Source organism: Mesorhizobium sp. M0478 (assembly GCF_040321305.1).
GTDB lineage: Bacteria > Pseudomonadota > Alphaproteobacteria > Rhizobiales > Rhizobiaceae > Mesorhizobium.
The window spans coordinates 112702-169824 of the sequence record NZ_JAMYRH010000001.1 but is presented as its reverse complement, the minus strand read 5'-3'; the positions used below and the strand labels follow the sequence as shown (position 1 = coordinate 169824).

At 63.6% G+C, this 57123-nt stretch carries 55 protein-coding genes (2 of these 55 cut by a window edge); 24 read left to right on the top strand and 31 right to left on the bottom strand.

Annotated features, from left to right (window positions below):
- Window positions 1-3967 carry the 5' end (the start) of a hypothetical protein gene (locus NKI64_RS00815; RefSeq protein ID WP_352666197.1) on the bottom strand. The gene continues 8906 nt to the left of window position 1, outside the view, so only the first 3967 of its 12873 coding nucleotides appear in the window; the start codon lies at window positions 3965-3967; its stop codon lies beyond the left edge, outside the window.
- Between the two features lie 354 nt (window positions 3968-4321).
- On the opposite strand from NKI64_RS00815, the gene NKI64_RS00810 reads away from it, so the two are divergent.
- Complete coding sequence (locus NKI64_RS00810) at window positions 4322-4861, top strand: invasion associated locus B family protein (protein ID WP_023672953.1); 540 nt, start codon at window positions 4322-4324, stop codon at window positions 4859-4861.
- Window positions 4862-4916: 55 nt separating this feature from the next.
- Here the strand turns inward: NKI64_RS00810 and NKI64_RS00805 are convergent, their stop codons facing one another.
- The 9 genes from NKI64_RS00805 to NKI64_RS00765 all read right to left on the bottom strand — a co-directional run bounded on the left by NKI64_RS00805 (window position 4917) and on the right by NKI64_RS00765 (window position 12857).
- Window positions 4917-6425 (bottom strand): aldehyde dehydrogenase family protein, encoded by a 1509-nt coding sequence (locus NKI64_RS00805; protein ID WP_352666195.1) that lies wholly within the window; start codon window positions 6423-6425, stop codon window positions 4917-4919.
- 20 nt (window positions 6426-6445) lie between these two features.
- The gene (locus NKI64_RS00800; RefSeq protein ID WP_352666193.1) at window positions 6446-6790 is read right to left on the bottom strand and encodes a cupin domain-containing protein; all 345 of its coding nucleotides are present in this window, start codon (window positions 6788-6790) and stop codon (window positions 6446-6448) included.
- 23 nt (window positions 6791-6813) lie between these two features.
- The gene (locus tag NKI64_RS00795) at window positions 6814-7155 is read right to left on the bottom strand and encodes a cupin domain-containing protein (protein WP_023672950.1); all 342 of its coding nucleotides are present in this window, start codon (window positions 7153-7155) and stop codon (window positions 6814-6816) included.
- A 21-nt stretch (window positions 7156-7176) separates the two neighbouring features.
- Window positions 7177-7527 carry a cupin domain-containing protein gene (locus NKI64_RS00790; protein WP_023698843.1) on the bottom strand — a complete coding sequence of 117 codons (351 nt, stop codon included), beginning with the start codon at window positions 7525-7527 and terminating at the stop codon, window positions 7177-7179.
- A complete protein-coding gene (locus NKI64_RS00785) occupies window positions 7524-8798 on the bottom strand; it encodes a glycosyltransferase (RefSeq protein WP_352666191.1) in 1275 nt (424 codons plus the stop codon). Before NKI64_RS00785 ends, NKI64_RS00790 begins: the two co-directional genes overlap by 4 nt.
- A 9-nt stretch (window positions 8799-8807) precedes the next feature.
- Window positions 8808-9881, bottom strand: coding sequence for an ABC transporter ATP-binding protein (locus NKI64_RS00780; RefSeq protein ID WP_023692047.1), 1074 nt, complete (start codon window positions 9879-9881; stop codon window positions 8808-8810).
- Entirely contained in the window at window positions 9878-10669 is a 792-nt protein-coding gene (locus NKI64_RS00775; RefSeq protein ID WP_023672946.1) for an ABC transporter permease, read from the bottom strand. The genes NKI64_RS00780 and NKI64_RS00775 overlap by 4 nt, the downstream gene beginning before the upstream one ends.
- A gap of 186 nt (window positions 10670-10855) precedes the next feature.
- On the bottom strand, window positions 10856-11698 hold the full coding sequence (locus tag NKI64_RS00770) for an ABC transporter permease (RefSeq protein WP_023712268.1): 843 nt from the start codon (window positions 11696-11698) through the stop codon (window positions 10856-10858).
- Between the two features lie 94 nt (window positions 11699-11792).
- Complete coding sequence (locus NKI64_RS00765) at window positions 11793-12857, bottom strand: polyamine ABC transporter substrate-binding protein (protein ID WP_352666189.1); 1065 nt, start codon at window positions 12855-12857, stop codon at window positions 11793-11795.
- A gap of 235 nt (window positions 12858-13092) precedes the next feature.
- On the opposite strand from NKI64_RS00765, the gene NKI64_RS00760 reads away from it, so the two are divergent.
- The 5 genes from NKI64_RS00760 to ggt are packed head-to-tail and all read left to right on the top strand — an operon-like array spanning window position 13093 to window position 19646.
- Window positions 13093-14031 carry an FCD domain-containing protein gene (locus NKI64_RS00760; RefSeq protein ID WP_352666187.1) on the top strand — a complete coding sequence of 313 codons (939 nt, stop codon included), beginning with the start codon at window positions 13093-13095 and terminating at the stop codon, window positions 14029-14031.
- A gap of 10 nt (window positions 14032-14041) precedes the next feature.
- Entirely contained in the window at window positions 14042-15325 is a 1284-nt protein-coding gene (locus NKI64_RS00755) for a glycosyltransferase (protein WP_352666185.1), read from the top strand.
- 6 nt (window positions 15326-15331) lie between these two features.
- Complete coding sequence (locus NKI64_RS00750) at window positions 15332-16714, top strand: glutamine synthetase family protein (RefSeq protein ID WP_023698836.1); 1383 nt, start codon at window positions 15332-15334, stop codon at window positions 16712-16714.
- A 2-nt stretch (window positions 16715-16716) separates the two neighbouring features.
- A complete protein-coding gene (locus NKI64_RS00745; protein WP_352666183.1) occupies window positions 16717-18018 on the top strand; it encodes an NAD(P)/FAD-dependent oxidoreductase in 1302 nt (433 codons plus the stop codon).
- 41 nt (window positions 18019-18059) lie between these two features.
- Window positions 18060-19646, top strand: coding sequence for a gamma-glutamyltransferase (gene ggt, locus NKI64_RS00740; RefSeq protein ID WP_023704262.1), 1587 nt, complete (start codon window positions 18060-18062; stop codon window positions 19644-19646).
- 22 nt (window positions 19647-19668) lie between these two features.
- Here ggt and NKI64_RS00735 read toward each other — a convergent pair whose 3' ends face one another.
- The 5 genes from NKI64_RS00735 to NKI64_RS00715 form a co-directional block, all read right to left on the bottom strand.
- Window positions 19669-19833, bottom strand: a complete 165-nt coding sequence (locus NKI64_RS00735; RefSeq protein WP_023701459.1) for a hypothetical protein — start codon at window positions 19831-19833, stop codon at window positions 19669-19671.
- Window positions 19830-20885 (bottom strand): ABC transporter ATP-binding protein, encoded by a 1056-nt coding sequence (locus NKI64_RS00730; protein WP_023685718.1) that lies wholly within the window; start codon window positions 20883-20885, stop codon window positions 19830-19832. The genes NKI64_RS00735 and NKI64_RS00730 overlap by 4 nt, the downstream gene beginning before the upstream one ends.
- Window positions 20886-20896: 11 nt before the next feature.
- On the bottom strand, window positions 20897-21730 hold the full coding sequence (locus tag NKI64_RS00725; RefSeq protein ID WP_352666180.1) for a carbohydrate ABC transporter permease: 834 nt from the start codon (window positions 21728-21730) through the stop codon (window positions 20897-20899).
- A 10-nt stretch (window positions 21731-21740) separates the two neighbouring features.
- Window positions 21741-22670, bottom strand: coding sequence for a carbohydrate ABC transporter permease (locus NKI64_RS00720; RefSeq protein WP_352666178.1), 930 nt, complete (start codon window positions 22668-22670; stop codon window positions 21741-21743).
- A gap of 67 nt (window positions 22671-22737) precedes the next feature.
- The gene (locus tag NKI64_RS00715; RefSeq protein WP_352666176.1) at window positions 22738-24051 is read right to left on the bottom strand and encodes an ABC transporter substrate-binding protein; all 1314 of its coding nucleotides are present in this window, start codon (window positions 24049-24051) and stop codon (window positions 22738-22740) included.
- Window positions 24052-24288: 237 nt separating this feature from the next.
- Here NKI64_RS00715 and NKI64_RS00710 point away from each other — a divergent pair, with 237 nt between their 5' ends.
- The 5 genes from NKI64_RS00710 to NKI64_RS00690 are packed head-to-tail and all read left to right on the top strand — an operon-like array spanning window position 24289 to window position 29326.
- Entirely contained in the window at window positions 24289-24966 is a 678-nt protein-coding gene (locus NKI64_RS00710) for a beta/alpha barrel domain-containing protein (protein ID WP_352666174.1), read from the top strand.
- Complete coding sequence (locus NKI64_RS00705) at window positions 24966-26423, top strand: xylulokinase (protein WP_023835049.1); 1458 nt, start codon at window positions 24966-24968, stop codon at window positions 26421-26423. The genes NKI64_RS00710 and NKI64_RS00705 overlap by 1 nt, the downstream gene beginning before the upstream one ends.
- A 14-nt stretch (window positions 26424-26437) precedes the next feature.
- The gene (locus tag NKI64_RS00700) at window positions 26438-27730 is read left to right on the top strand and encodes an iron-containing alcohol dehydrogenase (protein WP_352666172.1); all 1293 of its coding nucleotides are present in this window, start codon (window positions 26438-26440) and stop codon (window positions 27728-27730) included.
- Window positions 27731-27737: 7 nt separating this feature from the next.
- Window positions 27738-28541, top strand: coding sequence for an HAD-IIB family hydrolase (locus NKI64_RS00695; RefSeq protein WP_023692036.1), 804 nt, complete (start codon window positions 27738-27740; stop codon window positions 28539-28541).
- Window positions 28542-28543: 2 nt separating this feature from the next.
- Window positions 28544-29326: a DeoR/GlpR family DNA-binding transcription regulator gene (locus tag NKI64_RS00690; RefSeq protein ID WP_023686645.1), complete on the top strand. Its 783-nt coding sequence runs from the start codon at window positions 28544-28546 to the stop codon at window positions 29324-29326.
- 10 nt (window positions 29327-29336) lie between these two features.
- On the opposite strand, the gene NKI64_RS00685 is transcribed toward NKI64_RS00690, so the two are convergent.
- The 6 genes from NKI64_RS00685 to NKI64_RS00660 all read right to left on the bottom strand — a co-directional run bounded on the left by NKI64_RS00685 (window position 29337) and on the right by NKI64_RS00660 (window position 35290).
- A complete protein-coding gene (locus tag NKI64_RS00685; protein ID WP_023686644.1) occupies window positions 29337-29846 on the bottom strand; it encodes an L-2-amino-thiazoline-4-carboxylic acid hydrolase in 510 nt (169 codons plus the stop codon).
- Window positions 29843-30628 (bottom strand): ATP-binding cassette domain-containing protein, encoded by a 786-nt coding sequence (locus NKI64_RS00680; RefSeq protein WP_023686643.1) that lies wholly within the window; start codon window positions 30626-30628, stop codon window positions 29843-29845. The genes NKI64_RS00685 and NKI64_RS00680 overlap by 4 nt, the downstream gene beginning before the upstream one ends.
- Window positions 30625-31626: an ABC transporter ATP-binding protein gene (locus NKI64_RS00675; protein ID WP_352666170.1), complete on the bottom strand. Its 1002-nt coding sequence runs from the start codon at window positions 31624-31626 to the stop codon at window positions 30625-30627. The genes NKI64_RS00680 and NKI64_RS00675 overlap by 4 nt, the downstream gene beginning before the upstream one ends.
- The gene (locus NKI64_RS00670; protein ID WP_023735154.1) at window positions 31623-32453 is read right to left on the bottom strand and encodes an ABC transporter permease; all 831 of its coding nucleotides are present in this window, start codon (window positions 32451-32453) and stop codon (window positions 31623-31625) included. Before NKI64_RS00670 ends, NKI64_RS00675 begins: the two co-directional genes overlap by 4 nt.
- The gene (locus NKI64_RS00665; RefSeq protein WP_023826307.1) at window positions 32450-33436 is read right to left on the bottom strand and encodes an ABC transporter permease; all 987 of its coding nucleotides are present in this window, start codon (window positions 33434-33436) and stop codon (window positions 32450-32452) included. Before NKI64_RS00665 ends, NKI64_RS00670 begins: the two co-directional genes overlap by 4 nt.
- Before the next feature lie 249 nt (window positions 33437-33685).
- The gene (locus NKI64_RS00660; RefSeq protein WP_352666168.1) at window positions 33686-35290 is read right to left on the bottom strand and encodes an ABC transporter substrate-binding protein; all 1605 of its coding nucleotides are present in this window, start codon (window positions 35288-35290) and stop codon (window positions 33686-33688) included.
- A 363-nt stretch (window positions 35291-35653) separates the two neighbouring features.
- Between NKI64_RS00660 and NKI64_RS00655 the strand changes: the two genes are divergently transcribed.
- On the top strand, window positions 35654-36844 hold the full coding sequence (locus tag NKI64_RS00655) for a M24 family metallopeptidase (RefSeq protein WP_352666166.1): 1191 nt from the start codon (window positions 35654-35656) through the stop codon (window positions 36842-36844).
- A 170-nt stretch (window positions 36845-37014) separates the two neighbouring features.
- Here NKI64_RS00655 and NKI64_RS00650 read toward each other — a convergent pair whose 3' ends face one another.
- Genes NKI64_RS00650 through NKI64_RS00640 form a run of 3 tightly spaced genes read right to left on the bottom strand, consistent with a single transcriptional unit; the run spans window position 37015 to window position 39498 of the window.
- The gene (locus NKI64_RS00650) at window positions 37015-37431 is read right to left on the bottom strand and encodes a cupin domain-containing protein (RefSeq protein WP_023737504.1); all 417 of its coding nucleotides are present in this window, start codon (window positions 37429-37431) and stop codon (window positions 37015-37017) included.
- On the bottom strand, window positions 37428-38291 hold the full coding sequence (locus tag NKI64_RS00645; RefSeq protein ID WP_023754222.1) for a phosphoenolpyruvate hydrolase family protein: 864 nt from the start codon (window positions 38289-38291) through the stop codon (window positions 37428-37430). Before NKI64_RS00645 ends, NKI64_RS00650 begins: the two co-directional genes overlap by 4 nt.
- 10 nt (window positions 38292-38301) lie before the next feature.
- A complete protein-coding gene (locus tag NKI64_RS00640) occupies window positions 38302-39498 on the bottom strand; it encodes a Tm-1-like ATP-binding domain-containing protein (protein ID WP_023754223.1) in 1197 nt (398 codons plus the stop codon).
- A 111-nt stretch (window positions 39499-39609) separates the two neighbouring features.
- Between NKI64_RS00640 and NKI64_RS00635 the strand changes: the two genes are divergently transcribed.
- The 8 genes from NKI64_RS00635 (at window position 39610) to NKI64_RS00600 (ending at window position 47671) form a co-directional block, all read left to right on the top strand.
- Window positions 39610-40293: a TetR/AcrR family transcriptional regulator gene (locus tag NKI64_RS00635; protein ID WP_023704248.1), complete on the top strand. Its 684-nt coding sequence runs from the start codon at window positions 39610-39612 to the stop codon at window positions 40291-40293.
- A 302-nt stretch (window positions 40294-40595) separates the two neighbouring features.
- Window positions 40596-41708, top strand: coding sequence for an ABC transporter ATP-binding protein (locus NKI64_RS00630; RefSeq protein ID WP_027048959.1), 1113 nt, complete (start codon window positions 40596-40598; stop codon window positions 41706-41708).
- Window positions 41709-41754: 46 nt separating this feature from the next.
- Window positions 41755-43188 carry an ABC transporter substrate-binding protein gene (locus tag NKI64_RS00625; protein ID WP_023728574.1) on the top strand — a complete coding sequence of 478 codons (1434 nt, stop codon included), beginning with the start codon at window positions 41755-41757 and terminating at the stop codon, window positions 43186-43188.
- Window positions 43189-43268: 80 nt separating this feature from the next.
- A complete protein-coding gene (locus NKI64_RS00620) occupies window positions 43269-44330 on the top strand; it encodes a carbohydrate ABC transporter permease (RefSeq protein WP_023835039.1) in 1062 nt (353 codons plus the stop codon).
- Between the two features lie 3 nt (window positions 44331-44333).
- Window positions 44334-45272 carry a carbohydrate ABC transporter permease gene (locus NKI64_RS00615; RefSeq protein ID WP_023728572.1) on the top strand — a complete coding sequence of 313 codons (939 nt, stop codon included), beginning with the start codon at window positions 44334-44336 and terminating at the stop codon, window positions 45270-45272.
- Window position 45273: 1 nt separating this feature from the next.
- The gene (locus NKI64_RS00610; RefSeq protein ID WP_023733630.1) at window positions 45274-46362 is read left to right on the top strand and encodes an ABC transporter ATP-binding protein; all 1089 of its coding nucleotides are present in this window, start codon (window positions 45274-45276) and stop codon (window positions 46360-46362) included.
- The gene (locus NKI64_RS00605; protein ID WP_023728570.1) at window positions 46359-46799 is read left to right on the top strand and encodes a hypothetical protein; all 441 of its coding nucleotides are present in this window, start codon (window positions 46359-46361) and stop codon (window positions 46797-46799) included. Before NKI64_RS00610 ends, NKI64_RS00605 begins: the two co-directional genes overlap by 4 nt.
- Window positions 46800-46879: 80 nt before the next feature.
- Window positions 46880-47671: an ABC transporter ATP-binding protein gene (locus tag NKI64_RS00600; RefSeq protein WP_348524262.1), complete on the top strand. Its 792-nt coding sequence runs from the start codon at window positions 46880-46882 to the stop codon at window positions 47669-47671.
- Between the two features lie 27 nt (window positions 47672-47698).
- On the opposite strand, the gene NKI64_RS00595 is transcribed toward NKI64_RS00600, so the two are convergent.
- Together NKI64_RS00595 and NKI64_RS00590 are read right to left on the bottom strand one after the other, a co-directional pair.
- Window positions 47699-48109: a DUF4437 domain-containing protein gene (locus NKI64_RS00595; protein WP_027048960.1), complete on the bottom strand. Its 411-nt coding sequence runs from the start codon at window positions 48107-48109 to the stop codon at window positions 47699-47701.
- A 217-nt stretch (window positions 48110-48326) separates the two neighbouring features.
- A complete protein-coding gene (locus NKI64_RS00590; protein WP_023669842.1) occupies window positions 48327-48674 on the bottom strand; it encodes a GFA family protein in 348 nt (115 codons plus the stop codon).
- A 116-nt stretch (window positions 48675-48790) separates the two neighbouring features.
- Here NKI64_RS00590 and NKI64_RS00585 point away from each other — a divergent pair, with 116 nt between their 5' ends.
- Window positions 48791-50086 carry an amidase gene (locus NKI64_RS00585; RefSeq protein WP_023737510.1) on the top strand — a complete coding sequence of 432 codons (1296 nt, stop codon included), beginning with the start codon at window positions 48791-48793 and terminating at the stop codon, window positions 50084-50086.
- 22 nt (window positions 50087-50108) lie between these two features.
- Here NKI64_RS00585 and NKI64_RS00580 read toward each other — a convergent pair whose 3' ends face one another.
- The 5 genes from NKI64_RS00580 to NKI64_RS00560 form a co-directional block, all read right to left on the bottom strand.
- A complete protein-coding gene (locus tag NKI64_RS00580; RefSeq protein ID WP_245260934.1) occupies window positions 50109-50450 on the bottom strand; it encodes a hypothetical protein in 342 nt (113 codons plus the stop codon).
- A gap of 39 nt (window positions 50451-50489) precedes the next feature.
- Entirely contained in the window at window positions 50490-51470 is a 981-nt protein-coding gene (locus tag NKI64_RS00575) for an NAD(P)-dependent oxidoreductase (protein WP_023686626.1), read from the bottom strand.
- 80 nt (window positions 51471-51550) lie between these two features.
- Window positions 51551-52267, bottom strand: coding sequence for a FadR/GntR family transcriptional regulator (locus tag NKI64_RS00570; protein ID WP_023683008.1), 717 nt, complete (start codon window positions 52265-52267; stop codon window positions 51551-51553).
- A 2-nt stretch (window positions 52268-52269) separates the two neighbouring features.
- Window positions 52270-53439, bottom strand: a complete 1170-nt coding sequence (locus NKI64_RS00565; RefSeq protein ID WP_023700157.1) for a mandelate racemase/muconate lactonizing enzyme family protein — start codon at window positions 53437-53439, stop codon at window positions 52270-52272.
- Between the two features lie 9 nt (window positions 53440-53448).
- Window positions 53449-54336, bottom strand: coding sequence for a sugar phosphate isomerase/epimerase family protein (locus tag NKI64_RS00560; RefSeq protein WP_023669836.1), 888 nt, complete (start codon window positions 54334-54336; stop codon window positions 53449-53451).
- Window positions 54337-54735: 399 nt separating this feature from the next.
- On the opposite strand from NKI64_RS00560, the gene NKI64_RS00555 reads away from it, so the two are divergent.
- The 3 genes from NKI64_RS00555 to NKI64_RS00545 all read left to right on the top strand — a co-directional run.
- Window positions 54736-55791, top strand: coding sequence for a sugar phosphate isomerase/epimerase family protein (locus tag NKI64_RS00555; protein ID WP_023733624.1), 1056 nt, complete (start codon window positions 54736-54738; stop codon window positions 55789-55791).
- A gap of 18 nt (window positions 55792-55809) precedes the next feature.
- Window positions 55810-56997 carry a Gfo/Idh/MocA family protein gene (locus NKI64_RS00550; protein WP_023683012.1) on the top strand — a complete coding sequence of 396 codons (1188 nt, stop codon included), beginning with the start codon at window positions 55810-55812 and terminating at the stop codon, window positions 56995-56997.
- A 125-nt stretch (window positions 56998-57122) separates the two neighbouring features.
- Window position 57123 carries a 1-nt sliver of a sugar phosphate isomerase/epimerase family protein gene (locus NKI64_RS00545; RefSeq protein ID WP_023683013.1) on the top strand. The gene runs 851 nt beyond the window's last position, so just 1 of its 852 coding nucleotides falls inside the window; its start codon straddles the right edge of the window (only 1 of its three bases is visible, at window position 57123); its stop codon lies off the right edge, out of view.

Here is a 57123-nt window from a genome sequence, read left to right as displayed (position 1 = left end):
CGATGCCGACAAAGGCGAAGGTCTGCGTGCCAACCATGGCATCGGCCTGGGCGGCCGTCACGGTGGTGACATCGGCGCTCAGCCCGTTCGTGCCCGCGTGAATAGTGCCGCCTGTCTGCGAGATCATGACGACCCCGCCGACAGTTACCGCCAGTTGGGCATCGCCGGTGAAGACGACATCGTCGAAGTCGTAGTTGCCGAGCGCCGGATCCAGCCCGATCGTATTGACAGTGTAGCCGCCGGTTGCGGCGGTGATGAAGGATTCCAGCCCATCGGCGGAATTGCCGTCGCCGAAGGTGAAGTTGGCGTTGGCCGACGTGGCCGTGGTGCCGCCTGACGACAATTCGACACCGACGCCGACATTGTCGATCTTGGAGCCCTGCAGGAAGGTGATCGTCTTGTTGCCGGTCGTCGACGACAGGTCGATGCCGCGCGAGGTCAGGTCGCCGGTGCCGGTAATGCTGGTCAGCCCGAAATCGGCTGTCGTTGACGAGCCGCTGAAGTCAATGCCCGTCTGGTTCAGCCCTTCGCCGAGCAACACCGTCGTCGTACCGAAACTGACGTCGTTGTTTGTGCCGCTGAAGTTGATGCCCGCGCTGCCATCGGCAGAACCGATGACAACGATGGTGGGGCCAGAGAATGTGACTGACCCGGTATTCCCCCCAATATCGATGCCGTTGAGGCCCGGCGCACCGATTTCCGCATAGCCGAAGCTGACGGCGCCGGTGTTGCCGTTGAGCGCGATGCCATTGCCAAGCACCTGGCTGATGAGCACGTCGCCGCTGAAGCCGACCGTTGCCGTGCTGCCGCTGATCGAGATGCCGTCGCCGGTGGTGCTGCCGATCGTCGTCGGGCCGGTAACGCTGACGCTGCCGCTGACGCCCGAAAGGCTGACGCCGGTTGTGCCGCCGACGTGGCCGATGTTGGAGAGCGTGACACCGAGCCCGATATTCGACGCCGTAAAGGCGGATGTGGTGTTGTTGTTGACGGTACCGCCGTCGATCGAAAGCGAGCCGGTGCCTGTTGACGTGGCCTGGACGCCGCTGCCGCCATTGCTGGTCGCGTTGAGCGTCTGGAAGCTGGTGATGGCATTGCTGTTGATCAGCAAGCCGTCGCCGGCATTATCCGACACCGTCGTCGTGCCGGTGAAATTGTAGGTGCCGTCGCCCTGGATCGACAGCCCAGCGCCGCCATTACCGGTCGAGCTCAGATTGCTGCCGGAAACGTCGTTGGCGCCATCGAACAGCACGCCATTGAGGGCGGTCCCCGACACGTTCATGCCGGTCAGCACGACGCCGGTAATGCCGCTGCCATGGATGCCGTTGGCGGTACCGCCGGAGATGTTGAAGTCCTGGAGCGAGGTATTGTTGGCCAGCGTGACGACGTCGCCGCTGCCCGAAGCGGTCAGCGTTGCGGCACCGGCCGCATCCGAGATGGTGCTGCCGTGATCGACGTTGTCGCCGGTCACATTGATCGGCAGGCCGCCGAGCGAGAAGGTGCGGCCGTTGCCGAAAGAGGCCAGGGTCTGCCCCGCTTCGAGCGTAAAGCCGTCGGTGTCGTCGATGACACCGCGATTGACCAGCACGAAAATCGCGGTGCCGTCGGTATTGTTGTCGGCGTCGGTGATCGAAGCCAGGTCCGAAAGCGAGGTACCGTCGCCTGTGCCGCCTGCGGCGACAAAGATCAGCTGCGTCTGGTCGAACAGTTGCGGCCCGTTGAACGTCGTCGTGCCGAATGCGTATTGGCCCGAACCGGAATTGAGGCCGCGTGCGTCGAGCGAGGCGAGGTTGCCGCCGATCGAGCCGCCACCGAAGGTGAATTGGGCGTTGGCGGTGTCGGCCGGCGAGCCGGCAATGCCGAGCCGCACGCCGGTGCCGACATTGGCGATGATGCCGCCATTGGTAATGATGATCGTGCCGCCGTTGGTCTGGACAAGGTCGATGCCGATGGACGTCGTGCCGCCGGTGCCGTTTATGTTCAGCGACTGCGCCGTGAAATTGGTCTGGCTGTTCGAGAAGTCGAGGCCGATGCCGGAGCCGAGCCCGGAGATGATGATGTTGCCGGCGATGACGGACGCATTGACGCCGGTAAACACCATGCCGTCGGTGCCGGGATTGATGATGTCGATGTCGCCGAAGCGGATCGCGGCCGGCGAATCCGTGATCGCGATGGCCGGTCCGGTCGTGTTCGAGATCGTCGTCGCGCCGTTGACGGTGAAGCTGCCCGAAAGATTCTCGAGCACGACGCCCGATGCGCCGCCGGTCTGGGTGATCGAATCCAGCACGATATGGGCGGTGATCGGATCGATGAAGACACCGACCCCGTCGTCGCCGAGCGCCTTGTTGCCCGACACCTGGCCGCCGGTGATGGTGATCGAGCCGGCGATCCCGGTGCCCTTCACGGTAATGCCGGCATCGTTGTTGTCGAGCGCGTTGAGGGTGGCGAAAGTGTAGGTGCCGTGGCCGGTTATATCCAGGCCGTCGTCGCCATTGCCCTGCAGCAGCGTCGTGCCGGTGAAGTTATAGGTGCCGTCGCCTTCGATATGCAGTCCGTCGAGGCCGTTGCCGGTCGCGGTGAAGTTCGAGCCATTGACGCCGGTCGATGTGCCGGTGAAGTCGGCGCCGTGGCCGCCGGTGCCGGTGACCGTGACGTTGGTCAGCGTGGCGCCGGCGATGTTGTTGCCGAAGATGCCGTCCTTGCCGCCGGTGATGGTGATACCGCTCAGCGTGTTGCCATTGGCGAGCGTCAGGACGTTGTTGGCGGGGTTAGTGCCCTGGATGGTGCCGTTGGAGCCGCCGAAATTGTAGGTGCCGATGCTGCCGTCGGCGAGCCGCGCCTGGACACCGCCGCCACCGCCGATAACGGTCTGTCCGTTGGCGAGCGTCACGCCGGCTGTCGTAATGTTGCCCTTGCCGCCCAGCGCGACGACGACGCCGTTAGCGCCGGCGCCGGCGACTGCATTGTCGAGCGTGGTCGGGTCGCCGATCGTGCCGAGGCCGAGCGCGTCGTTGTCACCATCGGCAAAGAAGAACTGGCCGAATGCCGTGTTGGTGGCGGCATTGATCGCCACCCGCGTCGACGTGCCGGTAACTTTGTCCTGGCTCTCGATGCGAACGCCGATGTCGCCGCGTACGCGCTCGTTGACGCGTTTGCGCAGGCCGGGGCTGACCGGATAGACCGGCTCGGCGCCGTCATCGGCCGAAGACGAGCCCTTGTCGAAAGCGTTGAGCGGCACCGTCAGCCGGATGCTGCCGGCGAACTGGGTGTCATCGCGGTTGTCGTTGCGCACCTCGCCGGTGAAGGTCAGCGACGTGCCTTTGCCGATGACGTCGCCGATCGAATATTCCAGGCCGGCCTTGGCGCCGGTGATGCTGCCGTCGTCGCCGTCGGGATCGCCGAAATGGTAGGCGCCGACATCGAAACGCAGTGAATGGTTCTCGGGCAGGTTGAGCGGCACCTGAACGCCGACCTCGCCCTCGATGCCCCAGGCCGCGTAATCGCGGTGGGCGATGGCCGATATCTGCTCGATCAGCTGATGACCGACCAGCGACAGGCTCGACTCTTGCCCGGCCGTGCTGCGGTCGCCGCTGATCGGCAGATAGACGTTTACGTGCGCATCGTATTTTGAGGTGATGGCCTCGAGGCCGAGCGTCGAGGCGACGAACTGGTGACTGTCGTGGTTCTGGATGTTGAGATAGGCGTAGCCGCCGATCATCAGATCCGGATTCACGATGCGGCGAACGCCGAGGCCGACGTCCTGGCCGAAGCCGTCGTCGAAATCGTATTTCGAGCGCACATCGAGAAAGAGAACGGATTCGAGGTTCTGCTTCAGCGGCAGGAAACCCTCGATCGCCGTGTTGCCGCCATTGTTGTTGGCGCCGATGATGGCGCGGACCTGCGGCTGCCACAGTCCGGTGTCGCCGGCATGGGCGGCTATGCCGGAAAGGGCAAGTGCCAGAGTGGACAACGCAGTCGTCTTCCAGAGATGCCTGGAGAAACCTGACCGGCGATACTTGCTATTCGCCCGGAAGCTTCTTCCGTGCGTCGCCATGTCATTGATCTGCCGAGTTTTCTCGGTCGTCTCCATCCCTTGCGAACCCCGACGAGTACACGCTCCGTCGCTAATACTATCCGAATCCCAGTGTATAGCGAGCATGATTGTTTGCTTTACACGTACAAGATTTCAAAGTTGTTTATTGTGATAATTCAGCAACAGTAATTTAGCCCGAGCTCATGTACCGTATTGGCTTCCCCGCCAGGCTCGGCTGTTGTATCAACGCGCTCGGCGAAACCCTGACACGACGAGGATCGGGTGGCTTCATTGCTGAGAACCGTTTGTGGCCGGGCCGCCTGGGTCGGCGCGCTATGGCTGGTCGTGACGGCAGGGTCGGCGCTTGCCGAAGAGCCGAAGTCAACCACATCTGCCGAGACCAAGCCTGCAGAAGGCAATCCGTGGGCGCTAAACTGCGCCAGCGGATCGGCCGGCATCGAGCTTCAATGCCAGGTCTCCCAAAACCTTACCGAGGCCAAGACGGGGCAGCGCGTTCTTACCGTTACGGTTCGCCGCGACAACGGCAATGGCAACCTCGCCATGCTGCTGGCCTTGCCGCACGGGCTGTTCCTGCCTTCCGGCGCCTCGTACCAGATCGACCAGGGGCAGAAGACGACCATTGCCATCCAGACCAGCGACCAGAACGGCGCCTATGCCGCGACCCCTTTGTCGGCGGACCTCGTCAAGGCGATGAAATCGGGAACCAACCTGAACATCGGCATGGAGTCGGTGACGCGCAAGCCGGTGACCATTCCGGTCTCGCTTGCCGGATTCACTGCCGCGATCGACAAGCTTCAAGCGTTGAAATAGCCGGCCTATCTCGGCAGATGCGTAAGCATCAGCTTACGTTTTGGACTGGCCGGACTCACACGTGCTTGCGGCCGCCTGTCTCGCGGAACCAGCTGTCGGGGTAAGGATACCACCAGTCCTGGATCGCCGGTCTGTGGTCGATGATGACCATCTTGGAGCGTCGGAAGGCGTCGAGTCCCTGGCGTCCCAGCTCGCGGCCAAGGCCTGATGCCTTCCAGCCGCCGAAGGGCAAGGCGTCATTGTCGATCAGCGGGTTGTTGACCCAGACCATGCCGGCCTCGAGCCGCTCGGCCGCCTCATGCGCCTCGGCGAGGTCGGTGGTGAACACCGAGGCGCCGAGGCCGAACGGGCTGTCATTGGCAAGCCGGATCGCCTCGTCGAAATCCTTGACGCGGCAGATCGCGGCGACCGGTCCGAAACACTCTTCGCGCACGATCGCCATATCGGGGGTGACGCCGGTCAGGATCGTTGGCTCGTAGAACCAGCCAGTGTTGTGCGCCGGCGGAATGCGCCCGCCGGCAACGGCTATAGCGCCGTTGCTGATAGCATCATCGACCAGCCGCATCACTTTCGCCCGGGCGGCTTCGCTGACCAGCGGGCCGATCTCGGTCTTGTCCATGCCATTGCCGATGCGCAGCGCCCGCGTCTTCTCGGCGAACAGCTCGACGAAGCGATCGTGAACCGAGTCGACGACAAAGAAGCGTTCGGCCGAGGTGCAGACCTGGCCGGTCAGGTGGAAGGCGGCGGTGACGCTGCCGGCAGCCGCCACGTCGAGCGGCGCGTGCTCGCTGATGATCAGCGGATCGCTGCCGCCGGCTTCGATGACGCAAGGCTTCATGCGCTCGGCGCAGGCGACTGCCACGGCTTTGCCGGCGGCGACCGAGCCGGTGAAGGCGACAGCGTGGATGCGTTCGGAGGCGATCAGCGCCTGCGCGGTGGCGGCCGTGCCAGGCAGGCAGGCGACCAGCCCTTCCGGCAGTGAACGGAACACCGTCATGTAGTCCAGCGTCGACAGCGTCGTCGCTTCGGCCGGCTTGATGACGCAGCCGTTGCCGGCGGCAAGCGAGGCCGCGACGGTCCAGCACATCAGCAGGATCGGGAAGTTGTAAGGCATGATGTGCACGGAGACGCCATACGGCTCGTAGCGCGCATACTGGAACGACCCGGCCTGCGTCGTACCGGCGATCTTGCCGGCGTCGTCGCGCGCCATCTCGGCATAGTAGCGGAAGATCGGCGCGCAATTGGCGATCTCGCCGATCGCTTCGGGATAGGGCTTGCCCATCTCGCGCACCATCAGCTCGGCGCAGCGCGTGAAGTCCGCCGCCTCGATGGCGTTGGCGACCGCATGCAGATGCTTTGCCCGGCTCTTGGCATCGAGCTGCTTCCAGGCGGCTTGTGCCGTGGTTGCGGCACACAGCACCGCATCGACCTCACCGTCCGTTGCGGCGGAGATCGAGCCGACGGTCTCCAGCGTCGCCGGATCGATCACCGGTTTTGCCGTGCCGGTCATCGGCCGGTAGTGCGGATTGACGAAGAAAGCCGGCCGTTCAGCGGAGAATTGCATGGTCGTCCTTTCAGGTCCGCTCAGCGGATCATGTAGACCTTCTTGATGGTCTCATGGACGGTGCAGACGCCTTTCCAATTCTGAGGAAAGAACGCCGCCGTGTCCGGCTCGATCTGGATGACCTCGCCCGATTCGTGCACATAGGTGCAGCGGCCCTCGAGGAAGTGGCAGAACTCGTCGCGGGTGACATGGCAGTGCCATTTGCCGGGGGTGCAGACCCACAGGCCGCATTCCGAACGGCCCTCCGGCCCCTTGTAGAGCAGCTTGCCCGAGGTGTGGGACACGCCCTCGATCATGGTCGGGATGACGCCCCAGTCGACGAGGTCGGTGATGGCAAGCGGGGATTCCATGATGGGCGTGGTCATGGCGATTTCCTTTAAAAAAGTGCTCAGCGGCACATGAAGGCCTTGGTCAGTGTTTGCGTGATGGTGGAGGTGCCGGCCCAGCCGGCGGGGAAGAACACCAGCATGCCGGCCTCGACCGGGATCTCTTCGCCATTCTCGCGGACATAGGTCCCGCGGCCCGACAGGAAATGGCAGAACTCGTCGGCGGCAAAGGTAACCTTGCGGCTGCCTGGCGTGCACGACCACAGGCCGCATTCGCTTGAGCCGTCCGGGTTCTGCGAGAGGATCCTGCCCGAGGCGCGCGGCGAGCCGGCAAGCGTGTTGCTGCCCCCGCCCCAGTCCTCCAGTTTCACGGTCGAGGCCTTTGGCCAGTGCGGTGTCGGCATATTGGGAAGCTCCGTTGCTGTTCAAGCCAGCATGTAGACGTTGCGCATGGTCTCATGCACGGTGCATTCGCCTGTCCAGCCGGCAGGGAACATGACCACGGTCCCGGCTGCGACTTCTACCACCTCCCCGGCATCCGACCGGTACGTCGCGCGGCCGGCGACGAAATGGCACAATTCGTCGCGCGGAATCGAGAGCCGCCAGCGGCCGGGCGTGCAGACCCAGATGCCGGATTCCGGCTGGTTGTTGGGTGCTTTGTGGACAAGCCTGCCGGTCGAGTGCGACGCGCCGTCCAGCGCGTCGGACTGGGCGCCCCAGTCGACGAGGTCGGTGCGGGTGGAGGCTTGGTAGAGGTGTGGGGCGGAGGAGGTCACAGCAGCGCCTCCAGCAGCCCGGCTGCCTTCTCAGGCCCGTTCTGGGCCTGCATCTGCGCCGAGGTCTTCGCCAGCTTGGCCTTCATCTTGGGGTCGGTCAGGCAAGCCTCGATCCTGCTGACCAACTGGGCGTCGCTCCAGTCGTAGCGCGGCATGCCGAAGCCGTGGCCGGTTTCCTGGACGCGGGTGGCGTTGTCGTGGCCGTCCCAGACATAGGGCATGATGATGGCCGGCTTGCCGAAATAGAGGCACTCCGTGAACGAGTTGTTGCCGCCATGGTGGATGACGGCATCGACCTGCGGGATGAGTGAAGGCTGCGGAAACCAGCTCTCGACGATGACGTTGTCCGGCACATCCGTGTACAGGTCCTTATAGCCGCCGACATTGACCAGCGCGCGGTAACGGGTCTTGCCCAGTGTTGTGATGATGCGCTTCAACAAATCGACATCGCCAGCGCCGAGGCTGCCGAAGGAGACATAGAGCAGCGGCCCGTCATTGTTCTCGGCGAAGGTCGGCACGGCGTATGGCTTTTCCTGCCGCACGCAGCCTTCGAGATACTGGAATTTCGTCGTATCAAGCGGATGGCGGCGTTTGAACTTTGCCGCTTCGGGATAGAGCAGCAGATTGAGATAGGGCGAGGCCTCGAAGAACTGACCGACCGGGTATGGCGCTTCATTGTTTGCGGTGAGGAAGGCGTTGAAGTCGTCGTGGATGGGCTTGATCACCGCATTGAAATGATCGCGATAGCGCTGGTGGCCGACATGGTCGTTCTCGCCGCAACCGGAGAGATGCGGCGGGATGTCCTCATCCTCGATCTCGTTTTCCGAGCAGGAGATGACGCGCACCCAAGGCTTGCCGAACTGTTTGATGGCCGGAAACAGGATGACATTGTCGACGCAAATGACATCAGGCTTGATGGCGGCCAGGACTCGCGGCAAATCCTTCTGCGCCCATTTGGCGCTGTCGACAATCGCGGTCCAGCAATCCTTCACGTAATTGTCGACCTGATCGTAGGGCGATTTGCGGAAGTTCGGGATGTGGCCGTTGATGAAGTCTTCCCAGAATTTCGCCATCTGCTCGGGCGGCATCGGCTCCGACAGGTTCACCGGATGCGCTTCGAAGCCGTAACCCTTGTAGACATCGACAAAGCCGGGGTCGGACAGGAACACTGCCTTATGGCCGCGCGCCTCGACGGCTTGCGCGATGCCGACCGAATTGAGCGCCGGGCCGTAGGCCGCTTCGGGAAAAAACGCGATCGTCTTCTGCGCCATCAAGCTCTCCTATTCCTGAAAAATTCTGACATCGGCGGCGTCCCAGCCGAGTTCGACCTGATCGCCCGACGAGACCGGCCGGCGGTCGGCGGCATCGGCGGTGACGCGCACCAGAAATGGTTTTGGCGACAGAGGCGTGCGGACATGCAGCTGCAGGTCGAGCCCGTGATAGGCCAGCGCCTCAACCGTGCCGGCGATGCGGTTGGCGGTCTCGGCTGACGGGAACAGCCGGATGCGCTCGGGTCGCACCGAAGCGACAGCGGAAGCGCCGGGTGTGAGCTTGGCGGGAACCTTGCCGGTGATGCGCGCGCCGTTCGCGGCGATCACGCCATCCGCAGACATCTTGCCCGGTACGAAATTCATCACGCCGATGAAGTCGGCGACGAAACGGTCGGTGGGATGCTCGTAGATCACGTGCGGCGTGTCGCATTGCAGCAGCTGGCCGTCCTTGAGCACCGCCATGCGGTCGGCCATGACGAGTGACTCTTCCTGGTCGTGGGTGACGATGACGAAGGTGATGCCGACTTCGTGCTGCAGGCGCTTCAGCTCCATCTGCATGGCGCCGCGCAGTTTCTTGTCCAGCGCGCCCAGCGGTTCGTCGAGCAGCAGCAACCGAGGCCGTTTGACCAGCGCGCGGGCGAGCGCGACGCGCTGCTTCTGGCCACCCGACAATTGCTCAGGCTTACGGTCGGCGAAGGGGACAAGCTCGGTGGTGGCCAGAATGGCCTCGACGCGGGAACGGATTTCAGCTTTCGGCAAGCGCTCCATCTCCAGCCCGTAGGAGACATTGGCGCGCACGCTCATATGCGGGAACAGCGCGTAGGACTGGAACATCAGATTGACCGGCCGCTTGTTGGGCGGGGTCCGGGCGATGTCCTTGCCATCGAGCAGTATGCGGCCGTCGGTTGGCGTCTCGAAGCCGGCCAGCATGCGCAGCAGCGTGGTCTTGCCGCAGCCGGAGGGTCCAAGCAGCGCGAAGAACTCGTTTTCGCGGATGTCGAGCGAGATGCCGTCGACGGCGGTGACCCGGCCGAACTTCTTCGAAACGTTATCAATGGCCAGCAGCGTGCGCGGTTCGCTCATTGGCCGATGATCCCACGGTTGAGCCGCTGCGACAGGGTCAGCGCGGTGATGGATACCGCCATGACGATGGTCGCCAGCGCGTTGATCTCCGGCGTGATGCCGAAGCGGATCATGGCGTAGATCTGCATCGGCAGCGTCGTCGAGGCGCGGCCGGCACCGGCGGTGAAAAAGGCGATGATGAACTCGTCGACCGAGAGCGTGAAGGCAAGCAGAGCGCCGGCAATCACTGCCGGCGCGATGACCGGCAATGTCACACGCCGGAAGGTGGTCAGAGCCGAGGCGCCGAGGTCGGCGGAGGCCTCGACGATCGACCAGTCGAAACTCTTTAGCCTTGCGCGCACCACCGAGCAGACGAAGGCGAGGTTGAAGACGACATGGGCGAGGATGATGGTATGCAGGCCCATGGTCAGGTTTAGCATGGAGAAGAACGACAGCAGAGCGATCGCCAGGACGATGTCGGGGATGATCATCGGTGCGAAGATCAGCGCCTCGAGACCCCTGCCGTATTGCCGGCGCATCTCGATGCCGATGGCCAGCAGCGTGCCGAGCAGCGTGGCGATGGCCGTGGAGACCAACGCCACGATCAGCGTGTTGAGCGCAGCGGAAAGGATTGCGGAATTGCCGGCCAGCGAGGCATACCATTTCAGCGAAAAGCCCGACCATGCCGTCGGCAATCCGCCTTCGTTGAAGGACAGCGCCACCAGCACGGCGATCGGGATGTAGAGGAAGGCGAAGACGAGGGTGAGGATCGTCCGCATGCCGAGCGTACGGGTGAAGGAATGGGTCATCGCCGGCCTCCGACAATTGGAGGGCAAGCGAACGACCAGAGTCCTTCTCCCTGTTCGCGGGTAGAAGCTACCGGCAGGCAGACGGGGGGCAGCGTTGAGCGTCGCAAAGGTTGACGCCGCCCCTCATCCGCCCCTTCGGGGCACCTTCTCCCGGTGAACGGGGAGAAGGCAAGAATTGCGCGGCGCTCAGCCATAGGCGTCACCCCTTGCCTCAGCCGCACGCCCCGCGGCGCGGTCGGCGGCGAGCGCCTGCGCCATAAGCACCAGAAGCATGATGGCGATCAGCGCCATCGCCAATGCCGCGCCAAACGGCCAGTCATTGGCGGTCAGGAACTGGTCGTAGACGAGGTTGCCGATCATCTGGAAGCGGCCGCCGCCAAGCAGCGCCGGGGTGACGAAATTGCCGATCGACAGCACAAAGACGAAGACAGCACCCGCAGCGATGCCGGGCACGGTCAGCGGCAGGATGACACGTCGGAAGGTGGTGGCAGCGGAGGCGCCGAGATCGCGTGAGGCCTCGGCCAGTTCCGGGTTGAGGCGTGACAGCGGCGCGTAGCAGGCGAGGATGACGAAGGGCAGATAGTTGTAGACGAGGCCTGCGATGACCGAGCCTTCGGTATAGAGCATCGAGGGCGGTTCGCCGGTGTAGCCGAACCAGCGCAAGAGCTGGGTGATCAGGCCTTCGCGGTTCAGCAGCACGATCCAGGCATAGGTGCGGATCAGGTAGTTGGACCAGAACGGCAGCACGGCGAAAAACAGGAACACCGGCTGCCACCGGCGCGGGGCGGCCGCGATCGCATAGGCGGCGGCATAGCCGATCACCACCGCGATCAGGGTCGCGGTGCCGGCGATACGCGCCGATTTGAGTAAGATGCCGGCATAGAGCGGGTCGAAGACCAACCCGAAATTTTCCAGCGTCAAAGTGTAGTCGATGCCGCCATAGACGCCGCGCCGGAAGAAGGCGAGCGCCAGCACCAGGGCGCATGGGATAACCATCAGCGCGGTCAGCCAGACCAGCGCCGGGGCCATCAGCAGAGAGGAACGAAGTCGGGTCTGGGACAATTTCTCGGGTACCGCTCAGGGCCGGCGGCAGAAGTGCTGCCGGCCGTGAAGTCTGCGCCGCTTACTGCGCGGCCTTGATCTCGCTGACGATCTTGGAATAGTCGCGCTGGGCTTCGCCGACGTCACGCAACTGCTCGAACTTGACGAGATCGGCCACCGGCATCGCCATGTTGGGGAATTTGGCCAGGAAGTCGGCCGGCAGGCTTTCCATCGCCGGCTTGTTCGGCACCTTGTAGTCGATGTTCTGCGCCGCCCAGGCGTGGTTCTTGGCGTCGAGCATGAAGTTGATGAACTTGAAGGCGTCCTCCTTGTGCTCGGACGCCTTCATCACCACCATCGTGTCGACCCACAGGTCCGAACCTTCTTTAGGGATGACGTATTTGATCTCCGGCTTGTCGGCGATGCCGTAATTGCACCAGCCGTCCCAGGCCTGCACCATCAGCGCCTCGCCGGAAACCAGCTTGGGATAGAAGGTGGTGTCGTCATAGGCGAGCAGGGTCTTCTTGGCGGAGATCAAGAGGTCCTTGACCTCGGCCATCTTGGCCGGGTCGGTCTCGTTGACCGAATAGCCCTTGTCGAGCTGCCCGGCGGCCAGCAGCCAGCGATCGGTCGCCAGCATGGTGGTCTTGCCCTTCATCTCGTCGGAAGGGGCGAGCAGGTCGCTCCAGCTCGTGGGCGCCGTCTTGACAAGGTCAGAGCGGTAGCAGAGGCCCGTCGTGCCCCAGGTGTAAGGCACGGAGAAAGCGTTGCCGGCATCGTGCGGCAGCTTGGTCGCTTCGGGATAGAGGTTGGCGAGGTTGGGGATCTTGGCATGGTCGATCGGCTCGGTCAGGCCAAGCTTGTTTAATACTTCGGCGAAGGGCGAGGAGACGAAGACCACGTCATAGCCCTTGCCGCCGGCGGCAATCAGCTTGCCCATGATCTCTTCATTGGTGGCGTGCACCACCACTTCGCCGGCAATGCCGGTGGCGGTCTTGAAAGCGGCCATGGCGTCGGGTGCCATGTACCCATCCCAGTTCGAAATAACGAGGTCGGCTGCGGCGGCCGGCCCCGAGAGCGTCAGGGCGAGACCGAGAGCGATTGAGGATGTATTGAGCGCACGGCGCCGCAGGCTGGTAGCGGTCATGGCAGTCTCCCATTCGGTTTGATCGTCGAAATCATTTGCCGGACCAAGGCCGGCGACGCGCGCGCCTGCCTCGATCCTGTTCCCTCGGTCTTTTCTCGCCGATTGCGCCGACAGTACTATTGCAGAAAAAAGTACGTCAATCCATAATCTGTCAACCGACGGAGGAATTTGGCCGATTGTCCCTGTTCCGGCGATCAGCCAGACCAATGCGCCACATTCGCATTCGAGAAAAGTCATGCAAGCCGTAGCCAGACGACCTCGCACCAACCATCTCGATCTGGCGCAGCGCATCCTGGATGTGGCGCGGCAGCGTGGCTTCGAGCCTGGCGCCCGCCTGCCCGAACAGCAGATCGCCTCGCTGTGCAATGTCTCGCGCACGCCCGTACGCGCCGCACTCGGCCTGCTCGCGGAACGGGGCGTGGTGCGCTGGGAGGCCGACAGCGGTTATCATCTGACGGTCGACCTCGCCGCCCAGCCCGCCATTGCCGCCGAACTACCTAGTGCGGAGGAAGACGAGCTCGCCGAAGCCATCCTGCGCGACCGCTCGGCGCGACGGTTGGACCAGACGGTGACCATCGCGGGGCTGATGCGACGCTACGACGCTGATCGCAAGACGGTACTAAAAGCACTTAAAAAACTGACCGACGAGAATCTTCTGGATCGTGCGCCTGGGCAATCCTGGTTGTTTCGCCGCGCGCCGGACGATCCGGAGGCGCAAGGCGAAAGCTACGAGTTCCGCCTGGTGCTGGAGCCGGCGGCCATCCTGACGCCAGGCTTTCGGCTGGACGGGGCGCGGGCAGCAATGTTGCGGCAAGGCATGGAAGCGCTTGCAGCGCTGCCGGACGAGACATTCGACACGCGCGAGTTCCAGCGGCTGGACATGGATTTTCATGGCATGATCGCCGAGGGCTGCGCCAACCGTTTTGTGTCGGATGCATTGGCCGATCATCTCCGCCTGCGCCGGCTGCCGGGCATCTATTCCGGCGTCAACGTGTTTCGGCTGCGGCAATCGTTGCGCGAACACTCGGGCATACTCGACTATCTTGAAAGCCGGCAGTATGAGGTGGCTGCCGATCTGCTTCGCATCCACCTGCGGCTCTCCCGCAGCCAGCGACCGCAAGCAGCCAGCCGCGGAGCTCCCGCACTGTTCAGCATGATCAGCCGGCCGGATTGAAGAGGAATAATTGACGCGTAAAGCCAGCCCGACCATCGCGCTGTTTCCCGAAGCCAGTTTCGGCGCCGCGTTGAATTGCGTCGGTATCGCACAGGCATTGCGCGCACGGGGCGCTCGCCCCGTCTTCATCTGCCATGCCGGCTTCTCCGGCGTCTTTACCGACTATGGCTTCCAGGAATACCATCTGCCGACGGATGAGCCGCTGAGCGACAGCGACCGCCAGAGCTATTGGCAGGCCTTCGTGCGCCGGCACCTGCCGCATTTCCGGCTGAGCCCGATCGACCAGCTCGAGACCTATGTCGCGCCGACCTGGCAAGCGATCGTCGACACCGCCGTCAACGCCGAGGCGCCGCTGCGCCAATTGCTGGCGCGGCTGAAGCCGGATGTGGTGGTGCTCGACAACGTCATCATGTTCCCGGCGATCGCCGCCGCCGGCTGCCCGTGGGTGCGCGTCGTCTCCTGTGCCGAGACGGAACTGCCGGATGCCGAGGTGCCGCCCTATCTCTCGGGGATGGGTGCCGACGACCCGCAACGTGCGGCGTTCGAAGCGCGCTATCTCGCGGCCTCCGCACCCGCGCATGAGCGCTTCAACCGTTTTCGCGCGGATGCCGGCCTGGCGCCGTTGCCCAAGGGCCTGTTCCTCGAGACATCACCCGACCTCAATCTGCTGCTGACGCCAGCGATCGTACGGCGTGAGCGGGCCGAGCCGCTCGACCCCAAACGCTTCGTTTATCTCGAAGGCTGCGTGCGCTCGGAAGGGCCGTTCGAGGTGCCGGTGTTTCCGCGCAATGGCGGGCCGCTGGTCTATGTCAGCTTCGGCAGTCTCGGCGCGATGGATGTCGGGCTGATCGAACGCATGCTCGCCGTCTTCGACCGGCTGCCGGCGCGCTTCATCGTCAATGCCGGCGGCCTGCGCGACGCCTACCGCGCGGTGCCGGACAATGTCTATCTCGACGCCTGGTTTCCGCAGCCTTCGGTGGTGGCGAAGTCGGACCTGTTTATTCATCACGGAGGAAACAACAGTTTTTGCGAGGCGCTGCGCTTCGGCGTGCCGTCGCTGATCATGCCCTATTGCTGGGACGGACATGACAATGCGCAACGCGCGGGAGAGACGGGCGTGGGCGACCATATCGGCCGCGACGCCTGGACCGAAGGGGGATTGGAGAGAGCCATTCTCGGCCTGCTGGCCGACGATGCGATGCGCGCCCGCCTCAGGGACAATGCTGCCAAGATGGCGCTGACCCCTGGAACGGATGTGGCCGCGCAAGCCATACTCTCTCTCATAGGTACGTGAACCAAAATGCAGGACAAAAATACCAACACCGCTCTCTTCACCGGCAACGATCCCAAGGCCTGGCTCGCCCAGCACGGCATAACGGAGGTCGAGTGCCTGGTGCCCGACATGAATGGCGTGCTGCGCGGCAAGGCGCTGCCGACGGTGAAATTCCTCAAGGCGCTGGAAGACCGCGCACTCTACCTGCCGAGCAGCGCTTTCCTGGTCAGCATCGATGGCCGCTACTCCGGTTCCATCGACGAAGGCTTTGCCTATCAAGACCCGGATATGCGCATGGTGCCTGATATGTCGACGCTGTGCCTGGCGCCGGGCGGTGGCGTCGGCAAAGCCTATGTCTTCGCCGACGCCTTCCACATGCAAGGCAAGCCCTGGATGGCCTCGCCACGACATGTGCTGCGCGCCGTGCTCGATCTCTACCGGAAGCGCGGTTGGCGCGCGGTGGTGGCGCCGGAAATCGAATTCTATCTGACCGCGCCCAATCCGAATCCCGACCAGCCGCTGACGGCACCGGTTGGCGCCAATGGCCGCGCCGAGGGCTCGCAGCATCCCTATGACATGGTGGCGCTGGAAGAATTCGAGCCGGTGATAAGGCGCGTCTATGATTATGCCGCAGCCGCCGGCCTGCCGCTCGACACGCTGATCCATGAGTCCGGCACCGCGCAGCTGGAGATCAATCTATTGCACGGCGACGCGGTGCCGCTCGCCGACCAGGTGCTGCTGTTCAAGCGGCTGACTCGCCAAGCGGCGCAACAGAGCGGCATGCACGCGACCTTCATGGCCAAGCCGATCGCGGCGCAGGCGGGAAGCTCGATGCATCTGCACATGTCTGTCGTCGATGAAACGACAGGCGCCGCGCTGTTTGCCGACAGAGATGATGCAGACACCGAAATGTTCGGCCATTTCATCGGCGGCCTGCAGAGATATGTGCCCGAGATCATGCCGCTGTTCGCACCCAACGTGAACTCGTTCCGCCGCATCCGGCCGAACCACAGCGCACCGGCCAACATCGAATGGTCGCATGACAACCGCTCTTGCGGCCTGCGCGTGCCGGCAGGTGGCCGCGCCGCCCGGCGGGTAGAGAACCGCTTGCCGGGAGCGGATTGCAATCCCTATCTGGCGATCGCCGGTTCGCTGCTTGCCGGCTATCTCGGCGTCGAGCAGAAGCTGGCGCGCTCGGCTGAGGCCTCGGGCAATGCCTACAAGATCAAAAGCACGCTGCCGAAAACGATGGAGGAGGCGCTTGATCGTTTCATTGCTTGCGAGCCGGTGCGGGCATTGCTCGGCGAGGATTTTTTCCAGACCTATCTGCGCGTCAAGAGCGTCGAACTCGACCTGTTCCAGAGCGTGGTGACGAGCTGGGAACGCGACCATTTGCTGCTGAAGGTGTGATCATGGCCTCCGGCTCAACGGGTTTCAATTCGAGCCTCGATATCGGCAATTCCTATTATGTCGCCACCGCCAATCCGGCGCCGGACCATCCGGCGCTGGTGGGAGATGTCGGCGCCGATCTGGTGGTGGTCGGCGGCGGCTGCACCGGCCTGTCGGCCGCCCTTCATGCCGCCGAGCGCGGCCTGAAGGTGGTGCTGCTCGAAGGCGGCAAGATCGGCTGGGGCGCGTCGGGCCGCAATGGCGGCCAGATGATCCCTGGCCTGCGCAAAGGCGCCAAGGGGTTGGTCAAGCTTTACGGCCCCGAGCGGGCGAAGGCGCTGTTCGACCTCGCCTTCGAGGCGCGGGGCCTGGTGCTCGACATCATCGAGCGCCACGCCATCGATTGCGATCTGCGGCTGACCGGCCATCTCGTCGGTGCCGTTAATGGCTCCGACCTCAGGGATCTCGAAGACGAGGCCAAATGCCTCGAGAGCGTGATGAAGTTCCGCGACGTCGAGATCCTGTCGGCGGCGCAGGCACGCGGCAAGGTGGACACGCCCTATCATGGCGCGATGTATGAGCCGCTTGGCGGCCATATGCATCCGCTGAACTACACGCTCGGCCTTGCCCGTGCCGCCGTGGCGGCCGGTGTCGTCATCCATGAAAATTCCGTCGCGGTAAAGCTGGAGCGCGAGCCTTCGATCCGGGTCTCGACGGCGCAGGGGTCGGTAAGGGCCAAACATGTCGTGCTGGCCGGCGACGCGTTGCTGCATGGGCTGGAGCCGCGCGTCAACAGCCGCATCATGCCGGTCGGCAACTACATCGTCGCCACCGAACCGCTGGAGGGCAAACACAATGTCATCCCGGCCAATGTCGCGGTGTCCGACACGCGCTTCGTCGTCAACTACTACCGCATGTCGGCGGACGGTCGGCTGCTGTTCGGCGGCGGCGAGCGCTACACGCCATCGCCGCCGGCCGACATCGCCGGCTTCGTGCGGCCGCACATGGAGGCCACCTTCCCGCAACTGAAGGGCTGCCGCATCGATCATACCTGGGGCGGTCTGGTGTCGGTGACCACGTCGCGGCTGCCGCATGTCGGGCACTATGGCGAGGTCTATTTCGCGCATGGCTATTCCGGCAAGGGCGTCATCCTGTCAACGCTGTCGGGCAAGCTCTTGGCCGAAGCGATTACGGGCGACGCCTCGCGGCTGGACCTGTTCTCGACGCTGACGCCGATGCCGTTCCCGGGCGGTACGGCGCTGCGGGGCCCGCTCTATGTGCTGGGGATGTTGTGGTACGCCATGCGCGACCGCATCAAGCATTGAAGGCTGCGGCCGGCGGGCGCGAAATCATTGGAGGCGATTGCATGCGTGATTTTCAGTCCCCCGGACGCTCGCCAGTTCGCGCGACAGAAGCGATGGCGGCGACATCGCATCCGCTGGCGACGCTGGCCGCCATCGACATGCTGCGCTCCGGCGGCAATGCCATGGATGCCGCTGTGTGCGCTGCGGCGGTGCAAGGCGTCGTCGAGCCGCAATCGACCGGCATCGCCGGCGACTGTTTTGTGCTCTACAGTCCCAAAGGCGAGGGCGATGTTCTCGCTTTCAACGGCTCGGGGCGTTCGCCCGCTGCGGCAACCGCCGAATGGTATCTGGAGCGGGGGCATTGCGAACTGCCTGCGGCCGGACCGCATGCCGTCACCATACCAGGCGCCATCGATGCATGGTGCCGGCTACTCGAGGACCACGGAAAAAAGGGCATCGACGCCGCGCTGGCGCCAGCCATTCGCTATGCCGAACAAGGCTATGTCGTTCATGATCGCGTCGCCTTCGACTGGGCCGACGAGGTCGCCCTGCTCTCAGCCGATGAACATGCCGCGCGCATATTCCTGCCCGAGGGAAGGGCGCCGCAAGCCGGCGATGTGCATCGGCAGCCGCACTTGGCGGACACCTTGCGCATCATCTCCAACCGAGGCCGTGCAGGGTTTTATGAAGGTGAAGTCGCGGACGATCTGGTGGAACGTCTTCGCGCGCTGGGCGGGCTGCATGCATTGGAGGATTTCGCCGAGACCCAAGGCGACTACGTCACGTCGGTGAATACGTCCTATCGCGGCTACGATATCCATCAGATGCCACCGAACAATCAGGGCATGACGGCGCTGATCATGCTGAATGTGCTTTCGGGCTTCAGCCTTGGTTCGTTGGAGCCGAACAGTGCCCAGCGGCTGCATCTCGAGATCGAAGCCGGCCGGCTTGCCTACCAGGACCGCGATACTTTCATCGGCGACCAGGATTTCGTCCAGGTCCCCGTCGAACAACTGCTGTCGGCAGCTTATGCGGAGCGGCTGCGCGCCGCCATCGATCCCGCCCTCGCCATGACGCATCTGCCGCGGCTTGAGCTGCCGCGCAGCGACACCGTCTATATCTCCGTGGTCGACCGCGACCGCAATGCAGTCAGCTTCATCAACTCGACCTTCGGTTCCTTCGGCAGCGGCGTCGTCGGTCCCAAGACAGGCGTCGTGCTGCAGAATCGCGGCAGCAGTTTTCGCCTCACGGAAGGCCATCCAAATCGTATCGCGCCGCGAAAGCGACCGATGCACACCATCATGCCTGGCATGGCGACGCGAGGGGGTAAGGTGGTGATGCCGTTCGGGGTGATGGGCGGCGGCTACCAGCCGTTCGGCCATGTCCATCTGTTGACCAACATGATCGATTTCGGGATGGACCCGCAGCAGGCACTGGATGCGCCACGGGTGTTCTACAAGGACAATGCCGTGCTGGCCGAGCGCGGGATTCCGGCTGAGGCGATCGCCGGCCTGCGTCAGCGCGGTCATCAGGTTTCGATCGCCGAGGAGCCGCATGGCGGCGGCCAGCTGGTGCTGATCGATTGGGAAAAGGGCACGCTCACCGGTGCCTCCGATCCTCGCAAGGACGGTTGTGCGCTGGGCTACTGATCTGCGTTGCTGGAATGCGCATTCAGAACCAGATCAGCCAGACAAGCTGCAGGGTTACCAGTGCAATGGCGTCCCAGAAGATGAGTTCGCCTGTCGAGAACCAGCGCCGCGACCGGTTGAAGCTGTAGAACAGCCACCAGACCAAGGCTGCGGCGGCCAGCGGCACCAAAGCGAGCAGCGTGCTCACGGCAGCCGCGCTCCCGACACAGCATCGAATGTGTGCAGCGCTGCCGGCGGAAAGCGTAGATAAAGCGGCTGGCCGGGATCGAAAGCGCGATCGTCATTCACAGTCCTGACGATCAGCGCGTTGGCCTCGCTATTGGCGAAGATCAGCACGTCCGGCTCGACCGGTTCGACGACGTCGACGGCAAACAGGATGGCGTCGCCGGCAGTCGCGTCGACAAGCTGGATCTGCTCCGGGCGAATGCCGAGCACGATGGGACCATCAGGCTTTCCCGGAAGCGGGCAAGTGAAACCGCTGGCGTGGAAGACGCCGGCGCGGACATCGCCATCGAACGTGTTCATCGCTGGACGGCCGATGAATTCGGCGATGAAGCGATTGGCAGGCCGCCGATAGATCTCGCGCGGGTCGTCGTACTGGATCAGTGCGCCTTCGCGCAACACCGCGACCCTGGTCGCCAGCGTCATCGCCTCTTCCTGGTCGTGGGTGACGAAGACGAAGGTCTTTTTCAGCTCGCGATGCAGACGCTTCAGCTCGGTGCGCATGTGGAGCCGCAACAAGGCGTCGAGATTGGACAGCGGCTCGTCCATCAGACAGAGGCTCGGCTGCCAGACGAGTGCGCGGGCCACAGCCACGCGCTGCGCCTGGCCGCCCGACAATTGCGAAGGGCGGCGGTCGAGGTAACGGGTGATTTCGAGCAGCTCGGCCATGGCGCGGACGCAGCGGTCAAGCTCGGCGGCCGGCATCTTTCGGATGCGCAAGGGATAGGCGATGTTCTCGTAGACGCTCTTATGGCTGTAGAGCGCATAGTTCTGGAACACCATGCCCATGCCGCGCAGGCGCGGCGGCAGGTCGGTGACATCGAGGCCCTCGACCATGATGCGCCCGGCGGTCGGCCGCTCCAGCCCGGCGAGCAGCCGGCAGGCTGTCGTCTTGCCGGAACCGGACGGGCCGAGCAGAACCAGGAATTCGCCGGGCTCGAAAGCAAGATCGAGCGCCTGCAGCGCCACCGTCCCGTCCGGGAAGGCCTTGGTGACGCCGTCGAAAACAATTGCCATACAAGATCCCTTCAACCCTTGACCGCGCCGAAGGTGAGGCCGCGGACGAGCTGTTTCTGGACAAGGAACGTGAAAAGCACGATCGGCAGCGTTGCCACGATCGCGACTGCCGCGACCTGTCCCCAGAGCGTGCCATGCGGCGTCACCAGCCCCGGTATGCCGACGGTCAGCGGCCGCCCGTCGAAAGCGACGAGGATGAAGGCATAGAGGAACTCGTTCCACGACAGGATGAAGCAGAGCACCGCTGTGGCGCCGATGCCGGGTGCGGCCAGCGGCGCGACGACGAAGAAGAATGCGCCGAGCCGCGAGCGGCCGTCCATCATCGCGGCCTCGTCGATCTCCCTGGGGATTTCGGCGAAGAAGCCGCGCATCATCCAGACGACGAGCGACAGGTTGAAGGAGGTGTGGGCGATCACAACGGCGTAGATGGTGTCGATCAGGCCCAGCGAGGTGAAGAACAGGAACAGCGGCACGGCGATTGAGATCGGCGGCGCCATGCGCGTGGTCAGGAAGAAGAAGAACAGGTCTTCCTTGCCGGGAAAATCCGAGCGGGCAAAGCCATAGGCCGCTGGCGCGCCGATGACGATGCAGAGTATGGTCGACGACACCGAGATCAGCACCGAATTGATCGCCAGCGGCCAGTATTCCTTGTCGATGAAGACCGCCGGATAGTTGGAGAACGTCGGCGTAAAAACCCATTTCGGCACCGAGGACAACAGGTCGACGCGGTTCTTGAACGAGGCCAGCACCATCCAGACGTAGGGCGTCAAGGCCACCACGACAGCGACCAGCAGCACGGCCCAGGCAAAGCTGCTCCAGGCGCGGTTGGTGGATTGATCGATCATCGCAGCGCCCTCAAAACGACGCCGCCTGCTTGCGGCTCGACCAATAGACGGCCTTGTAAAAGACGGAGCACAGGATCAGCACGACGAGATAGATCATGAAGGCGACCGCGGCGCCGTAGCCGAGATCCCAGTTGCGGAAGTTGACGCGGTAGGCGTAGATCGACACCAGTTCGGTCAGCGTTCCCGGACCGCCGCCGGTCATCAGGAAAACCTTGTCGAACTCCTTGAAGGCATCGATGCCGCGCAGCAATAGCACCAGCGCGATGACGGGCCGCAGCAGCGGCAGCATGACATCGCAAAAGATCTGAAACGGTTTGGCGCCATCCATCATCGCCGCCTCGAACGGCGCGCGCGGCAGGCTCATCATCCCGGCGAGCATGATCAGGGTGACGAAAGGCGTCCACTGCCAGACATCAATGGCGACGATGGTCGGAAACACCAGGTCGGGTGCCGAAAGCACCGCCGAATTCTGCGCCAGCAGGCCGACCTTGCGCATGTAGAAGGTGAGCATGCCGAAATCGCCCTGCAACAGCAGCCGCCAGATCAGTCCGACGGCGACCGGCGCAATCATCATCGGGATGAGCAGCAGTGTGGTGAGAAGCCGCTGGCTGGCGACGAAGCGGAAGATCAGGAAGGCCAGCGCAAAGCCGAGCAGGAATTCGAGGCCGACGGCGATGACGACGAATTTCAGCGTCAGCAGGAACGATGCCCAGAAGAATGGGTCGTTGCGCATCAGCTTGCGGAAATTGTCGAAACCGACGAAGGCGCCAGCATGGCTGGCGTCGGCGAAGCTGAGGTCGGTCAGCGCGGTGTAGACCATGTAGTAGAACGGGCCGACCAGGAAGACGACGACGAGCAGCGTCGCCGGCAGCATCAAGAGCGGCCCCACCCCACGGTCGAGAAGCGGCATTCCGCGCGGCGATGGTGTGCGGTTCGTCACGGGCGTTTCCTGCGGACAAGAACGGCTACCCGCTTGTGCGGGTAGCCTCTGCGCGACATCTCAAGGCCTATCGTGCCGGATAGGTCATTGGTGCGCAAGAACCGAGCAGTGTCGAGATGTCGGTGGCGGCGGTGTCGAGGGCGGCCTGCGCCTCCTTTTCGCCGGCGAGGTAGGACGACAGTTCGCGCACCAGTATGTCGGTCATCTCGGCCGATTGCGGCAGCGTCGCCTTCGGCACCGCATGCTCGTTGGCCTCCATGGAAGCCTTGGCATAGGGCAGCTTCTGCACCTCCGCCGAAGCATAGACATCGGGCCGACCTGAAGCGCCGCCATTGAGATGCTGCTCGAGCTGGCGGTCATAGCCCATCATCCACTGGACGAAGAGGAAGGCGGCCTGCTGGTTCTTCGAATAGACCGGGATGAGATAGGTCCAGCCTTCGACCTGGCCGATCTTGCCGCCATCGCCTTGCGGCACGAGATCGAAGCCGACCTTGCCGACGACGGTGGAGGCCGTGGTGTCGACCGATACGGCATAGGTTGCGTCGTTCCACATGATCAGCTCGGCGACCTTGGCTTGCTGCATCAGCGCCATGACATCATCCCAGAAATAGTTGAGGCTGTCCGGCGGCGAGAATTGCAGCAGGCTCTTGTAATATTCGAGCGAGGCGACGGCCTTGGGGCTGTTGACGATGACCGGGCCGCAGGCCGAGCCGCTCTTCACGTCGAGCACGTCGCCGCCGAAGGAATAAAGGAAGTTGAGCCACTCATACCACAGCGCCTCGTGGCGCTTGCCCTGCAGGGCGGTGCCGTAAAAGCCCTGGTCGGGGCGATAGAACCATTCGGCGATATCGCGATACTGCTTCCAGTCCTGGGCGGGAGCGAGGTCGTAGCCATACTTGGCCTTGAAGCCTGCCTGCTCCTTGGGATCGGCGAGCAGGTCCGACCGATACCACATGAACATGTTGAGCACGGTGAAGGGGAAACCGTACTCCTTGCCGTCATACCAGGAGATTTCGTGCCAGGCAGTCTGGTAGAGCTGCTTCTCCGGCTCGAAGCTCGGATCGCGCAAAGCCGGGTCGGCCATCATCTTGGCGATTTCGACCAGATGGTTGTTGGTGGCGAACTTGCCGAGTTCGCGATGCGGCTGGATGATGACGTCGTAGCGGCCGCGGTGCGAGTTGAGATCGAGCTGCACCTTGTTGACGGCTTCCGAGTGCTCGTACATCTCGACTTCGACATGGATGCCGGTCTGTTTTTCAAACTCCGGCGCCATCTTCTTCAGCGCTTCGAGCGGCGGCAGCGCCTCGCCGACCATGCGGATGGTCTGGCCGCTATAGGGTTTCGACGCCTCTTTCAGATCCCACGCGGCCGCTTGTGTCACTTGCCACGTCAGGGGCCACACAAATACGGCTGCGACGAGCAGTCTGGACGCGGTACGTCTCAGCGGCTTGAGCATTCTTCCCTCTCCCTAGAAGTCGTGCCTGGCGGGCCGGCGCCCGTTCTGTCATAAAATGTGTGGTACTGCAAATCAAAATGTGGCACCTTGCAACAAATGGTTGGGAGGTGTTAACAGACCGGCAGCAAACCGGCTTTCCCGACCAGGCGAGGGACCTTTCGGATGGACTTCATCTTTATGCTGACGCGTAACGATCGCACGGTCGAGGACTGTCTCGACCTGGTCGAGTTGATCGAGCCGGTCGGCCTGAAGCATGTCGGCTTCAAGGATATCGGCGTCGCGCCGGATGTGCTGCGAAAGCTCGCTGGCGCCATTGGGCGGACAGGCGCCACTACTTACATGGAAGTTGTCTCGACGACGGCGGAGGCCTGCCTCAATTCTGCACGCATCGCCAGGGATCTCGGCATCCAGCGCCTGCTCGGTGGAACCCAGGTCGACGAGATCATGGCGCTGCTGGAGGGGAGCGGCACGGAATACTACCCTTTTCCGGGTCGGCCGGTCGGCCATCCAACCAAGCTCGGCGGCTCGGCCGAGGACGTCGAGGCCGACTGCCGGGCCTTCGCCGAGAAGGGTTGTGCGGGATGCGACATCCTCGCCTATCGCGCCACCGAGGCCGACCCGGCCGAACTGGTGCGCGCAGCCCGGCGCGGGCTTGGTCCGTCGCGGCATCTGATCGTCGCCGGCGCCGTGGCATCAGCCGATCGGATCAAGGCGATCAAGCTGGCCGGCGCCAACGCTTTTACCATTGGCACAGCGATTTTCGATGGCTCCTATTCGCCGACGAAAGGTTCTATCCTCTCGCAATTGCGGGATGTCCTCGCGGATTGCGAGCGCGTCTAATGCCAGTCATCGGCATCGATCTCGGCACACAAAGCCTAAAGGCGATCGTTGTCGATGACGAATTGCGGCTGCGTGGCGAGGCCGCTGCGCTGTACCAGCCGGCCTTCCCGGCGCCCGGCTGGGCCGAACAGAACCCGGCGCTGTGGCTGGCGGCGCTCAAGCCGGCCATTGCCGGCGCGCTCGACAAGGCTGGGCTTGCGCCGTCCGACATCAAGGGTATTGCCATTGCCGGCCAGCTCGACGGCTGCGTCGCGGTCGATGGCAATGGTGAGGCGCTGGCTCCGTGCATCATCTGGATGGACCGGCGGGCGGCAGGAGAGATCGCCGGCATCGATCCGGACTTCATCCGTGAGCGCACCGGTCTCGTTCTGGACGCCACCCATATGGCGGCGAAAATCCGCTGGGCCGCGCGCAACCTGCCCGAAGCGCGCCGGGTGGCGCTCTGGCATCAACCGGTATCGTTCGTGGTCGCGGCGCTGTGCGGTCGTGCCGTCATCGATCACGCGCTGGCCTCGACAACCATGCTCTATGGGCTGAAGGAGCACAACTATGCCGGCGATCTGCTGGCGGCCTTCGACATCGATGCAGATAAATTGCCCGGCATCGACGATGCATCTGAGATCGCCGGCGCCTTGACGCACGCCGGCGCCGAGCTCACCGGCCTGCCTGTGCGCACGCCGCTGGCGGTTGGCACCGGCGATGATTTTTCGGCCGCCATAGGCGCCGGGGTTGTCGTGCCCGGTGTCGTCGCCTGCAATCTCGGCACGGCCGAAGTGGTCGGCGCGGTTTCCGGCACGCTTCGCCTCGACCCCAGCGGCCTGGTCGAGACCCATGGCTTTCTCGGCGACGGCTATTTCATCTCCAATCCCGGATGGCTCTCGGGCGGCGCGGTGACGTGGTTTCTAACAACCTTCGGCGTCGATTCGCCGGCGGCGATGTCGGAACTGGCGGCGACGGTGGTTGCCGGCAGCGACGATTTGCTGTTCTTGCCCGCGTTGTCCGGTGCCATGGCGCCGCGCTGGATCGCCGAAGCGCGTGCCGCTTTCTACGGCCTGACATCCTTCCACGGCAAAGCGGCCTGCGCTCGCGCAGTGCTGGAAGGCTGCGCCTTCGCCATGCGCGACGTGGTCGACCGGCTGGACGATCTCGATATCGCGACGGATCGCATCCGGCTCTCAGGCGGTGGCGCGCGCAGCCGGGTATGGGCGCAAATCCGTGCCGATGTCAGCGGCAGGCCGGTCGAGATCGCAGGTGCGGCCGATGCCTCGCCGATCGGTGCGGCAATCCTTGCCGCCGCGGCCATCGGCCTTACCTCCTCAGTGCAGCAGGCGGCTGAAAGGCTGGCCGGCCACATCGAGACGATCGACCCTGATCCTTCCGCCAAGGCCGCCTACGACAGAAGTTACCGCCGGTATCGCACCTTGTTCGATGCCCTGACCCCGCTTCATGCTGACTGACCGGACTGCATCCTATGTCCAGACAAATGCTCGATCGCCTTATTGCCGGCACGCTGCCTGACCCGGATAGCCAGGGAATGCTGTCGGTGCCGCTGAAGACCATCGTCATAGGGCGCGGTCTCGGCGACGAAGCCGATGCGCTGGTCAAGCCGCTGCCGCTCGGCCGCAGGCTCGCCGTTGTCATGGATCCCGACACAAGGCTGGCTCTCGGCGAGAGAGTGTCGATTGCGCTGCGCGGCTCGATCGATGTCGACAAGATCATCCTGCCGCGCCATCCGCATCCCGACATGGACGCCGTGCGATCGGTGATCGCCCGCACGAAAGACGCCAGCGGTCTGGTCGCGGTCGGATCGGGCTCGATCAATGACATCACCAAATATGCCGCCCATCTGACCCAAAAGCCCTATGCGGTGTTCGGCACCGCGCCGTCGATGAACGGCTACACCTCGGTGTCTGCGGCAATCACAGAGGACGGCCTGAAGAAATCGCTGACGGCGAGCCTGCCGGTCGGTGTCTTCCTCGATCTCGATGTCATGGCGCGAGCGCCGCACCGGCTGATCGCTGCCGGCTTCGGCGATTCGATGGCGCGGCCGACCGCGCAGACCGATTGGCTGATGGCGCATCTGTTGCTCGGCACGCCCTACCGGGAGGCGCCGTTCATGCTTCTGGCCGAGGACGAGGAGGCGCTCATCGCCAAGGCCGGCGAACTCGGGACCGGCGACCTTGAGGCGATGGAAGTGCTGGTGCGCACGCTGGTCATGTCCGGTCTCGGCATGACACTGTGCGGCGGCTCTTATCCGGCCAGCCAGGGCGAACATCTGATCGCCCACTATATCGACATGCGGGGCCAGGGATTGCCTGAGGCGCATCACGGCGAACACATAGCGGTGACGACGTTGACGATGGCGCGGCTGCAGGAACGCGTGCTGGCGCTGCGGGAGCTGCAGCTCGCGCCGTCCGCCGATACGCCAGACCGCTTCATCGAAATCTTCGGCGAAACGCTCGGACGTTCCTGCTGGGCGGCATTCAAGCCCAAGCTGCTGGACCGCGAACGGGCAAACGCCATCAACACCATGCTGGCCAAGCAATGGCGCTCGCATCGTGAAAGGCTGGTGCGGGTGGCACGCCCGGCGCGCGAGATCGCGGCAGCACTGCGCGCCGCCGGCGCGCCGACCACGCCGCAAGAGGTCGCCATACCGGCTGGCTTCTACGACGAGGCGGTCGCCAATGCCCGGCTGATCCGCGACAGGTTCACCATGCTCGACGTCGCGGCTGCCTCGCTCGAAACGGTTGCGGCGGGAGCCTGAGCGGGTGCTGCGTCCGCTTGCCGACTTCACCGCGCTAGACCGGCGCAACATCGCCGTCGTTCTGACCGATATCGACGACACCTTGACCGACAAGGGACGGCTGCCGGCAAAAGCCTATGCGGCGCTCGAGCGGCTGAAGCAGGCCGGCTTCCTTGTCGCGCCGGTGACCGGCCGCCCTGCCGGCTGGTGCGACCTGATCGCGCGGCAATGGCCGGTCGATGGCGTGATCGGCGAGAACGGCGCTTTCTATTTCCGCTATGACGGCACTGCCAAGCGCATCGTTCGTCACTATGCCAGGAGTGCCGGCGAAAGGCAGGCTGACGCGGCGCGCCTGCGCGAGATCGAACGCGCCGTGCTCGCGGAAATTCCGGGTGCGGCGGTCGCCGCTGACCAGGCCTATCGCGAAGCCGATTTGGCGATCGATTTTCGCGAGGATGTCGCGCCGCTGCCCAAATCTGAAGTGCTGAAGATCGTCGCTATCTTTCAGCGCTATGGAGCGGCGGCGAAAATCTCGTCCATCCATGTCAATGGCTGGTTCGGCAAATACGACAAACTGTCAACAAGCCGGCTATTCTTGCGCGACTGTTTTGGTATAGACATAGACCACGACAAGGACAGCATTGTCTTCGTCGGCGATAGTCCAAACGATGCGCCAATGTTCGGCTTCTTCCCCAACAGCGTCGGTGTCGCTAATGTGCTGGACTTCGCCGGCGAACTTCCGGCATCTCCTGCCTTCGTCACAAGCGGGCGCGGCGCGCAAGGGTTTGCCGAGCTTGCCGACGCACTGATTGCTGCAAAGGGAATGGAATAATCATGGATCAGGGCCGACTGACGAAGAAGGAGCGGCACGCGCTTATCCTTTCGGAAGTGCGCCGGTCGGCGTCCATCCGCATCTCCAAACTTGCACGGCGCATCGGCGTCGCCGGCGAGACCATCCGCCGCGATCTTATCGAACTCGGCGATGCCGGGCTGATCAACCGCACCTATGGCGGTGCGACGATCTCGCTGGTGACATCAGAGCCGGTGATTTCGGAGCGCGGCCTGACCCTGGTCGAGGAGCGCGCCCGCATCGGCCGCGGCGCAGCGGGCCTGGTCCAGAAGGGCCAGATCGTGATGATCGATGGCGGTTCGACCACTTATGAGGTGGCGCGCAACCTTTCGCAGCTGAAGCGCGACCTGACCATCATCACCAATTCCACCGGCGTGGCCTCGGTGGCCGGCGCCAATCCGACCTTCCGCGTGCTGCTTTGCCCCGGGACCTATGACAGCCGCGAAGGCAGCGTGCTTGGCGAAGACACCGTCGAGTTCCTGCGCCGCTACAATGCCGACGTCGCCATTATCGGGGCATCGGGGATAAGCGCCGATGGTCCGAGCGACATGATCTCGGGCGCCGCAGCCGTTAAACGCGCAATGATATCGCGTTCACTGTCGACGGTGCTGGTGGTGACCCACGACAAGTTTGGCCGCAGCAGTCTGGAACGCATCTGCGGGCTCGATGACATTGCCGATATCGTCACCGACAGCGAACCGAAGGCCGACCTGCGCACTGCTGCCGAACAGGCGGGCACGGAGCTGCATGTGTTTGCCGCCGACTGATCAGCATTGGCTATCCGGCGGCATCCCGGTTGGTCAGCGCGATGTGGCAGCAGCCGGAGCCGTGGCCCGGCGTCCAGGTGACATTGTCGAAGCGCACGCCCGTTGCCTTGAACAGACCACGGTCGAAAGCGCCGGCGATGCGGCAGAGCGTGGCGAGTTTTTCATCACCGACACCGGCCTCGACCCAGGCGTCCTTCAGCGGACAACGCTTCACCTTGAAGGCGATGTGGTCCGGCCCGCGCTCGACATCGGTCGGATACATCAGGCCGCCATCCGGGCTGACGGCCAAAAATGCCTCGCCGATGGCCGGCGCGTCGTTAGGTCCGAAACGGGCGAAGGCGGCCGCCGCCACCTCCTTGCCGCGCTGCTCGATGGTGCGGATCATGATCGCCTCGGCCTTTTCCGCGCCGAGTTCGCCGGTCAGCTCGTCGAGAAACAGACGGTAGAGATCGGCGCGGTTACGGAAGGCGGAATCGAGTTCGCGCGAGAGTTTTTCGGCTCTGGCTTCTGGTTCTGTCATGGTACTTGCCTGCTGCTTCTGTCCAATCTTGGCGCCGCCGCAACCAGCGCCTTGCCGATTGCCGACTGCGGCGCGTCGATAACGTTGCGGGCGTCGCCGCTCTCGGCGATCCGCCCGGCGTCGAGAAGAACGACGCGGTGGGCGATGGCCCGTACGACGCCGAGATCATGCGAAATGAAGAGATAGGCGATCCGTTCCCTGGCTTGCAGGTCGAGCAGCAACGCAAGGATCTGTCCGCGGACCGAAACGTCGAGCGCCGACACCGCCTCGTCGAGCACGATCAGCGACGGTTTGGTTGCGATGGCGCGGGCGATGGCGACGCGCTGGCGCTGGCCGCCGGAGATTTCGTGAATGGCGCGCGGGGCGAGATCGGCTGCCAGCCCGACGCGATCCAGCAAGGCAGCAATGCGGGCCGGCCTCTCGGCGCGGGAAGCGATGGCATGGATGCGCAAGGGATCGTCAAGCACGCGAGCCACCGTGGCGCGCGGGTTGAACGCGGCGAGCGGATCCTGGAACACCATTTGCAGGCGCGCGCGCTTGGTGCGCAGGGCCGCACCCTTCAAGAGCAGAAAGTCATCGCCTTCGAACTGGACGGTGCCGGCGTCGGGCTCGATCAACCTAAGCACCAGCCGCGCGATCGTCGACTTGCCGCTGCCGGAAGGCCCGGCCAGCGCCAGCGTCTCGCCGGGTTCGATGGCGAAGGAGACACCGTCGACGGCCGCGATGGCCTTGCCGCCACGACGGTATCGCTTGGTAAGACCGGAGACGGTGAGCAAGTTCATGCCGGCGCCCGTCGTAGCAGCGGATCGGCGTCGAGGCCGAGATGGGCGTCGAGCAGCGTTCGCGTATAGGCATGGCGCGGGGCGTTTATGATTTGCTCCGTCGGACCGAGTTCGATCAGTTCGGCGTTCCGGAATACAGCGATACGCTCTGCGAGTTCGGCGGCCAGCGCGATGTCGTGGCTGATGAACAGCAGCGTCATGCCGTCCTCCGCCACCAGTTGCCGAATGAGGCTGACGATTTCGGCTTGCACAATGGTGTCCAGCGCGCTGGTCGCCTCATCGGCGATCAGCAGTTTCGGACCGGCTGCAATGGCCGCGGCAACAGCAACGCGCTGCTTCTGGCCGCCGGAGAGCTGGTGCGGGAAAGCACGCATGGCGGTTTGTGGGTCGGGCAGCCGGACACGTTGGAGCAGGGTTTTGGCTTTGGCGTAAGCTTGTGGCCAGTCGATGCCGAGGTGGGTGCGGGCGACTTCGGCGATCTGTTTGCCGACGGTCATGACGGGGTCGAGGCTGGCGGAGGGGTCCTGGAAGACGAAACCAATGTCGCGACCGGGAAGGGGGAGCGTGCTGGGCTCGGTTAATTTGAGAGGTCGGCGTTCCGTCACACCCCCCTCTGTCCTGCCGGACATCTCCCCCGCAAGGGGGGAGATTGCTCTCTCATCTCCGCCTTCGCCAACCACGAACGTTGCAGAAGGGAAGCCGTCGGCAAAGCTGCTGATCTCCCCCCTTGCGGGGGAGATGTCCGGCAGGACAGAGGGGGGTGGGAAGGATCGCGGCGCCTGAAATTGCCACTTGACATGCCCTTCAATCTTGGCGCTCGCCGGCAGCAGTCCAGCCACCGCCAGCGCCAGCGTGCTCTTGCCCGAACCGCTTTCGCCAATGATCGCCAGCCGCTCGCCGGCAATAACATCCAGGCTGACCCCCTTCAGCGCCGTCACCTCGCTGCCATCTCGCCGATAGCGCACTGACAGATCGCGTATCTCAGCCAGTGCGGTCACGACAGGCTCCTCCGCACCGCCGTCGTTTCGACCACGCCTTCGCCGGTGAGATAGACGCCAAGCACGGTCAGCACCAAGGCGATGCCCGGAACGATCGACAGAAAGGGCGCGGTGCGCAGCACAGTGCGGCCCTCGGCGATCATGCCGCCCCAAGTGACGCGATTGGGGTCGCCGAGACCGAGGAAGGACAGCGCTGCCTCGGTGAGGATCGCGGCGGCCACGATCACCGAGGACAAGGCCAGCACCGGCGGCAACGCGTTGGGCAACACCTCGCGAAAAGCGATCTCAAGCGGATGCATGCCGATGACGCGAGCGCCGGCGACGTAATCGCGCTCGCGGATCGACAGCACTTCGGCGCGCGCTACACGCGCCGGTCCGGTCCAGGCGCCAAGCGCTATTGCCGTGACGACGACGCCGAGCGACGGCCCGACGACGCTGACGAAGGCCAGCGCCAGGAGAAAACTCGGCACGGTCTGGAAGGCATCGGTGATGCGCATCAGCCCCTCGTCCACAAGGCCGCCGGCAAAGCCGGCCAGCGTGCCGACGACCGCGCCGATGAAGAGTGCCGCCGCTGCCGCCGCCAGGCCGACCGCCAGCGAGGTGCGGGCGCCGTGGAACAGTTCGGCCAGCACGTCACGGCCGAGCCGGTCGGTGCCGAGCGGCAGCGACCAGTCCTGGAAGGGCGGCAGCAGTGCTGGTCCGGCAATGGCCTGCGGGTCGCCGGGGAAGAGCAGCGACGCAAACAGCGCCATGGCGAACAGAAGCGCCAGGATGATCGCGCCGGCGACCGCTTCCGGCCGGCGCAGGAACCGCGGCAGCGCGCTCACGCGCTGGCCTCGCCGGCGCCGACGCGCGGGTCGAGGAAGGCGTAGGCGATGTCGACGGCAAGGTTGACGGCAATGACGAGGACGGCGCTGGTGAGGATGATGCCGAGCAGCAGCGGCGTGTCGCGCGAAGCGACCGCTTCCTGCGCCAGCCGGCCGAGCCCGGGCACGGCAAAGACGCTTTCGATGACGACGCTGCCGCCCAGCATCTGCGCCGATTGCAGGCCGAGCATGGTGACCAGCGGCAAGAGCGCGTTGCGGGCGACATGGGCGAGCACGATGCGGCGGCGTGACAGCCCCCTGGCGCGGGCGGCGAGCACAAAATCCTGCCGCCACGCCTCGGCCATGCCGGCGCGCATCATGCGCAGATAGAGCGCGAGATAGATGAAGCCGAGCGCGGAAACCGGCAGGACGAGGTGGACGGCGATGTCGGTGGCGCGGTCAAAACCGGTCTTGTCCGAGGCCAGGCTCTCGATGCCGCCGATCGGCAGCCAGCGCAGGTCGACGGCAAAGACGACGATCAGCACCAGGCCAAGCCAGAAACCCGGCACGGCATAAAGCGCCAGCGAGCCGATCGACAGGAAGCAGTCGCGAAAGCTGCCGGGTCTGGCGCCGGCGTAGATGCCGAGCGCCGAGCCCAAACCGAAGGAGAGCGCGGTGGCGGTCACCATCAAGAGCAGTGTCGTCGGCAGGCGTTCCAGGATGACATCGCGAATTGGCCGCGAGAAGGTAACGGACTGGCCGAGGTCGAAATGCAGCAGCGCCCAGAGATAGTTCGCGAGCCGTGTCAGCTCGGACTGGTCGAGGCCCCAGCGATGACGCAGCAATTCGATCATGCCGGCGTCGCCGCCGGTCGAGACGATGTAGGCGTCGACCGCGTCACCGGGGGCGGCTTCCAGGAGGAGGAATGTGCCGATGATGACGATCAGCAGCACGAAGATGCTGCCGACGAGGCGACGGCGAATGAGGGTGAGGGCACGGGTCATGGCTGCCTTACCCTCCCCCTTGTGGGGAGGGTCGATCCGCGAAGCGGAGCGGGGTGGGGGTTCTCGTAGGGCGCTACCCCCACCCCGTCGAGCGGCTGCCGCTGCGCAGCAACCGCTCGCCGACCCTCCCCACAAGGGGGAGGGTGAAGGTTGGCGCTATCCGGCAGGACAGAACAGAGGCGTGAAGGAACTCTCATCCCTGATGATGAGCATTCGTCCAACCGATGCGCAAGCATGCCGGGCTGATCGCTAGCCAGCCAGATAGGTGTCCGCCCAGTTCGACACCGCCCATCGCGGGTTGTTGGCGATGTTGCCCACGGTATCGCGCGCGACGCTGATGAAGCTCCATTCGGCGACGTTGATCAGCGGCAGGTCCGCCGCGACCTGTTTCTGGAATTCCTTGTAGAGGTCGGTGCGCGCTGACGTATCCAGCGTCTCCGAAGCCTTGGCGATCAGCGCGTCGAGCGCGGCGTTCTTGTAGCCGCCCTGGTTGGAGAACGGCACGCCGTCGGGAATGCCGCTCTGCACCAGGATGGTGGTCGAGATCGCCGGGTCGCCGCGGAACACCGGCGGGCCGACGGCGAGGTCGAAGGCGTGGTCGGTGTAGACGGCCTTGATGTGCGCGGCCGAGTCGTTGTTGACGATCACGGCGTCGATGCCGATTGCCGCCAGCGCCTGGCGCAGATAGTCGCCGAACTGCTTGGTCTCGTTGAAATAAGGTGCCGGCAGGAGTTTCAGCGCAAAACGCTTGCCGTCATCGGCGCGCTTGTACCCCGCGTCGTCGAGCAAGGCGTTGGCCTTGGCGACGTCGAATGGATAGATCGGCACGTCGGCAGTGTAGAATTGCGGATCGTTCTTCGGCACCGGGCCGGTGGCGGTGGCGGCATAGCCGAGGAACACCGTCTTGACGACGAAGTCCTTGTCGATGGCATGCGCGATCGCTTGGCGGACCTTCACGTCGGCCAGTTCCTTGCGGCGATGGTTGATCTCGACGACGAGCTGATAGGTCAGCCCCTCATAGCCCTTGGAGATCACCTTCAGGCCCGGCACCTTGGAGATGCGGTCGAGGTCGGCCAGCGGCACGGCGGAGAAGGCGGCGAGCTGGATCTCTTCGGCCTCGAGCGCCGCTGCAGCCGACGTGCGGTCGGGTAGCACCTGGTAGATGATCTCGTCGAGATACGGCTCGTCCTTGGCCCAGTAATCCGCATTCCTGGTCAGCTTGTAATACTGGCCGGCCTTGTATTCGCCGAACTTGAACGGCCCGGTGCCGATGGGTGCATTGTTGGCCGGGTTTTCCTCGATCTTGCCGACCTCGTAGATGTGCTTCGGAACCACGCTTGACAGCGCCGGCAGCGCGTTGCGGATCAGCTGGAACGGCGTTGGCTTGGCGAATTTGAACACGGCGGTCAGATCGTCAGGGGTGTCGACGCTGGCCAGATCCTTGAACACGGTGCGGCCGAGATTTTGCAGCGGTTTCCAGATCTGCAGCGCCGAGAAGGCGACGTCGGCCGAGGTGAACGGCTCGCCGTCATGCCATTTGACGCCCTCGCGTAGTTTGAACGTCACCGACAGGCCGTCGGCCGCGCCCTCCCAGCTGAGTGCCAGCCGCGGCTGGAGCCCGTCCTTGCCTTCGAACGAGGCTTCGGCCAGCGTTTCGACGATCTTGCTGGAGATGAAGAAGACGCCGTTGGAGGCGACGATGGCCGGATTGAGGTTGCGCGGCTCGGAATCGGCGGCAAGCACGAGGCGGCCGCCCTTCTTCGGCGTCTGCGCCCAGCTGAATGTGGGCATGGCGGTGGAGGCCAGCAGTAAAACTGAGCCGCCAAGCAGCGTGCGTCTGGAAATATCCGACATGATCAACCTCCGTCCTCTCCGCGACCAGATGGGCGCACCCCTCGAAGCTGGCGGCACCCGCCAGCATCCTCGCGGCGATTATGGCCCTTGCCAAGGGTTTCGCCAGAGACGGAATTGGCGCATCTTTGCTTGGCTTTGAAATTTTCGTCCGCTGGACCAGTTTAGAGGTGGCCCTTTCATTCTGGTGTTCTGGTAGGACCAGATTGCCTTAGTGTGCAGCAATGACGAGTGGTGACAGCCTGCCGAAGCAATCTAAACCTGTTTCTGGCTGGACCAGAGTTGACGAAATGGTGCAGATTTGATCGAAGCCAAGGGATTGGACGCAGTACGGCCGGCGATCCCACTGATATCAGGAAGAGAAAGATGAACATTGCCCCGGGCAAGAGCGCCGTCAGCAATATCCCGTTCGACCAGGCGAGGGTCGACCGGCTGATGGAAGAGGCCGGCATCGATGTTCTGCTCGCGACGTCCAAGCACAACACGCAGTATCTGCTCGGCGGCTACAAGTTCATCTTCTTTGCCGCCATGGATGCGATCGGCCATAGCCGTTACCTGCCTGTCGTCGTCTATGAAAAGGGTGGGCCCGATCATGCCGCCTATATCGGCAACCGCATGGAAGGCGCCGAGCACCAGAACAACCCATTCTGGACGCCGACGCTGCATGCCGCCTGCTGGGGCACGCTCGATGCTGCCAATCTTGCGGTTGAGCACATCAGCAAAATCGGCAAGGCAGGCGCCCGCATCGGCATCGAGCCGGCCTTCCTGCCGTCGGACGCCTATGCGCTGATCCGCATGGCGTTACCGGATGCCAGGCTGATCGACGCGACCGGCATGCTGGAGAGCATGCGCGCCATCAAGACGGACGCCGAGCTGGAAAAGCTGCGTATTGCCTCCGAGCTAATCACGGATTCCATGCTGGCGACCATCCAGTGGGCGCATGAAGGCACGACCAAGGCGGAGATCATCGAGCATCTGCGGCGCGAAGAAACCAATCGCGGCGCGCATTTCGAATATTGCCTGCTGACGTTGGGCGCCAGCCACAACCGCGCGGCGTCACCGCAGGCTTGGAAAAAGGGCGACGTGCTGTCGATCGATTCCGGCGGCAATTATCACGGCTATATTGGCGACCTCTGCCGCATGGGCATTCTGGGCGAACCGGATGCCGAACTGGAAGATCTGTTGGCCGAGGTCGAGACAGTGCAGCAGGCGGCGTTCTCGAAGGTGAGCGCAGGCACCGTCGGCGGCGATATGATTTCGCATGCCGAGGGCGTGCTGAAGGCCTCCAAGGTCGCGCCCTACACGGATTTCTTCGCCCACGGCATGGGGCTGATCACGCATGAGGCTCCGTTCCTGATGACCAACCATCCGGTGACCTATGAAGGCACCTATGCCGCCAAGCCGCTGGAGACAAACATGGTGCTGTCGGTGGAGACGACCATGCTTCACCCGACGCGGGGGTTCATCAAGTTGGAGGACACGTTGGCGGTGACGGATACGGGATATGTGATGTTTGGGGATCGGGCGCGGGGGTGGAATAGAGGTGGGATAGCCTAGCTCGGCGCTACCCCCTCACCCGGATTGCCATCCGAATTCCGAAGGGCAATTCGGGGCTATCCGACCTCTCCCCGAGGGGAGAGGAGTTTGCGCCGGCGCTGGCTTCTGCCTCTTCTCCCCTCGGGGAGAAGGTGGCCGCGAAGCGGCCGGATGAAGGGGGCCTTTCGCGATTACTTCCCCGCCGGGATCAGCCTGAAATCCGGCAGCTCCCGCAGCACCAGTTCGGGTCCAGCCGGCGAATAGACAACGAAGAGCTGCATCGGCCCATCGCCCGTGTTCAGCGTCGAATGGAAACGGCTTTCCGGCACATAGATGGTGCAGCCGGGGCCGACCTTGGCGACGACCGGATTGCCCTCCTCGTCCTCGACCATCTGCTCGCCATTGCCCGACATAACGAAGATGATCTCTTCCGCGCCGGGATGGTTGTGGCGCGTGTGTCCCTTGCCTGAGGGCAGGTCGACGACACCGCCGGAAAAGCGCTCAGCGCCATTCACTTCAGGCGCCACCGTCAGCGACAGCTTGCCCCAGTCAAAGCCGAAGGCGCTCACGTCCTTCGGGTATACGAATACCTTGCTCTTGTCGGTCATGATCTCATCCCCTTCTTTTTCTTCTGGTCGTGCAGCATGACGGCCTTGAAATCCGCCGTCTGCCTGGCGATCGCGGCTTCAGCCGGCAGCCGTTCCATCGAACTCGCGCCATAAAAGCCGTGCAGGCCCTTGCAGCGGTCGAGGATGTAGCGGGCATCATCCGGCATCGAGATCGGCCCGCCATGGCAAAGCAGGATGACATCCTTGCGCACCGAGCGCGCCGCGTTGGCGATGGCGTCGATCTCGACCACGCAGTCGTCGAGCGACTTGGCCGACGTCGCGCCGATCGAGCCGCCTGTCGTCACCCCCATATGGGCGACGACAATGTCGGCGCCGGCTTTTGTCATGGCGCGCGCCTCGTCGGGGTTGAAGACATAGGGCGTGGTCAGAAGATCGAGCTTGTGCGCCTCGGCGATCATGTCGACCTCCAGCCCGAACCCCATGCCGGTTTCCTCAAAACTCTGGCGCATGCTGCCATCGAACAGGCCGATGGTCGGGAAATTCTGCACGCCTGAAAAGCCCATCGTCTTCAGCTCGGCAAGCAGCAACGGCATGATGACGAAGGGATCGGTGCCGTTGACACCGGCCAGCACCGGCGTCTTTTTGACCACCGGCAGCACCTCATAGGCCATTTCCTTGACGATCTCATTGGCGTTGCCATAGGCGAGCAGGCCGGCAGCCGAGCCGCGCCCGGCCATGCGGTAGCGGCCGGAATTGTAGATGATGATGAGGTCGATGCCGCCGGCTTCCTCGGCCTTGGCCGACAGGCCGGTGCCGGCGCCGCCCCCGACGATGGGCACGCCGTCGGCGATCATCGCCTTGAACTTCTTCAATATGTCCTTGCGCGGTATTGCGGGCATTTGTTGGCTCTCACTGTCTGGCGATGTCGAGGAAGGCCGCGGTTGCGGCTTTGGCAAATTCCGGATCGTTGATGTGCAACGGCAGGCGTGTGACCCGGCGTGTGGCGCTCGGCCTGATGGTGCGCTCGATGGCACCGAACAGCACGGCGTCGGCTTCGGGGTCGAAGAAGGCGCCGCCCTCGATATCGAGTGCCGAGACACCTTTTTCGGGGATCAGGAAATGCACAGGGCCCTCGCAGCGAGCGAGCCTGGTGCCGATCCACTCGCCTATACCGCGGCATTCGTCCACCGTGGTGCGCATCAGTGTGACGTTGGGATTGTGCTCGTAGAACAGCCGGCCCCTAAACTTCTCGGGAATGGTCGGCGGCGCCCAGAAATTGACCATGTCCAGCGCGCCGACCGAGCCTACATAGGGCAGCTTGGTGCGGGCGATGGCGCCGAAGCGGTCCTCCGTCGCCGGCAGCACGCCGCCGAACAGCAGGTCGCAGACTTCCGTCGTGGTGATGTCGATGACGCCGGCGAGCAGGCCCGAGTCCGCGAGCTTCTCCATCGAGCGGCCGCCGGTGCCGGTGGCGTGGAAAACCATGCAGTCATAGTTGGCGCGCAACTGATCCGCGATGGCGGTCACGCAAGGCGTGGTGACGCCGAACATGGTGAGCCCGAGTGCCGGCTTGCCGGTGGCAGTCGGCGCCGGCCTGGCGGCCATGCCGGCGATTGCCTGCGCCGCATTGTGCAGCACGACGCGTGACAGCCGGTTCAGTCCCGCCATATCGGTGACCGATGGCATCATGATGATGTCGGAGACGTCGACATAGGGCGCGGTGTCGCCGGAGGCGAGCGTCGAGACCATGATCTTGGGCAGCCCAAGCGGCAGCGCGCGCATGCCGGCAGTGATGATCGACGTGCCGCCGCCGCCGCCAATGCCGATCACGCCTGATATGTCGTCGCGCGACTGAATGAAATTTGTGAAGGCGGCGCTCATGCCGGCCACTGCCGTGCCGCGATCATCGATGCCGAGCACGCCACTGGCTCCACCCGGATGATGCGCCGCGACCTCGCTGGCCGGGATATCGACCGGCACCGTGGCACCGCGCGTTCCGATGTCGACGCGGGCAACCGAACTGCCGGTGGCGGCAATAGCATCGGCCAGGAAGGCAAGTTCCTCGCCCTTGGTGTCGGCTGTGCCCACCACGTAGATGCGCTTCATCGCGTTTCTCCCGTCACCGGCCGACCGGCGCCGGGCCGCCTGTCGCCCTTTGCCGGCCTTTCGGTGGGCAAAGGTCATTGCAATTTTTTGAGACGCGCGTATCGTATTGACATGGAAGTCTCACGTCAACAAGCCGCTGGGAACGACGACGCCAACGAGGCTGCAGAACGCGGCCCACGGGCCCGCACAAAACGGCTGATGCTGAAGACGGCGACGCGGCTGATGCAGGCGGGCGTCACCCCGTCGGTCAGCGAAGTCGCGGAGGCGGCGCAAGTGTCGCGCGCCACCGCCTATCGCTATTTCCCCAGCCAGGCAGCCCTGGTGCAGGCGGTGGTTGACGAGGGGCTTGGGCCGATCCTGACCTGGCAATCGACGTCCACCGATGCCGGGCGGCGCGTTGCCGAATTGTTCGATACCGCCATGCCGCGCATCGAAGCTTTCGAGGCAACTTTCAAGGCAGCGCTGAAACTGTCGCTCGACCAATGGGCGCAGCGGCAGGCGGGCACGCTGGGCGGCGAGCCGCAATTCACGCGCGGACATCGCGTCCAGCTGCTGAAGGATGCCATCGCACCGCTCAAGGGCCGGCTGCCGCCGCGCGAGTTCAAGCGCCTGGCGCAGGCGCTGTCGATGATGTTCGGCGTCGAAGTGCTGATCGTGCTGAAGGATATATGGGGGCTCGATAGCCGCGGCATGCGGTCGGTCGCGCAATGGGCGGCGGGCGCCCTTGTGCGCGCCGCGGTGGCGGAATCAACGGCTGAAATCGATGCGGCCCCGACGGCGGCATTGGCGAAATAGCGCCAATCTGGTTCGACCAGATTTGGATGCCCACTATTGATGTTAACCGGGATGGCAGTGCCGAAACAAGGCTCTCCTATATCAACGAGTAGGAAAATTCAGGGAAAACAGTCGGATACATGAAAAATCCGGTTATACAAGGTCCGGTGGTGATCCAAGAAAGAGCTTGACGGCTATCCAAAATTGGTAATACCAGATCAGGAAAGAAAAGGCGGATCGAGAATGACAGCCGCAGTCCATTTCGGCAGGACGAGGAGAATCATACGGATGGCGCGTGTTCCGTCCGCACGAGGTGGCGCATCGTGACGCAGACGTCGCCTCGCGCCAGTGACGGCAAGGGGATTGCGCTGCGCCTCGATGGGCTCAGCAAGGCCTATGGATCCGTGCGCGCCATCAACGACCTGAGCTTCGCCGTCGACGAAGGCCGCTTCTTCGTACTCTTCGGGCCGAGCTCCGTTGGCAAGACGACGACGCTGCGCACTATCGCCGGCCTCGTCAAGGCCGACTCCGGCACGCTTGAGATCGGCGGCCGCGACATGGCCCATGCGCCGATCGCCGGCCGAGGCATCTCGATGGTCTTCCAGTCTTTCGCGCTTTACCCCCACCTCACGGTCTATGACAATCTCGCCTACCCGCTGCGCGAGGAGAAAGCCGCGCGCGCCGAGATTGACAAGCGGGTGAAAGAGACCGCCGAGATCCTGAAGCTGACACACCGCCTGAAGGCCAAGCCGGCAACCCTGTCCGGCGGAGAGCAGCAGCGCGTCGCGCTCGGCCGCTCCCTGATCCGCCGGCCAAAGATTCTTCTGCTCGATGAGCCGCTCACCAATCTCGACGCCAAGCTTCGGCACGAGACGCGCGCCGAGCTGAAGCGGCTGCACCGCCAGTTCGGCATGACCGTGATCTATGCCACGCCCGACGAGATCGAGGCTCTCTCGATGGGCGAGACGATCGCCGTCATGCGCGATGGGGGCATCGTCCAGATCGGCACGCCAGACGAGCTTTACGAGCAGCCGATCGATACCTATGTCGCCAGCAAGATCGGCTCGCCGCACATGAATCTGTTCACGGCCTCGGTGCGCGCCGACACCAGATCTTTCGACACGCCGCTCGGGACTCTGGTTCCGGCGACGGCGCCAAAGACTGCCGATGCCAACGAGGCCGCGCTGATCGGCATTCGCCCGAGCGACATTCGGCTCGCCGCCAAGGGCGAAGCCGGGGTTGCCTCGAAGGTGCATCTGGTCGAACCGCTCGGCGACATAACGATCGTCTCGGTCGAGGCCGGCGGCGAGATGTTGCGCATGGTGCTGCCGGAAGCGATCGCCGCCAGCATCAGGACCGGCGATTCGGCATCGATCGCCATCGATAACAGGAAAATCCACGTCTTCCGCGCCGCGAGCGGCCAGGCAATGACCTGACTCGAAAGGCGAGAAGCAATCCGGTTAACCAAGGGAGGAAACGCGAATGACGGCGATGACCAAACTGAAAGGGCTAGCGACAGCCGCAAGCTTCGCTGCCACACTACTGGTGGGAGGCGTGACCTATGCCTCTGCCGAAGAAGTGACGTTGACGATGGCGGTGCCGGATTGGCCCCCGACCCGCATTATGAAGAAGTTCTTCGACGAGCAGTACAAGCCGAAGTCTGGCAATACTGTGAAGCTCGATGTGGACTTCATTCCGTGGCCGGATTTCTACACCCGCGTCAACGCCTCGTTGACCTCGGGCGAAAAGAAGTACAACTTCATCGTGTCGGACTCGCAGTGGCTGGGCGCCTTCGTCGAAGGCGGCTACTTCCGCAAGATCAACGATCTCATCGATGCCGACCCGGAACTCAAGGCGACGATGGAGTCGATGCATCCCGCCGTGCTCAACGCCTACTCGACCTATCCCAACAGCACGCCGAACTACTACGGCTTCCCGCAGTTCCCGGACGTGCTGGTCACCTACGGCCGCAAGGACGTGCTCTGCAACAACGACGAGCAGGCCGCCTACAAGGCGAAGTACAATGAGAAGCTGCCCTGCACCGGCGAAGAAATCGACGCCATGGACTGGAACACGTTCGAGCATGTTGGCGAATTCTTCCAGCGCAAGAAGGGCGACAAGCTCGCCGGCCAGGTGCTGGATGACGATTTCTATGGCATCGCCTATCAGGCAGGCAAAGGCTACGACTTCTCGACGAGCTCGGTCCACACGTTCGTCTGGGAGCATGGCGGCGGCATCTGGGATGAAACCAAGGCCCCGACCGGACATGCCGAAGGCGTCGTAAACTCCCCGAAGTCCATCGAGGGCATGGAGCATTTCCTCAAATTGCTGAAGTTCATGCCGCCGGTGGTCAAGACCGGCACCATGGACATCTTCGTCTCGGACCAGTTGTTCCGTGAAGGCAAGGTGGCCATGAACATCGACTGGATCGGTCTCGCCGAAGCCTCGCTCGATCCCAAGACGTCGAAGGTTGCCGACAAGCTGGTGTTCGGATTGGCGCCAGGCCTGCGCGGTGCCGACGGCAAGGTGAATCGTACGTCACAGATCGGCGGACAGCCTTTCGTTCTCACCACCTGGACGACGCCTGAGCAAATCAAGGAAGCGGTTGGCTTCGTGAAGTGGTGGCTCTCGCCTGATATCCAGCACCAGTTCGCCGCCGGCGGCGGCCAGTCCGCGATCAAGTCGGTCTACAGCGATCCGAAGTATGTGACCTATCGTCCGTGGGACCGCGCCTGGGCGAACTCGCTCGACTGGCAGAAGGACATGTGGCACGTGCCGCAGTTCTTCGAACTGCTCACCCAGCAGCAGGACCAGTACGACCTAGCCATCACTGGCAAGCAGGACGCCAAGACCACCTTGGATAACATCGCCAAGTTCCAGGAGGACCTCCTGAAGAACGATGGTCTTATCCAGTAACCTTCCGACATAGCTGCGGGGAGCGGGCAAAAGCCGCTCCCCGTCATTGCCACTTCAGGCGCTCCATATTTCGGACTCCCATGACCGCTGTTTCAAGCACGCTGCTGACACCACGCCTTACCGCGGTTGTTGCCCACAACTGGAAACTCGCCATCGCTGTCGCTGTCGTCGTGTCGGCCATATCAATGGCGGGCTTGCCTGCGGCTGTCTCCTTCTGGGTGGTGGGCGCCGCGGTGGCGTTGGTCGCGGCCGCATTTACCGTCAACGCGTATCGCCGCCACTACTTCGGCGCCTTGCTGGTCGCTCCGGCAATCGCCGTTCTGTTTGTGATGAATATCTTCCCCCTGCTGTGGTCGCTGGGCCTTTCGTTCTTCGCCTACCAGGCAAACCAGCAGACGATCCGCTTCGTCGGACTCGGGAACTACATCCGGATCCTTACCAACGATCTCGCTGCTCACGCGACTTGGGGCGCGCTGATCAACACCGCCATGTTCGTCGTGTTCACCGTCTCCGCGCAGATGATCGTCGGCTTTCTGCTGGCCATCCTGTTCGCCAAGCAATTTCCGCTGCGCAAGTATTTGTTGATCCTGGTGCTGACACCGATGATGCTTTCGGTTGTCGCCTCTGGCGTGTTCTTCACCTACTACTATGACCCGACATTCGGGATTCTCAGCTACGTCATCAATTCCATCTCCGGCAACCAGTTCATCCTGATGAGCAACAAAGTCGGTGCCGTGGCGGGAATCGTTTTCGCCGACGCATGGATGTGGTCGCCCTTCGTCATGCTCCTTGTGCTGGCGGGCCTCGTCTCGGTGCCGAAATACCTTTACGAGGCCGCTGCCATCGACCGTATTTCCAGCTGGCGGCAATTCTGGATGATCACCTTCCCCTACATCCGCGGCCTTCTGATGTTGGCCCTTCTCTTCCGCACCATCGAGGCATTCAAGCTGGCGGATCTCGTCATCCTCCTCACCAAGGGCGGCAACGACACGCTGACGATCTCCTATCACTTGATCCGCATCGCCAACGAGCAGAACAAGACGAGTGAGGGCGCGTCGATCTCCTATCTGATGCTGTTCATGGTGATCGTTCTCACCAACCTCTACCTGTACCTCGCAAACCGCCGTACGCAGGGAGCCTAACCCGTGACCGAATCGATATTGGGAAAGCTCGGCTTCCGCAGGGCCAGCGGAGTAGACGAGGCCGGCTGGGGGCGGACGCTCGCCGTGGCCGTCGTCGCCTTTATCTATTTTCTGCCGGTGCTGTTCATCATATTCACCGCCTTCAAACCGCAGGGCGACGCGCTTCTGGTGCCTCCGACGCTGTCGCCCACGTCGCTGTTCGGCTTGATTCCGGATCATTTTGTGTTCAAGCCCACGCTCGAAAATTTTGGGTCCGTCTTTTCTCGCTCGATGACGTCGGGCGGTGCCCCGGAAGCGACAGGATTCGACCGTTATTTCTTCAACTCGATCTTCATCGCCTCGGCTTCGGTGCTGCTGGCGCTGGTCATCGGCACCCTGGCGGCCTTCGGCTTCTCGCGCTATCCGCTGAAAGGCAATGACACCTACCTGTTCATCATCCTGACCACGCGCATGCTGCCGGCGATTGTGGTGATCATTCCGGTGATCCTGATGTTCCGCGTAGTGGGCCTGTCGGGCTCGTATCTCGGCATCATCATGCTCTACACCGCCTTCAACTTGGCCTTCACCATCTGGATGATGAAGAGCTTCTTCGATGAATTGTCGCCAGACGTCGAGGATGCCGCCCGCCTCGACGGATCGTCCGGAATGCGGGTGTTCTTCAAGATTTGCCTGCCCCAGGTCATTGCCGGGCTCGCCGCCACGTTCGTGTTCGGCCTGATCCTCACCTGGAACGAGTTCCTCTTCGCCCTCTTGCTCTCGGGGCCTGACACGAGGACGGTCCCGGTCGCCATGAACCAGGCCGTGTCGTCGGGTGGACGCGGCACCGACTGGACTTTGCTTGCCGCCATCGAAACCCTGTTCCTCGTCCCAGTCTTCCTGGTCACCTTCTTCTTGCAAAACCATCTGTTGCGCGGTGTTACCTTCGGCACGGTGAAGCGCTGAGATGTCAACCATCGAACTCCGCAAAGTCACCAAGCGCTTCGGCTCCTTCACCGCGGTCAAGGACGTTGACCTGTCGGTGGCCGCCGGTGAGGTCGTCTGCCTTCTCGGCCCGTCCGGCTGTGGCAAGACGACGACCTTACGCGTCATCGCCGGGCTGGAAAGCGTCACTGACGGCGAGGTCGTCGTCGCCGGCAAGGTGATGAACAAACTGCCGCCCGAAAAGCGCGACATCGCCATGGTGTTCCAGTTCTACGCGCTCTACCCGTCGGCATCGATCGCCGAGAACATCGCCTTCCCGCTCTATCATGACGGCATTTCCGGGGCTGAGCGGACTGCCCGCGTCAACCGCGTCGCCGCGATCCTTCACTTGGAGCACGTTCTCGACCGGCTGCCGAACCAGATATCCGAGGGCGAAAAGCAGCGCGCCGCCATGGCCCGCGCCATCGTCCGCGACCCCAATTGCTTCCTCTTCGACGAGCCCTTGTCGCGTCTCGATGTCGAACTGCGCCAAACCATGCGTGGCCAGATCAAGGAAGTGCTGCAGGGCCTCTCCAAAGCGACCGTGATCGTGACCCATGACCAGCTCGAAGCGCTCACCATGGCCAACCGCATCGCCATCATGAAGGACGGCCTGATCGAGCAAGTCGGCTCACCGCACGAGGTATTTGCCAAGCCCGCCAATGCTTTCGTGGCGAGCTTCATCGGCACGCCGCAGATGAATCTTCTCGAGGCCGACCTCAAGGCCTTCGCCGATGGCACGGCGGACATGACCGTTGCCGGCATTAGTCTGGCGATCCGCACGGACGCGGCGGTCGCGCGCCTGCAGCCCGGCAAGGTGACGATCGGTGTCCGCCCCCGTGCTTTCACCGTGACCGATACGGGGGACCGTGGCACCATCTCCGCCAGAGCCGAGCTCATCGAGCCCATGGGCGCCGAAACCCTTATTCATGCCCGCACGGCGGCAGGCGCCGACATCCGCGTCGTGGTGACGAGAAGCCAGTGGGTCAAGGTCGGCGAGGCGCTGAATCTACGCCCCGATCCCAGGCAAACCCATGTCTTCGATGGCGCCGGAAAGGCGGTGCGGTCATGAGCGACAGTTCTTCCGGCATGAGCCGCGCCGGCGCGTTCCGCCTCGAGCTCTTCATCATTGGCCTCGGCGTCTTGGCGCTGGTGCTGATCTTTCAACCCTTTTCCATCGGCCTGTACGCGGTCGGCAGCGGTCTCGTGGTGCTTGCCGGGCTCATCAACAACCTGCTGCCGTTGGCCCAGCCGGGCGTCAAGGTGCGCAGTGTGGTGACCGTAGCGCTGGTCGTGGCGCTGGTCTTCTGCATTGCGCTGCTGGTATCGATCACGGCGGCGCATCTCTACGGCGTCTTCTTCCTCAATCCACCGGACCCCAACACTCTCGCCGGCAAGGCGCAGCTCGCCACGCCGCCTTTCTACAAGCAGGCTTTCGTGTGGGAAATCGCCGCCGCGGCGGTGATTCTCGCGCTGATCGTCACCGCTCTCAACAAGACAGCGCGCTGATCAGCAGCTGACGCTATCCGGCAGGTCGCGCTCGCGCCCGTCCGCGACGGTCGGTGTGCGTCGCCCTCTCAACTCTCACGCTGTCATCCTCCGGCTTGACCGGAGGACCCGACGCCGAGATCAAGGATCGTGTCGACCGCGCCGCCAAAACACTCAGGATCGAACATCTGCTCGACCGCAAGACCGATCGTCTGTCCGGCGGCGAGATGCAGCGCGTTTCGATCGGCCGCGCCATCGTGCGCAAGCCGCGCGTGTTCCTGATGGACGAACCGCTGTCGGCGCTCGACGCCAAACTGCGCGAGGCGCTGCGCACGGAACTGAAGAACCTGCAGATCCAGCTTGGCGCCACCTTCCTGTTCGTCACCCACGACCAGATCAAGGCGATGTCGATGGGCGACAAGGTGGGCGTGCTCAACCATGGCCGCATCATCCAGACCGGCACGCCGCACGAGATCTATAACAATCCGCGCGATACCTATGTGGCCAGCTTCGTCGGCTCGCCGCCGATGAACCTGATCGATGGCAAGCTGGTCAACGGCCGCGCGGTGATGGCGCCGCTAAATTTCGAACTGCCTTTCTCTGGGGGTGCCAAGGCGGGCGGTGCGACCGACGGTCGCCCGCTCGTCTTCGGTATTCGACCTGAGGATGTGTATCTTGAAAGCGGTGCGCCGGTCGAGGCACGCGTCCACGATGTCGAGAACCATGGCGTGGAAAAGATCCTGACTCTGCGGGTCGGCGACACGACGCTGCGCGCCACGGTGCCGGCCAGAACCGATGTCCAGATCGAGCAGCCGGTGCGCTTTGCCTGGAATCAGGACAAGGTGGTGCTGTTCGACAAGGGCAGCGGCGTGAGCTTGCGGCACGCCAGCTAGTTGCGGTCGAACGACGGCGCCGCCTGACTATTTCTGGAAGTAGGTCTCGTAAGGCGTATCGTTGATCAGCAGGATCACGCACTCCGTCTCTGAGAGGCAGGCGTCGTCGTGCATCTCGTTGGCCTTCTGGGTCCAGTAGGATCCCGGCGGCAATTCGACCTTCGTCGCTTCGCCGCCGTCCATTTGCCAATGCGCCCACAGTCCCTTGATGACCACCGCGCGATAGTCGGCGGTGTGCGCATGAACCGGCGCGCGCCAGTTGCCGGGAACTTTCAGCAAGGTGCCCGCCGGGCCTTTGGCCCGGTCACCCCACAACGGGCCAAGGCGATGCGGCTGGTCTGGCACTTCGGCGACATAGGGGATCTTGTCGGCCGGGAGATAGCTGTCCTCGAGGGCAAAGGCGCGAGCGGGAAAGACGCAAGAAACGGCGAGCGCCAGAAACGCGCTGTCTTCGGCGGCCTGGTGGTCGACAATGCCGGTGTGGCCAGCGCCTTCGCCTATTGTGGCGCTGCGACCTTGCTGGCGGCGATCGTTGTGTTCGCGCGCGGCCCTAAGCGCGTCGAATAGCCGATAGCCATCCTTGGCTGAAGCAGCGGGCCCGAGAACTATCAAGGTTTTCGGGGCGTTGCTTTTGTGGTGAGAGGCCACCGTAGGGTCAGACCGCGCGGCCGTCGAAGTCGAAGACCGGCAGGCCGGTGGGATCGAAATCGGCGACGCAGTTGAGGTTGATGTAGGCGCTGCGTTCGCTGCCCTGACTGACATCCTCGGCAAAGGGATGGATGCCGCAGGTGCGGCAGAAGCGATGCGCCATTGCATGATTGCCGAATGTGTAGGTGCCGAGATCGTCGCCCCACGCCAGCACCGTCAGGCTGTCATGCGGGATGGCGGCCAACAGCGCGCCCTTGCGCGAGCAGATCGAACAATTGCACCGCACGGCGCCGGTCAGCTGCGCCTTGAATTCGAACGCAACCTTGCCGCAGTGGCAGCTGCCTTTGTACAGCATCAGTCCCTTCCTATCGCTGGCAGGTGCAAAGGCACGCTGTCCGGGCTATTCCTTCCGCTGACCTAGCGGCCCATATGCCTTAAAGACGCTCCACCTTGACGGAATCCGACATCGACATGCAATCAATCCGCGATCGTCTCGAGATCATCCTGTCACGTCTTGCCAGTTGCGCGGCAGGCGAGAAGGTGTTCACCAAACTCTATGCCGAGGCGGCGCGCGCAGCGGCCGAGGCCACCGATGCGCGCAAGAAGGCCGGCGTATCGCTCGGGCCGCTTGACGGCACCATCGTGTCGATCAAGGATCTGTTCGATGTCGCCGGCGAGCCGACCACGGCCGGGTCGCTGATGCTGAGGGACACCGCGCCCCGTCGGCACGACGCTGCGGTCGTCAGCCGTCTGCGCCAGGCCGGCGCCGTCATCATCGGCAAGACCAACATGACCGAATTCGCCTTCACCGCTATCGGCGACAACATGCACTACGGCACACCGGGCAATGCCGCCGACACCAGCCGCATTCCAGGCGGTTCGTCGTCGGGCGCCGCCGTGTCCGTTGGCGAGGGGACGAGCGACATTTCCATCGGCTCCGACACCGGCGGTTCGGTGCGCATCCCGGCATCGCTGAACGGCGTCGTCGGTTTCAAGCCGACGGCGCGGCGCGTGCCGCTGACTGGTGCCTATCCCCTTTCCGCGACGCTGGATTCGATCGGGCCGCTGGCGCTGAGTGTTGCTGCGTGTGCCCTGGCTGACGCCGCGATGACGGGCGAGCAGATGCCGCAACTGCACCTGCCGTTAGCGCTTGCCGGGCTTCGTGTCGGCATTCCGCGCGGCCTGCTTTTCGAAGACACGGAAACGGAGATTGCCGCCGCGTTCGATCGCAGCCTTGCCGGGATCGAGCAGGCAGGCGCGTGGCTCACGGACATTTCGATCGACGACCTCATTGCCGATCTGCGCCTGGCCACCAAACGCGGCTCGATCGCGGCCATGGAAGGTTCTGAAATCCATGCCGACTGGCTGGCGACGGGCGCATCGGTGCCGGTCGATCCCCATGTCAGCGGGCTGCTGTCGCGGGCGGCGGCCATACCGACGCCGGTTTATATCAGGGCAATGCGTCGTCGCGCGGCACTGTGCATAGCCATGGACGAGCGGTTGGGTTCGGTCGATGTGCTAGCTCTGCCGACCACGCCGGTGACAGCGCCGACTATCGTTTCGATGGCCGAGGATACGGCTCTGCGTGAACGCACCGAAGGTCTGCTGCTGCGCAATACCCAGGTCGCCAACCAGTTCGACCTCTGCGCGATCTCGCTGCCGATGCCCGGCATGACGCTGCCGGCCGGACTGATGCTGGTGGCGCGCAATGGCCACGACCACCATCTGCTGCGCATCGCGGCTGAAGTCGAGCGGCTGCTCCGATAGGCAGCGAGCCGTAGGTCGGCAGTCAACGTGCCGCGCAGCGCTTGCGCTCGCTTTTCTTGGAGGAGCGTTCGATTTTGGTAACGACCAGCATCGGCGGATCGTTCGGCTGGCCGCGATGCTGGATCGATCCTCGGACGACGAGTTTTCCAGCATAAAGCTTGTCGGAGAGGTCAGGTGCCGATCTGTCCAGCGGCGGCAATTCCGTAGTGTTGAGCTCCACGCCTTTAACGACATTGCCGGTGGTCAGATCCAGCGCATTGCCTGACGGGCAGGGCGCCATCATGCAGACGATCCCATTGCTGCAATAGACATAATCGCTGCTTTGTGCCGCCGCGAGCGAAGGTAAGGCCACGATCGACGACACTGCGAGAACCAGAGATGCGAAGCGAAAACCGGACATGGTTCACGCGTCCGCCGGGAACCGTCTGCGGTAATGCTCGACCACGTCGGGATTGCGCAGATTGACAGGCAGCCGGTTGGCCAGCACCAGCAAGGTCTCGCCGGCCGCGCCCACGCCCATGCGCATCATCGATTGCTCGGTAATCCCCGCCATATGCGGGGTGACGATAACATTGTCGAAACCGAAATAGGGATGGTTTGCCGGCAGCGGCTGCGTGGCAAAGACGTCGAGTGCGGCGCCGCCGATCCGGTCTTGGCGCAAGGCCTCGATCAGCGCCTCGTCATCGATCACCGGCCCGCGCGAAATGTTGATCAAAAGCGCGTCCGGCTTCATGCGGGCGATGCGTTCGCGGCTGATCAGGCCGCGCGTTTCCGGCGTCAGCGGGCAGCAGAGCACGATGATGTCGCTCTGTTCGATCAGCGCATCGATCGACAGGAAGCCGATCCTGTCGGGTGCCGGCTGCATGCTGCGGGTCGTCGCCACGACGTCGAGGCCAAAGCCGTGCGCGGCGATATGGGCGACTGCCTGACCGATGGCGCCGAAGCCGATGATGCCGATGGTCTTGCCGGCAAGCTCGCTGGCATGGCTGGCGTGGTCGCGGCCGGCATTCCAGCCCTTGGCGCGCAAGTCGCGGTCGACCGAACGGAAGCGCCGAAGCAGGGCAAGGGCCGCGAACATCACATATTCAGCGACCGAACGCGCATTGACCGCCGGCACGTTGGCGACCAGCACGCCGGCCGCGGCCGCGGCCTCCATCGGCACCATGTCGAGCCCGGCGCCGTGGCGGACCGCGGCTCTGAGTTTCGTGGCGTTTTCGAACAGCGACGGCGGCAGCGGTGCGCGAACGATGATGACGTCGGCATGCTTCGCCTCGGCGGTCAGCGTTGCCGCATCGAGCGCTGAGGCGACGACGAGTTCACCGGCGCCCGCCAGCATTGCGGAGGCACGCGGATGCAGCGTGTGCGTCGACAGGATTCTGGGCATGGGGGCTCTCGTGTTTGTCGCAAGCGAAAGCGCTGCGCGCTTTCCCGGGAAAACCGTTTCACACTTTTCCTGGAATTGCTCTAGGCTTTCTCAAATGCCAGGCTTTGCGCTTGCGCCTCGCGGCCCTCGATGATCCCCTTCCAGTAGCTTTCCGCGCCTTGCAGGTGGGCGCTCATCAGCGCCTGGGCGAGATTGCCGTCGCGACGCAGCAGCGCCTCGTAGATCTGGATATGCTCGGCATGCGAGCGCACTGAGCGCTCGGGATCGTTGAAGTAGATCGGCAGCCGCTGCTCGCCCATCAGGTAATAGACGCTGCAGATATTGTGGAAGACGCCGTTCTTGGTCGCCCGCACGATTTCGAGGTGGAATTCGCGGTCTTCCTTGGCGAGGCCTTCGCCGGCGGCGATGCACTCCTCCGAGGCTTTCAGGATCTCCCGCAGGCGTTCGAAATTCTCTTCGGTGGCACGCGAACAGGCAAGTTCGGCGGCCTTGATCTCGTGGATCTTGCGCAGTTCGACGGTCTCGTAGATCTGCACCGGATCGAGCGGCAGGCCCGCGCGGGCGAAAAGAGCCAAGGCTTCTACACTGGCCTGCCTGGTGTCGACATAGATGCCGGATTTGGCGCGGCGCTCGACGATGCGCATGGCCTCCAGAATGGCCAGCGCCTCGCGGATCTGGCCGCGGCTGACACCGAAATGCTCCGCCAGCTCGCGCTCCGAGGGCGTGCGGCCGCTCTCCTTGTCCGAATGGGCGAAGAGATAGGCGGCGAGTTCGGCGAGAAGGTTCTTTTCTTTCATCGTCAACCGCGTTGCGCGTGCGCCTCCAGGAACCGCTCCGAAATGGTGAATCCCAGACCCGGCTTTTCAGGGATCGCTATCATACCGTCCCTTGCTTCGACAGTCTCTTCGATAAGATCGTGGATCATGGGGTTGGCGCCGAGCGAATATTCGACGGTAAAACTGGCAGGCGAGGCCGCACAAACATGCAGGCCGGCGAAAAAGCATGGCGCGCCGGCCCACAGATGCGGGGCAAAGCGCAGATTGAAGGCACTGGCGATGGTGCCGATCTTCATCGCCTCGCTGATACCGCCGCAAAAGGCCGGATCCGGCTGGAAGATGTCGGCGGATTTCAGCACCGCGAGATCGCGGAAAGCGTAGCGCGTCGCTTCGCTTTCGCCGGTGGCGATCGGGATCGAGCCCGAGGCGCGCACCTCGGCCATACCAGCCTTGTCGTCGGCGATAACAGGCTCCTCGAACCAGGCGAGGTCGAGATCGCTGGCCAGGCTGATGAAGCGCTTGGCCTCGGCCACCGTATAGGTGCCGTGCGCGTCGACCATCAACTCGACGTCAGGACCGAGCGCCTGCCGTGCGGCGCGGACGCGGGCGGCGGAAATGTGCGGGGCGCCGTCCATGGCGCCGACGCGCATCTTCAGCGCCCTGAAGCCGCCTTTGGCGATGTAGGATTTGAGCTGCTCGCCGATAGCCTCGGCGGCAGCCCAGCCGCCGGAGGCGTAGGCCGGCATGCGGTCGAGCTTGCGGCCGCCGATGAGCCGCCACACCGGCTGTCCCAACGACTTGCCCAGAATATCCCAGAGCGCGATATCGACGGCGCTGATTGCCGCAATGCTCATGCCGCGCCGCGCCAGCTGCGGCATGGCATGGCCGGCGCGCGCGGCACTGTCATGGCGCACGCCGTTGTAGAGCATCTCCCAGATCATGCCGATGTCGGCGGGGTCGCGGCCGATCAGCTGCGGCCCGACCTCGTGATTCAGCATGTAGACCAGCGCACCATAGCTGCCGGCGCTGCCGGCGGCGTTCTTGCCCTCGCCCCAGCCGATCAGCCCGTCGTCAGTCTCAATGCGCAGGATGGCGGCGTCGAACGTCGTCACCTGGCCAAAGTCGCTGCGATGCTGCTTCGCGGCCTCAATCGGCACGCGGACCCACCACGCCTGGACCGTTTTGATGCGCATCCCGATCGGCTACTTGATCAGCGGCAGCAGCGTTTCGGCCGTGATGCGCATCTGGTCGGTGTAGAATTTCTCCGTCAGCACGCTGGAGCCGTGATCCTGGATGAACTTCAGCTGTTCGGGAGAAATGTCGACCGGATTCCGGTCGACCATGTCGGGATAGGGCGCGGCGGGTGTGCGGTCGACGGGCGCGACGAATTCGTTGGTCAGCGCGCCGTCATAGCCGACTTCCTTCAGCGTCTGCACGATCCGTGGCCAATCGATCTGGCCAAGGCCGGCGGCAAAGCGGTTGTTGTCGGCGACGTGGAAGTCGAACAGCCGTTTGCCGACCTGACGGATCGCGTCATGGACGTTAAATTCTTCCATATGGATGTGATAGGCGTCGAGGCAGACGCCGCATTCGGGGCTCACCGCATCGGCCAGGGCCAACGCCTGCGCGCCGCGGTTGAACAAATAGGTCTCGAAGCGGTTGAGCGGCTCGACCGCGATCTTGACGCCGACCTTCTTGGCATGGGTGAAGCATTCGCGGGTGGCGTCGACCACCCACTTCCATTCCTCTTCCTCGGTGCCGTCCGGCACCACTTTGCCGACGGTCGCGGGCACCAGCGTTATGATCTCGCCATCAAGTTCGCTGACCATGGTCAGCACGTCCTTGACGTACTGCACCGAGCGTTCGCGCTGGCCCTGGTCCCTGGCGGCAAGGTTGCGTTCGCCCAGCATCAGCGTCACCGACCCCCAGCAGCGGATGCCGTATTCTTTCAGCAGCGCGCGGGTCTCCTTGGTCTTGTATTGCTCGGGCTCGCCGGAAATCTCGATCGACTCGTAGCCGAATTTCTTGATGCGCTTCAGCGTCACCTCCAACGGTTCCGCGCGCATCCAGTTGTGCGTCGAAAGATGCATGGTCTATCCTTCCCAGAATTCGTCTGTGCCAGTTCGCCTGCGATGCGCCCCACAAGGCGCGTCGCGTGTTTCCTCCCCAAGGCGCTCCAGCGTTTTTGCGCAACTGGTTCGACCAATTGGGCCCTAATGGAGGTCTACAGCAATTTTTGTCGCGCGGCAAGAACCGCCGCCATGCGATATCGGCATCTGTGTACTGTATTGATTATGCTGGTATATATCGCCAAAAATGGAATGCCCTGGCAGCTTTGCGCGTGAGTCAAATGGCTTGACCCATTTCCGGTATTTGGTAATACCAGAATGTCGATACGAGAATGCACATCACAAGAGACCAAAGAGGCTGGCCCTGCTTTCATCAGGCGCTATGCTTGGTCCTTGGAAAAATGAATTGGGAGGATGCCGATGCCGTCGACAATGAAGGGTCCGGGGCTGTTTCTGGCGCAGTTCGCGGGGGATACCGCGCCGTTCAATTCGCTGGCCTCGATCACCAAATGGGCGGCCGGTCTCGGTTACAAGGGCGTGCAGATCCCGACCTGGGATGCACGCCTGTTCGATCTCAAGAAGGCGGCATCTTCCAAGACCTATTGCGACGAGGTGAAAGGCATCTGCGCGGATGCCGGCGTCGAGATCACCGAACTGTCGACGCATCTTCAAGGGCAGCTGGTGGCGGTGCACCCGGCCTATGATGCCCAGTTCGACGGCTTTGCACCGCCTGCGGTGCACAACAACCCCAAGGCCAGGCAGAAATGGGCGGTCGAACAGATGGAGTTCGGCGCCAAGGCCTCGAAGAATCTTGGCCTGAAAACCTCGGTGACGTTTTCCGGCGCTCTGGCCTTCCCGTATCTCTATCCCTGGCCACAGCGGCCGGCCGGGCTGATCGAGGAGGCCTTTGCCGAACTCGGCAAGCGCTGGAAGCCGATCCTGGACGTCTATGACGAGAACGGCGTCGACGTCGGCTATGAGATCCATCCCGGCGAGGACATCTTCGACGGCGCAACCTTCGAGATGTTCCTAGATGCGGTTGGCGGTCACAAGCGCTGCAACATCAACTACGACCCGTCGCATTTCCTTTTGCAGCAGCTCGACTATCTCGAATTCATCGACATCTATCACGAGCGGATAAAGGCCTTCCATGCCAAGGATGCCGAGTTCAATCCGACGGGGCGGCAAGGCGTCTATTCCGGCTATCAGAGCTGGACCAATCGCGCGGGGCGATTCCGTTCGCTTGGCGACGGGCAGGTCGATTTCGGCGGCATCTTCTCCAAGCTTACCCAGTATGGCTACGATTCCTGGGCGGTGCTGGAGTGGGAGTGTTGCCTCAAGCATCCGGAGGACGGCGCGGCCGAAGGCGCGCCCTTCATCCAGCACCACATTATCCGGGTGACGGAAAAGGCCTTTGATGATTTCGCCGGCGGCACCACCGACAAGAAGATGCTGCGCGCCATGATGGGTATTTGACACAAGCAGGAGAAAGACATGGTCGGCGCATCGAAGTCGGAAGCGGGGGGCGGCCCGATCCGCTATGGTATGGTCGGCGGCGGCCAAGGCGCCTTCATCGGCGCGGTGCACCGGATCGCGGCGCGCATGGACAATGACTTCGTGCTGGTGGCCGGCGCCCTGTCGGCCAATCCCGAGCGCGCCAAGGCTTCCGCCGCCGAACTCGGTCTCGACCCGGCGCGCAGCTACGCCTCCTATGCCGAGATGGCCAAGGCCGAGGCCAAGCGCCCGGACGGCATCGAGGCGGTGGCGATCGTCACCCCCAACAATGTGCACGTGCCGGCGGCCAAGGTCTTCCTCGAGGCGGGCATCCACGTCATCTGCGACAAGCCGCTGGCGACGACTTTGGCCGAGGCCAAGAAGCTCGCGGCCGTGGTTGAAAAGACCGGCAAGGTGTTCGTGCTGACGCACAATTACACTGCCTATCCGATGATCCGGCAGGCGCGCGAGATGGTGGCCAAGGGCCAGCTTGGCGACATCCGCATCGTGCAGTCCGAGTACCCGCAGGACTGGCTGACCGAAGATCTTGCCGCCACCGGCCAGAAGCAGGCGGCGTGGCGCTCCGACCCCAAGCAGGCGGGCGCGGGCGGCGCGCTCGGCGACATCGGCACGCACGCCTACAATCTGGCGCGCTTCGTCTCGGGTCTGGAGCTCGATTCCCTGTCGGCCGATCTCGACGCTTTCGTGCCGGGGCGGCTGCTCGACGACAATGTCAATGTCATGCTGCGCTTCAAGCCGGTCGGCAAGGTGCATCCGGCCAAGGGCATGATCTGGGCGAGCCAGGTGGCGCCGGGCCACGAGAACGGGCTGAAGCTGCGCATCTATGGCTCTAAAGGCGGGCTGGAATGGGTGCAGGCCGATCCGAACTATCTCTGGTACACGCCGTTCGGCCAGCCCAAGCAGTTGCTCACCCGCAACGGCGCCGGCGCGCTGCCAGTTGCGGGACGCGTCAGCCGCGTTCCGTCTGGCCATCCGGAAGGCTATCTCGAAGGCTTCGCCAACATCTACCAGGAGGCGGCGCGGGCGATCCGCGCGGCACGCAAGAAGGGCGGCAAGCCGGGCAAGGACGTGGTGTTCCCGACCATCCAGGACGGCGTCGAAGGTATGGCGTTCATCGAGGCCTGCGTTAAGTCATCGAAGAAGAACGGGGCGTGGACGAAACTTTAGGGAGCGCCGGCGCCAAGTCTCTTCTCCCTTCGGGGAGAAGGTGGCCGCGAAGCGGCCGAATGAGGGCGCATGGTGCGAGATGCGAAAGAAACCAGCGCGCGCCGTCAAACGGGGAGGGGCTGTCGA

Bases quoted from the DNA above. Each gene is read 5' to 3' on its own strand.
- NKI64_RS00805 (WP_352666195.1), bottom strand. From the start codon at position 6,425: ATGCAATTCTCCGCTGAACGGCCGGCTTTCTTCGTCAATCCGCACTAC.
- NKI64_RS00800 (WP_352666193.1), bottom strand. From the start codon at position 6,790: ATGACCACGCCCATCATGGAATCCCCGCTTGCCATCACCGACCTCGTC.
- NKI64_RS00795 (WP_023672950.1), bottom strand. From the start codon at position 7,155: ATGCCGACACCGCACTGGCCAAAGGCCTCGACCGTGAAACTGGAGGAC.
- NKI64_RS00785 (WP_352666191.1), bottom strand. From the start codon at position 8,798: ATGGCGCAGAAGACGATCGCGTTTTTTCCCGAAGCGGCCTACGGCCCG.
- NKI64_RS00780 (WP_023692047.1), bottom strand. From the start codon at position 9,881: ATGAGCGAACCGCGCACGCTGCTGGCCATTGATAACGTTTCGAAGAAG.
- NKI64_RS00775 (WP_023672946.1), bottom strand. From the start codon at position 10,669: ATGACCCATTCCTTCACCCGTACGCTCGGCATGCGGACGATCCTCACC.
- NKI64_RS00770 (WP_023712268.1), bottom strand. From the start codon at position 11,698: ATGGCCCCGGCGCTGGTCTGGCTGACCGCGCTGATGGTTATCCCATGC.
- NKI64_RS00765 (WP_352666189.1), bottom strand. From the start codon at position 12,857: ATGACCGCTACCAGCCTGCGGCGCCGTGCGCTCAATACATCCTCAATC.
- NKI64_RS00760 (WP_352666187.1), top strand. From the start codon at position 13,093: ATGCAAGCCGTAGCCAGACGACCTCGCACCAACCATCTCGATCTGGCG.
- NKI64_RS00750 (WP_023698836.1), top strand. From the start codon at position 15,332: ATGCAGGACAAAAATACCAACACCGCTCTCTTCACCGGCAACGATCCC.
- NKI64_RS00745 (WP_352666183.1), top strand. From the start codon at position 16,717: ATGGCCTCCGGCTCAACGGGTTTCAATTCGAGCCTCGATATCGGCAAT.
- ggt (WP_023704262.1), top strand. From the start codon at position 18,060: ATGCGTGATTTTCAGTCCCCCGGACGCTCGCCAGTTCGCGCGACAGAA.
- NKI64_RS00730 (WP_023685718.1), bottom strand. From the start codon at position 20,885: ATGGCAATTGTTTTCGACGGCGTCACCAAGGCCTTCCCGGACGGGACG.
- NKI64_RS00725 (WP_352666180.1), bottom strand. From the start codon at position 21,730: ATGATCGATCAATCCACCAACCGCGCCTGGAGCAGCTTTGCCTGGGCC.
- NKI64_RS00710 (WP_352666174.1), top strand. From the start codon at position 24,289: ATGGACTTCATCTTTATGCTGACGCGTAACGATCGCACGGTCGAGGAC.
- NKI64_RS00705 (WP_023835049.1), top strand. From the start codon at position 24,966: ATGCCAGTCATCGGCATCGATCTCGGCACACAAAGCCTAAAGGCGATC.
- NKI64_RS00700 (WP_352666172.1), top strand. From the start codon at position 26,438: ATGTCCAGACAAATGCTCGATCGCCTTATTGCCGGCACGCTGCCTGAC.
- NKI64_RS00690 (WP_023686645.1), top strand. From the start codon at position 28,544: ATGGATCAGGGCCGACTGACGAAGAAGGAGCGGCACGCGCTTATCCTT.
- NKI64_RS00685 (WP_023686644.1), bottom strand. From the start codon at position 29,846: ATGACAGAACCAGAAGCCAGAGCCGAAAAACTCTCGCGCGAACTCGAT.
- NKI64_RS00680 (WP_023686643.1), bottom strand. From the start codon at position 30,628: ATGAACTTGCTCACCGTCTCCGGTCTTACCAAGCGATACCGTCGTGGC.
- NKI64_RS00665 (WP_023826307.1), bottom strand. From the start codon at position 33,436: ATGACCCGTGCCCTCACCCTCATTCGCCGTCGCCTCGTCGGCAGCATC.
- NKI64_RS00660 (WP_352666168.1), bottom strand. From the start codon at position 35,290: ATGTCGGATATTTCCAGACGCACGCTGCTTGGCGGCTCAGTTTTACTG.
- NKI64_RS00655 (WP_352666166.1), top strand. From the start codon at position 35,654: ATGAACATTGCCCCGGGCAAGAGCGCCGTCAGCAATATCCCGTTCGAC.
- NKI64_RS00650 (WP_023737504.1), bottom strand. From the start codon at position 37,431: ATGACCGACAAGAGCAAGGTATTCGTATACCCGAAGGACGTGAGCGCC.
- NKI64_RS00645 (WP_023754222.1), bottom strand. From the start codon at position 38,291: ATGCCCGCAATACCGCGCAAGGACATATTGAAGAAGTTCAAGGCGATG.
- NKI64_RS00640 (WP_023754223.1), bottom strand. From the start codon at position 39,498: ATGAAGCGCATCTACGTGGTGGGCACAGCCGACACCAAGGGCGAGGAA.
- NKI64_RS00635 (WP_023704248.1), top strand. From the start codon at position 39,610: ATGGAAGTCTCACGTCAACAAGCCGCTGGGAACGACGACGCCAACGAG.
- NKI64_RS00625 (WP_023728574.1), top strand. From the start codon at position 41,755: ATGACGGCGATGACCAAACTGAAAGGGCTAGCGACAGCCGCAAGCTTC.
- NKI64_RS00620 (WP_023835039.1), top strand. From the start codon at position 43,269: ATGACCGCTGTTTCAAGCACGCTGCTGACACCACGCCTTACCGCGGTT.
- NKI64_RS00610 (WP_023733630.1), top strand. From the start codon at position 45,274: ATGTCAACCATCGAACTCCGCAAAGTCACCAAGCGCTTCGGCTCCTTC.
- NKI64_RS00605 (WP_023728570.1), top strand. From the start codon at position 46,359: ATGAGCGACAGTTCTTCCGGCATGAGCCGCGCCGGCGCGTTCCGCCTC.
- NKI64_RS00590 (WP_023669842.1), bottom strand. From the start codon at position 48,674: ATGCTGTACAAAGGCAGCTGCCACTGCGGCAAGGTTGCGTTCGAATTC.
- NKI64_RS00585 (WP_023737510.1), top strand. From the start codon at position 48,791: ATGCAATCAATCCGCGATCGTCTCGAGATCATCCTGTCACGTCTTGCC.
- NKI64_RS00575 (WP_023686626.1), bottom strand. From the start codon at position 51,470: ATGCCCAGAATCCTGTCGACGCACACGCTGCATCCGCGTGCCTCCGCA.
- NKI64_RS00570 (WP_023683008.1), bottom strand. From the start codon at position 52,267: ATGAAAGAAAAGAACCTTCTCGCCGAACTCGCCGCCTATCTCTTCGCC.
- NKI64_RS00565 (WP_023700157.1), bottom strand. From the start codon at position 53,439: ATGCGCATCAAAACGGTCCAGGCGTGGTGGGTCCGCGTGCCGATTGAG.
- NKI64_RS00560 (WP_023669836.1), bottom strand. From the start codon at position 54,336: ATGCATCTTTCGACGCACAACTGGATGCGCGCGGAACCGTTGGAGGTG.
- NKI64_RS00555 (WP_023733624.1), top strand. From the start codon at position 54,736: ATGCCGTCGACAATGAAGGGTCCGGGGCTGTTTCTGGCGCAGTTCGCG.
- NKI64_RS00550 (WP_023683012.1), top strand. From the start codon at position 55,810: ATGGTCGGCGCATCGAAGTCGGAAGCGGGGGGCGGCCCGATCCGCTAT.